Below are 57671 nucleotides of genomic sequence, written 5' to 3' on the forward strand. Positions count from 1 at the left end.
TCACCCAACTGCTCACTCAAGTCATGATCCATGGCCTCGAGTGCTGCCAGCATCGCCTCATCCCGCGTTTCCACCTGATCGGTTGCCGGGTTGTCCCACCATTCGCTGTCCTCATCCAGACCAGCAAAGAACACGAGGTAATTGGTTGAGTTGAGGGACGAGAAGCCCTCAATCTGCTGAGCGAGCGTCTGGTCGAGCAAGTGCGAGTAGACGGAGGCCATGATAAGAGCCCCGCCCTCATCGATACCCGCGTGAGCACCCTCCTCGAGCCAGGTCGAGAGTATCTCCTGAGTTTCGGCAATTCTCTCGGAGCCCGTTTCCACGGCAATTACGTGCTCGGCAAGCTCCAGACCGAACGGAGACTGGTCAAGCATCATGTAGTCGTGGGCCATGTCCACCGTAATGGGGGTGCCCGCTTCAATATCTGCCTCGATGGCCTCCCGCATCTGCTGGGATCGGAATCCCCCATCCGCATAACTTCCCAGGTATGGGCCCTCGGCGCTCGCGGTCACCTGCTGGTTTGCTGCCACGATGAAACCCTCGTCGGGGTCGAGTGAGGCCGGCATGTCTTCCGCGCCATAGTAGCCCTGCCAATCGTAGGCAGAGTCCCAGCCGGGCCGAGGCCACCTGCCATCCGCTCCCAAGTTCTCAATCTGTGGTGCCTCAAGGTCACCATCGGCCTCGGTGATGGTCGGGCGGATAGGGAACCTGCCAGGTGCCTGGTAACCAAAGTGCCCATCCGACGTTGTGAAGACGATATTCTGGGCAGGCACCTCGAAGATCGCCGCGGCCGCGGCAACATCCTCGGCGTTCTTTGCACGGTTGATGGCAAAGATCGCGTCTCCCGTCGTGCCGGGTTTGAGCGCAGTCCATTCCAAAGCAACTGAGAACTCCCCCGGAGCACCCGGAAGTTCGGCCGCCTTCTCATCGGATAGGAGGAGGTCGGAAACGATGGGGCCGTGCACGGATTCGCGCACCTCGATATCGAAAGAGCCACCGCCCGCGACGTTGATCGTCTCGGTGCGAATCTCGTACTCAACCTCTTCGCCATCGCGCTCGTAGGTGGTCTCGCCCGTGTTCTTTTCGATAACGAAGTCGACAACGTCACCTCCCAGGTTGGTGAGGCCCCAGGCAAGTTCGGAGTTGCGCCCAATGATGAGACCGGGCATGCCGGCGAAGGAGAAACCGGTCGCATCGTACGTGCAGTCATCGGTGATGGTCACGCAGTGCAGGCCGACCTGATACCAAACCGATGGGTAGGAGATGGTGAGGTGAGGGTCGTTGGAGAGGATGGGCATGCCGCTCTCCGTATGCTCGCCACCAATGACAAAGGAGTTTGAGCCGACACCGTCACCCCGACCAAGCATGATCGGCATTGTGTCCAAAGATGCTTGAGCATCTGTCACCGCGGCAAAGACCTTCTCTTCATCGCTCGCCGCACCCTCCGTCATGCCTTTATTTTCATCTCCCTCCGAAGCATTGCCGGAGGATTTCGCGTCGTCACTAGACGCGTCTCCTCTCACAGCTTCCTCTGAGTCGATGGCGTTGGCAATCGGGTAGCTGTCTCGTTCATGCAACTGCGCACTGCTACCTTCGGGAAGGATTGGGTCGTGGCCGGTTGTGTCGAAGGCCGGGTAGAGCTCTTCTACCTTGGCGGTGTCCCCCAGGCTCGCGTAGGCAACCACGCGCGCGGTTTCCTCGGACATGTTGTTCATCAGATCCCACGCCATGGCTTTCAACCAGGCGAGTGAATCGATTCCAGTCCAGGGTTCGATGTCTGCCACGGGCACGGAGAGGGAAAGAACTGTGTACTCCAGCCCTAGCTCCGAGGGTGAGCGGTCGGCAATGTAGGCGTTCACCCCATCTGCATACGCCTCGTAATACGCTCGGGACTCATCTGATAGAAGGTCCCATTCCTCCTCGGCAAGCTTTCGCCAGCCCATCGATCGAATGACGATGTCAGCCTGCTTAGCTTCCTCCGCATCCCCCACGAGCTCCGAAAGCCGCCCACCGGTCATGTGCCTGCGGTAGTCCATTTCAAAGAATCGGTCCTGAGCGTGAATGTAGCCCTGCGCACGAAACAGATCTTCATCCGTAGTCGCGTATATGTTGGGGATGCCATACGAATCACGAACGATTTCAATCGTCCCGTCCGCTCCTTCGATGACGTGCTCGCCGCCGTGGTACGGCAGGGGTTCGTTGAGCTTCTTCATGAGGAAGCCACCACCGACAGTCACGAGGACAACGATGATGGCAAGGCAAACACTGCCCGCTTTCTTGAGGAAGGGGCGAGACTGAGATGACGACATTGGCAACCTTTCACACACTCTAATGGACATCCTAAGCAGGAAATCCCGCAGCTGTGCGCGCAATCGCCGCGTTGGATACTGCGACATGAGTAGGCGAATGCCAGGAACCAGTGGAGGAATGCGTGGCAGATGTCGATGATGGACACGATCGTGGGGCACGGAATTGAAAGAATTCTTCACCCCATCACCGCCCTGAGCTGGGCAAGCATGGTTCACTTCGACTCTTGGCAACTAAAAAGTGAAAGTATGCATCTCACTCTTGACCGCGTCACCTCCAAGCAAAGGCAGCTTTCTGCGAAGTAAGGCGATCCCGGAAACAACGGGCAAAACGGCATGATGTTGTCCTACCGAGAAGTGCTCGGCATCCATGCCAACCACTGAATTTAGTGAGTGGAAAACTGGAACCATTACGAAATAGTTGCCAGGAAGCCGCAACTCATGGCAACTTGTTGCAGAAGCCGGTGGCCTCGACCACGCTTGAAGAGTAAGCCCTACTGACAAAGGAGTTAGGCCATGACCATCTCTCAACCCGCTCCCGCAACTGCCGATATTGGCGTGACCGGCATGGGGGTGATGGGACGCAACCTGGCTCGTAACCTGGCAAGGCACGAGCACCGCGTCGCCATTCACAACCGGACAGTGTCACGTACGGAAGATGTCATGGAGCAGTTCGGAAACGAAGGCTCGTTCGTTCCGTCCGAATCGCTTGAAGACTTCGTTTCCTCCCTTACCCCTCCCCGTGTTGCCATCATCATGGTTCAGGCAGGTGCGGCAACCGATGCCGTCATCGATGACCTCGCTGAACTGATGGATGAGGGCGACATCATTGTTGATGCCGGTAACGCACTGTTTACCGACACTCGCCGCCGAGAGGCATCCCTGAAGGAGCGCGGCCTCCACTTTGTTGGATGTGGCGTGTCCGGTGGTGAAGAGGGAGCCCTGTGGGGTCCGTCGATCATGCCCGGTGGCTCCAAGGATTCTTACGACCGACTCGGCCCCATGCTCGAATCGATCTCCGCGCACGTTGATGGCGAGCCCTGCTGCACCCATGTCGGTGAAGACGGCGCGGGCCACTTCGTCAAGATGGTGCACAACGGTATCGAGTACGCGGACATGCAGGTCATTGGCGAAGCCTACGATCTGCTGCGCCGCGGCCTTGGCCTCGAGCCGAAGGAGATCGCCGAGATCTTCGCGACCTGGAACGAAGGCGATCTTGATTCGTACCTCATGGAGGTTTCCGTTGAGGTTCTGCGCCAGGTCGATGCCGAGACCGGCAAGCCCCTCGTTGACCTGATCGTTGACCGCGCCGGCCAGAAGGGCACCGGCATGTGGACCGTCCAGACGGCACTCGATCTCGCCGTCCCCGTCACCGGCATCGGCGAAGCCACCTTCGCCCGTGGACTCTCGTCGGCAACACCCCAGCGCGAAGCCGCACGCGGCTTCGAAGCCGTGGCAGAAGAGTGGAACATTGAGGACCGCGATGCCTTCATTGAGGATGTGCGTCAGGCACTCTACGCCTCGAAGATTGTTGCCTACTCGCAGGGCTTCAACGAGATCCAGGCCGCAGCCGAAGAATATGGCTGGGATATCAACCTGGCCGACATGGCAAAGATCTGGCGCGATGGCTGCATCATCCGTGCCCGCTTCCTTGCGGACGTCATGGCCGCCTACGACAAGAACCCCGAGCTCCCCCTCCTCATTGCAGATGCCTACTTCTACAACGCTGTGAAGGAAGCCCTTCCGCACTGGCGTAAAGTCGTTTCCCTCGCAGCGCTCCACGGCGTCCCTGCACCCGTGTTCTCATCCTCGCTGTCCTACTACGACGGTGTGCGTGCCGATCGCCTGCCCGCCGCCCTCATCCAGGGCCAGCGCGACTACTTCGGTGCACACACTTACCGGCGTGTCGACAAGGAAGGCACCTTCCACACGCTCTGGGCAACCGACGAACGCAGCGAAGTCCAGTCCTAGCTACCTGGGTGGGTGGTCAGCTATTGGCCACCCACCCTTCCACAGGACGCACATCATCACATAACAAAGACTTTCTGCCCCACCACTGTCGCCGGCTTGCTGCATCGTCGCAGCCCCGACCACACTCAATTCACTTCCGCGACTACTCATACTTTTAGAAGAGGAAAAGATTCATGAAACTCCGTGAAGACGCCCGCTGGTCCATGGTTGTCCCGACCTCGATCGGTGTCCGCATTACTCCCGAAAACCGCCAGCCCGTGCACACCGCCGACACGTTCTTCATGCACGCAACCTCGGCCGAAACAAACGTCGCTTCCGTCTCCTCCTACCTTGGTGAGCCCACGAAGGTGCTGACGAACTTTGTTGCCGGCTCCCCCATTTCCCTCCTCATCAAGTCCGATCTCAAGCGCCGCGGCATGGCCTTTGAAGGCCCCGAGATCCCGCAGGGCGACGCATGGGGATACCGCCACCAGTTCAACGTCGCCGACTCCGGTTTCGGTGGCCGCGCTCCCCGCGTGTGGAACGACCGCTCCGGCGAGGTTGGACTCGAACTCGATATCGCAGACTTCGATCTCGATACCCTGTTCAAGGACGAGGGCGTCAAGATCCTGCACATGTCCGGACTCGTTGCAGCACTCTCCCCCAAGACCTCCAAGTTCTGCGTCGAGGTGGCAAAGAAGGCCAAGGAGCACGGCACCGCGATCTCCTTCGACCTCAACTACCGCGCTACCTTCTGGAAGGGCCGCGAGGAAGAACTCTCAAAGGCATTCCACGAGATTGCAGAGCTCTGCGACATTCTCTACGGCAACGAGGAAGACTTCCAGCTCTGCCTCGGCATTGAGGGCCCGGAAGCCGGCGGTGAGGACATTGATGAAGAGATCGATCAGTTCAAGCAGATGATTGGACGTATCCAGGATGCGTACCCGAACGCCAAGTACATCGGTACGTCTCTGCGTGAGGTTGTGTCCGCCAACCACCACAAGTGGGGCATGATCCTGTGGGGCGAGGGCGAGTTTAATGTCGCACCCCTGCGCGACATTAATGTTCTTGACCGCATCGGTGGTGGCGACGGCTCCATCGGTGGTGTTCTCTACGGCATCCTCCAGGGCTGGGAGCCCGAGAGGTGCATGCAGTTCGGATGGGCAACGGGTGCACTCGCAGCCACCTCACTCACCGACTATGGCGCACCGGCCGACGAGGCGCAGGTCTGGTCCATGTGGGAAGGCAACGCACGCGTCCAGCGCTAACCAGCTAGGGGTGTGCGGCAACCGGTTGTTGCACACCCCATCACCCCAAAACCCGGTGTCAAGTCCACATTCTTCTCGAACTTCATTGCAACTTGTGGCATGGTTGCCAAACGGCCACGCAGTGGCTGATCGGATGGAGTCGAACGTGCAAGGGAGCGCAATGTTTAGTTATCAGGTAGCAAGTCGCCAAGGACTCAGCGGCCGCCATGTCACCGAGGTCGCATCATGACCCAGGTAGCATCCAAACCTCACGCCATTGACCTCAACGTCCCGCTGCCCGACCACCTCGAACCGCTCGCGCAGGCAGTTGCATCCGAGGTTATAGAAGCACTTGATGGTGCATGCCGGCCTCGAATCGGCATCGCCTACTCCGGAGGCGTTGACTCGGCCGTTCTCACAGCTCTTGTTGCTCGCGCGGTTGGCATGGAGCGCACCGTCCTCCTGCTCGGCATTTCGCCCTCCCTCGCGGCTCGTGAACGCACCCTCGCCCACCGCCAGGCAGCCCAGCTTGGGCTTGGTGTGGAGGAGATCGAAACCCACGAGATCAACAACGAGCACTACCGGAAGAACGACGTTGATCGTTGCTACTTCTGCAAGGATGAGCTCTTCTCCCAATTTGATGATCACGCGGCAGAGGATCACGACCTCGGGGTTATTGCCTACGGCGAGAACCTCGATGATTCGAAGCGCCCCGACCGTCCCGGCGGCCGGGCAGCACGCGAACATTCCGTCCTCTACCCGCTCGCAACCGCCGGCATCAGCAAAGCCCAGGTCCGCGAAATTGCGAGCGCATTCGGCCTCGACTCCGCACTCAAGCCAGCCGCTCCCTGCCTCGCCTCTCGCATCCCGCACGGCCAGGAAGTAACCGCTGAGAAGCTGCGGGCGGTGGACTTGGCGGAAGACGTGGTGTTAGGTGCTGGTTTCACCGACTGCCGCGTTCGCCACCACGGAACCGTTGCTCGCATCGAGGTACCCACGGCAGAAATCGCGCGGATCGCGAACGATGAGATTCGTACCAAGGTTTTGAAGGGCGTGAAGGCCGCGGGATTCAACCACGTTGCCTTCGACCTCAACGGAATCCAGTCCGGTGCTTTCACGATGCAGATTCTTTCTCGCAGGCCGGAGGGAGCATGAGCGAGGTCGCGAATCTGGACTTCGATCGCTTCGCGCGTCGCGGTTACCCGGAGGCGGTTCTTGCTGACGGCAAGTCACTCGAGCAGTGCGTCGACATTGCCGAGACCTGGAAGGCCAAGGCCGATCAGGGGCATTCGCTTGGCACCGTCCTCTTCACCCGCATGACGCCCGAGAAGGCCGAGGGTGTTATGGCGGTGTTGCCAGGGGCAACCTGGCACGAGACAGCACGGATGCTTGCCTGGCCGGGCGCGTTCCCCCCTCCCTTGGGTGACACGGTTGTTGTGGCCTGCGCTGGCACCTCCGATCTTCCCGTAGCCCAGGAGGCAGCACTCACCGCCCGCTATCTCGGTCGCAACGTGACGGAGATCGTCGATGTTGGTGTGGCCGGGCTCGATCGGATCCTGTCCCACCGCTCAACCCTTGAAAAGGCACGGGTCATCGTTGTCGTGGCCGGCATGGAGGGGGCACTCGCCTCCGTCGTGGCCGGCCTCGTCTCCTGTCCGGTCGTTGCCGTACCTACCTCGGTGGGCTACGGTGCTTCCTTTGGTGGGGTGGCAGCCCTTCTGGGGATGCTGAACTCTTGCTCCCCCGGGGTCTCCGTCGTCAACATCGACAATGGTTACGGCGCCGGTCATCTCGCAGCCCAAATCACCGCTCCCAGGGATCCTCATGAGTAGCGACGAAAGACCTGAGGTCCAGGAAACGACGCTCAGCACTGCTGAGGGTAAAACGGAAGAAATGCGGCGCCGGATCACGATCTACGATGTCGCGAAGGAAGCCGGCGTTGCCCCATCGACCGTGTCCCGGGCATTTTCCCGGCCGGGGCGCGTCAACGCGGAGACCTCGAAACGCATCTACGAGGTTGCCGAGGAACTAGGTTACCGTTCGCAGGCACCGCCCCGTCTCGATACTGGCAAGCCCTCGAAGATCCTTGCCTTCGTCGTGTCCGACATTAATAACCCGTTCCTCACGCACATCATGCGCGGCTTCCAACGGGAAGCGGCTACGCAGGGGTACACGACGCTTCTCATCGACTCACAGGAGTCCGATACTGCGGAGCGGCAGTCGATCGAACGCATCCTCCAACTTGTCGATGGCGTCGTTCTGACGAGCTCGCGCATGAGCGATTCGACGATCAACCAGATCGTCAAGGTGCGCCCCGTTGTGGCCGTTAATCGTGACGTGCGCGGTGTCCCATCGATCCTGCCTGACACGGATCGTGGCATCCGGCAGGCGGTCGAACTCGTTGCCTCCCATCATCACCGCAAGCTTCTGTACCTGGCGGGCCCCGAGTCCTCGTGGGCTGACGGAGTGCGGTGGCGGGCTCTGACGGAGTCCTGCGAAGAAGTCGACATCACCCTGCGGCGTATTGGCCCCTACCCGCCCAGCCTCATGGGTGGGATGGCAGCGGCCAAGGTTTGGATCCGACAACAGTATTCCGCCGTCATGGCATACAACGATCTACTTGCGATTGGTTTCATGAAAGCCGTACAGAACGCTGGATTTAACGTGCCTGGCGACGTCTCTGTTGTCGGCATGGACAACACGATCACGACCGCGCTCACCACACCGACCCTGACCACGGTGGCAACCCCGCCGAACATGCTCGGGGTGCGGGCCGCCCGCACCCTTATCTACCAACTTCAGAACCGGTCGAAACAGGCACCGAAAACGGTGGTTGTTCCGATGAACGTTTTCCTGCGGGAGAGCGTCGGTCCTGTCCCCTCGTAAGAACCACCTCTCAACGAAAGAACCGTGATGACTACGCCTCAACGTGCTCCTTTGGAGCTCAATCCCGACCGGCTCTTCCCTGCCGATCCGCGCACCCGAGACATTACCCGCGAGATCTACGAGCAGATCGCGGACCTGCCCATCATTTCACCGCACGGACACGTGCCCGTCGAATGGCTGGCGGACGATATTCCGTTCACGGACCCGACCAGCCTCCTGCTGACACCCGACCACTACACGAACCGCATGCTCCACGGCGCGGGTGGGGTGGACCTGGCTGTCCTCGGTGTTCCAGTTGGTTCCCCCATGACCGAGCAGCAGTCTCGCGATGCTTTCCGCAAGCTGTGTGAGAACTGGAAGTATTTTCGTGGGACCCCGGTCCGCTACTGGTTCGAGCAGGAGTTCTACGACCTGTTTGCTGTTCGTGTTCGTCCAAGTGCCGAGACCGCCGATGAGATCTATGACCAGATCGCCGGCAAGCTCGCCACCCCGGAATACAGGCCGCGTGCTCTCTACGAACGGTTCAACATTGCCGCGATCGCAACAACGGATGATCCGTGCTCGGACCTGTCCGGTCACGCCAAACTAATTGCCGATCCCACGTGGAACAGCACCGTCGCTCCCACGTTCCGCCCCGATGCCTACCTCGAGCCGGGCCGTCCCGGATGGAACGATCTGACCAACAACCTTGGTGAGGTCACTGGAGTCAATGTCGATACCTATGCTGGCAACGTGGAGGCCATGCGCGTGCGCAGGCAGTACTTCAAGGACCACGGTGCAGTCTCCTCCGACCACTCGCATGCTGATGCGGGGTCGGCACGACTGACCGATGCCGAGGCGGAGAAGCTCTACTCGCAGGCACGGGCTGGCACCATTGAGCAGGCTGATGCCGATCGCCTGCGCCGCCACATGATTAACGATCAGGCACGGCTCGCAACCGAAGATGGTCTCGTCATGACCCTTCACCCCGGTGTTTATCGCAACCACGACACGAAGGCACAGCAACGTTTTGGTGCGGACGTGGGTGGCGATGTTCCGTACGCGATCCAGTTCACGAAGGACCTGCAGCCGCTTCTTGACGCCTACGGCAACGTCGACGGCTTCCACCTTGTCGTGTTCACGATGGACGAGACGGTTTACAGTCGCGAACTTGCACCGCTCGCCGGCTACTACCGGTGCCTCTACGTAGGTGCACCCTGGTGGTTCATCGACGAAGCGGATGCGATCATGCGCTACCGGCGTTCGGTCACGGGCTATGCCGGGTTCTACAAGACCTCCGGTTTCATTGACGACACCCGTGCCTTCTGCTCGATCCCCGCACGGCACGACCTGTCCCGCCGTGTCGACTCCGCGTTCCTCGGTAACCTCGTTGCCGAGCACAGGTTAGATCTCGACGAAGCTATCGAAACCGCCATTGACCTCGTGTCCACCCAGCCCCGAAAGGTATTCAAGCTATGAGCACCCAACTAACGAGAGAAAAGTTCGGACGCAAGGCCGCACCGGTCAAGATCCTCCACGTGGGCCTTGGCAACTTCACGCGAGCACACCAAGCCTGGTACACGGAGCATGCGGAAGATGCTGACGAATGGGGCATTGCCGCGTTCACGGGACGCAGGCCGCTCATGGCGGACCTGCTCACCCCGCAAGACGGCCTCTACACCCTCATCACGAAGGAAGCCTCCGGCAACGCTTTCGAGGTCATCTCCTCCGTCGTCGCCGTACATCCTGCTAGCGACTTTCAGTCCTTCATCTCCTACTTCGCCTCGCCCGAGCTCGCGATCGTCACGACGACCGTGACCGAGGTCGGCTACTGCCGCCGCCCCGATGGATCGCTAGATGTGGAGGACGACTTGGTGGTAGCCGACCTTGAGACGCTGCGAAACACCGAGGTCCACGATCTGGGCAGTGTTGAACTGTCGACCGCGCCGGCGAAGGTCCTTGCGGGCCTTCTCGCTCGCAGGGAAGCTGGCGCGGGTGCGCTCACCATCCTGCCGTGCGACAACCTGCCCGACAATGGCTCCGCCTTCCACAAGGTTGTGGCCGATGCTGCTCGCGAAGTCGATGCATCTCTCATCGAGTGGATGGATGAGAATGTTGTGTGGGCGACCTGTATGGTCGACCGCATCACCCCCGCCACCTCAGATGAAGATAGGGCCGAGGCCGAGCAGGTGCAGGGCTACACCGATGCCTCACCGGTTCCAACCGAACCCTTCTCCGAGTGGGTGATCTCGGGTCAGTTCCCCGCGGGACGCCCGAACTGGGAGTCCGCCGGTGCGCAGATCGTTGACGACGTGGAACCCTATGAGCAGCGCAAACTGTGGATGCTCAACGGCTCCCACTCCCTCATGGCCTACGCCGCCCCCATCCTCGGTCACGAGACCGTTGCAGATGCGATTGTTGACCCTGTGGTTCGGGGCTGGGTCCAGTCGTGGTGGGAGGAGGCAGGCTCGGGTCTGTCGGTGGAATGGGAAGACTACGCTAAGGCGTTGCTTGAGCGCTACGAAAACCCCAACATCCGACACCTTCTCGCGCAGATTGCGCATGATGGGTCGCAGAAGATTCCGGTCCGTATCGCCCCCACCCTCATCAACCAGCGCAAGCAGGGTCTCATGCCCAGCTCGGCCGTCAAGGCCGTTGCTGCCTGGATGCTCCACCTGCTTGGCAACGGCGCTCCCGTTGTTGACAAGAATGCTGAGAAGGTGTCGTCCAAGCTCGGAAGTGACATGGTCGAGAACGCGACCGCTGTCCTTGACTACGTCGCACCCGAACTGAACGGTGACTCGGAACTCGTGAACGCCATCACCGCAGCGGTGGAGGAGATCCTCAGCCACCGCAAGTAGCAAGACATAAATCAATAGATCGACCGTGGTGGGCCGAAAAGGGTCGTTTCCTTTTCAGCCCACCACGTGTCATGTGTCATCAGGGTTTAACGCAGAAGCGCCAGAACAACTGCGTGTTCACAACGATTGCTTCTCGTATTACGAGAGTGAATTCAAGGCGTATTTGATCCGCTGGGGAAGGTCATCTGTGACGTTTTCGGGTAGGTGATTGACCGGCCACCAGCCCACCGTCTCACTCTCATCTGACACAACAAACTCAGTATCCGGATTAACGAGTACAATAAACCCGATGTCCCAGTGGGCGGCACACGAGAAACCGCCATGGAGGCCGTGGCGGTTCAGGTCGACAATTCCTCCGGTGAGTTCGAGGTGGGGTATTCCCGATTCTTCCCGTACCTCACGCAGCGCCGCAGCGGGCAAGTCCGCATCACCTTGTTCGAGATGACCGCCGAACTGCACCCAGAATTGGCCCTTTTTGTGAAAGGTCAGGAGTACTTTGTCGACGTCGGTAGAAAACACGAAACAGCTGGCCGTCACATGCTCGTCATCGAGGGGCTTCCACAGCATCTTCTCCCCCAGTGACTCAACTCGCTCCAGGTATCTAGTCTTCGCTTCAGCCAGTTCAGCATCAACGGGATTAAAGCTTTGGAGGGAAGAAATAACGGAATCAAGCATTCATTCATCCTACTCTCCCAGGGGTGCGTACTTTCTCGCTCCCACTGCCTGTGTCATGAGTTAGTGGCAGCTATTAGTAACCTCCAATTTTGAGCGAGCGACCGGAATATTTTCCATCTTCCATAGCCATCCCAGTTCGTTACTACCTCCACTCATGAACCAGCCAGGACCTGTGCGCCTGCCAATATCGAGGCTCGAGCTAGTTAGTTTGGTGTACTTCATGCTAGCTGTACGCATGGGAGCAATTGGCTCTACATCACCGTTTAGTCGGAATGAGTGGCTGAGGACATGCAGTAGGAATTCGACGAGCTTCGGTCAAGACATTGACACCTCTATGGTTCTTTGGTTAATTAGTCGTGTAACTAACCAAGGAGGTGGTCATGGACTTCTCGTCCCAGACTCCCATCTACATCCAGATTGCGGATGATATTCGGCAGCGTGTTGTTGCTGGAGAACTGCAGGCAGGTGACCAGCTCATGTCCACAACCCAGTATTCGACGACGTATCGAATCAATCCCGCCACCGCCAACAAGGCCTTCAATTTGCTTGTTGAGGAGGGGGTCGTTGAGAAGCGTCGTGGTATTGGCATGTTCATTACCCCGACAGCCCACGAGACACTGACCCGGGCCGGGCGGGCGACCTACACCGAGGACACGCTCTCCCCCGCCATTCGTGCCGGCCTCAGGCTTGGCATGTCCTCTGAATCCATTCTTGACCTTGTGAACACGATCCTGAAGGAACAATCATGACCTACCCAATTTCGCTCAACGATGTCTCCTACGCTTACGGAAAGAATCACGCTCTGAATGAGGTCACGGCCGAGATTCAGGCTGGCACAATCACCGGTCTGCTTGGTCGAAATGGTTCGGGCAAAACCACGCTAGGGATGCTGCTTGCTGGCCAGCTCAAAGCCACGGGCACGCTTCGCGTCAAAGACGAAGACCCATGGGAGAATCCGGAACTGATGCCGAATACGGTTCTCGTCACCGATTCGACGTCGATCTTCCTTGATTCGAAACTCAATCGGACAACAGAATTGTGGCGGCTCATTCGACCGAACTGGTCTGAAGACCTCTACGAGGAACTCATGGACCTGTGGGGGCTTGATGGCAAGAAGACGTACTCGTCTCTGTCTCGGGGCCAGCAGTCTGCCTACATCGCCACCCTCGGCCTTGCCTCCCGCGGTAAACTCACCATCTTCGATGAAGTTCATTTAGGGATGGACGTCGTTGTGCGCCAGGAATTCTATGACACGCTCTTGAGGGAGTTCGCTCACCACCCTCGCACGATCATTCTCTCGTCACATCTCGTTCCCGAAATCGAGAACATTGTCGAAGATGTTCTCATCATCGACCGGGGTTCGGTTGTAGCAGCTGGTAATGCAGACGATCTCCGAACCCAGCACGGAAGCGATGGCAGGCAAGCGACTCTCACCGATGTTCTCATTGGCCTCACCGGACGGAGGGACCGCTCATGACACACGCAATGATTGCTCATAACACCGCATCGTTTGAAAAGAAGAGCTATTGGTGGAGCGGGATCACGATCACGGTTGTTGTCGCAGTCCTCTTCATCGTCCTCACTTTCCTGCCCCAGGACTGGATCGATACGTATCTGGAGACGAATAAGGAAAGTATCCTCGGTCTCCCAAGTAATCAGGGACTGCGGTACCTACCGTTGGCAACCGGACTCGCCCCAACTCTTGCGGTCTTCAATCTCGTGACCGGCGTTATCAACGCTGCCGAGTCGCGCAGCTACCTTGGTGCCGGGATGACACGGATGGCGCTGTGGCGGGATGCTCGTCGCGCAAATCTCTTCTTCGGCCTCATGCTCTGGCTTATTCTGATCATCGCCTTCCTTACCGCACTCCTGCTTGACGGTGGAGTGTTTGGCATTAGCATCACAACTATTCTCTGGTGGACTGCCGGCCCCCTCATCGCCATCCTCATTGCTTACGAGCTCGGCTACTTCTGTTCCCTGCTCTACGTCCGTCTCCACTGGGTGGGAGCAACCCTGGCAATCGGCTGCTTCACGGTGGGCCTTGTAGGAATCTCTGCTCTCCTTGATCAGTCAGGCATTCTCAACGCCCTGGGCTGGCTCGCCTCTGCAGCCGGCATCATGATCGTGCTGATCTGTTCATATCGCATGCTGACAACCCTTCCGATACGACGTAGCAGCTAAGGAATCCATCATGACAACACATCAATCCCTCGCCGATGCAATCGATCGGGCCGAAGCACGAACCGTTGGTCCCATGTTTGCCTGGATCTTCGGAGTTCTCGCGGTCGCATTCCTCCTCACTGCTGTTCTGCCAGGAAAATTCTTCGATAGTAGCCTCGACGTGTTCTTGACCTATGCCATTGCAACCTCCGAGCAGCACCAGTTTCTGACCGTGGCCAACTGGGCGATTGGGGCCGGAGCAATATTCATTTTGGTCATGGGGATCGGGACAGCCGCGGAGTTCCGTTCCTATCTCGGGGCTGGCGTTACTCGCATGGCAATCTGGCGCAATGGTCGCTTCGCTGCCTTCGGTCTCGCCATCATGCTGACCGGCGTCATCATCGCAGTCATCGCCCTAGGTCTATTATTCGACGGGGCATTCGGCCAGGTTCACTGGGGCAAGCTCGCCCTTCTCATCCTTGGCATTGCAGTGGCATACTGGGCGATATACGAGTTCGGTTTCTATCAGGGATTCATGTGGGTGAGGTTCGGAGCTCTTCCCGCACTACTTGCCACCATCCCCGTCCTTCTCATCGCGCTTTTCCTTATCGAACCGGCATTCAACCCCGAATATTGGGCACTGATCTGCATTGCCATCATCCTTCTCATCACCTTTGTTACCAGCTATCGTGCGGCACTCACCATCCCCATGAGGCGCAACAGTTAGAGGCAAGCACAGAGTGCACATGGCAGAGAATCCCTCCCACTTTGTGCTCTAGAGCGGAGAAGGGAAGGAAATCAGGAAGTAAAAGATTAAACAAGAGAAGAAGCACTGTGCGGCTACACTGTAGTGGCCACACAGTGCTTCTTCCTTCTTGGTTCGTCGTCGATCAGGCCCGGAGTCGATCAGGTCCGGACGACGGGCTGACGCAGAAGGGTTCGCAGCTTTTCGGGAGCCGTTCGCCTGGGATCGCCGAGATAGATCTCGTGGTGTTTCCCAGTCATGACCAAGTCATTATCTGGAATGTACTCCTCGTGCATCGTCTTCAACACGGACCCCTCATCGTCATACGAAGCGACATGAAGGGCTTGGACGGCCAGGCCTTCGCTCAGATGCTCCCAGCGGACTCGGTCAAGTAAGGCTGGGGCGTCTTTCTTTGAGGTGACGGTCCGACGGGCGGTCTCAACCATGTCGCGATCGATCCATTCCGGGGTCATGATCATCATCGCCCACTGCCACGCATTCTTATCCCGTCGAGTGGTGGACACATCCATGTCCTCCGCCTACCACAGTCCTTCCAATGGTGGAACGACGTAGTCGCGTTCGAGCTCGTTCTTGCTCATGAATTTCAGAGCGTAGGCGAGCAGATACAGTGCTTCGAGCGAAAGCTCGTAGTCCTTTGAAGTGTTCGGATCTCCGCTTCCGTCGATCATGAGGAATGACTGATCGGGGACTTCAAGGAGCTGGAAGACACCTTCCCTACCCTTGTAGTGCGGCTCCTTCTTGACATCGAGTTTCTCCACGTCTCACTCCCCTACCTCCCCAACCTCGAACCCGACAACACTACATCGCCTCGTTCAAGCACGACTCACGCTCAAATCTTTCCGGCTTCACAGCGTATTCCACGCCTGAGGGGGTGATGTCAGTACTGTGAGGGTGTTACTGCGATGGCGATAGTGCGATCGCGGCACATTGGCCTGTGCCACCATCTGTCCCTCAAGCACCTTCGCGGACAGTGCCTCGGCAAAGAACCGACCGGACTGAGTACGCGGGGATAACGAGAGTCACTACGATTTCTTTAGACGGTTGCGGGTTCGCGGATCTGGCCATCGATGACGGTGACGAGCTCATCGAATGCTGACCGGTGAATGAGGTCGTGGGTGACCAGCAGCGTGGCGGTGTTGCGTTTGTGGGTGAGGTGCTCGATCAGTTCAATGATCTCCGCTCCTCGTTCCTGATCCAGTGCACTCGTGGGTTCGTCGATGAGGAGAATATCCGGGTCGTGCACGAGGGCACGGGCAATGGCAACGCGTTGGCGTTCACCGCCCGAGAGCTGATGGGGCCTCTTGTCAGCACGGGCTGCGAGTCCCGTAGCTTCCAGAAGCTCATCTGCTCGTGCGGTGATCGTTGCCTTGTGCTTCTTCGATCCGCCACCAAGATGTGCCATCACTTCAATCTGTTCCCTTGCGGTCAAGGCAGGTAGCAGATTGGACTGCTGGAAGACGATCCCGATCCGGTCCCGTCGAAGCTCGGTCGCTTCAGTTTTAGATAGCTGTGCAGCATCGACCATGTTCTCGCCTGATCCGATCAGCACCCCGCCCGTGTCGGGGGTGATGAGGGAGGCGGCAATCGCCAGAAGGGAGGACTTGCCGGATCCGGAGGGGCCGGTGATCCCCATGAGCATCCCAACCTCACAGCGCAGCGAAACATTGTCGACCGCGGTGATGCGACTATTTCCATCCGGGTAGGTCAGTGTGACGTTCTGTAGTTCAATCATCGGTTACTCCCAAGTGCAGTGAGCGGATCGGCTTTCGTAATGGTGCGCAGGGCAAAGGCAGCCCCGGCTAGGCCCAGCACCATGAGGATGAGTGCTGGAACGAGGGTCGTTAAGGGATTGAGCATGAACGGAAGTGCCTGCCCAGCCAAAGTTCCGAAGGCGACAACACCAAGGAGTCCAATGCCCACGCCAGCGACCAGAACGGTCAGTGCCTGTCCGAGAGCGTCCGTGACGAGGGATCCCGTTGAGGCACCCAATGCCTTGAGAACCGCCACATCTCCCTTTCTCTGCATGGTCCACACCGTGAAGAAGGCACCAACAACGAGGGCGGAGATGCCGAAGAGCATGCCGATCATGAGGGCGAGGGAACCGATCTCGGAAGAGAATGAGTCGAGAGCCATGAGGCTCGACACAGTTGTCATCGCCTCTGTCGCGGTTGCCGTTCCAATGGCGTCCCAGTCGGGGCTACCGTTAACAATCAATGCCGTGGGATCACCGGTGCCTCCCATCCTTCCGCTTACTTCACTCCAGGCGTTCTCCGTCATGACAACAACCGGGGTGTGGCTGTACCACAGGTCACCACTGACAGCGGCAACCCCGTAAGTTGTACCCGAAACGGTGATCGAATCACCAATGGCCACCCCGAGTTCATCGGCCGCACTCTCCGAGAGTCCCACCTGCTGGTCGGTAGCGGGCACGAGACCGAACAGCTCATTCGCTTCCGCATCACCAGCTTCTAGTCCAAATAGCGTGATACCAACCTGGTCCTCACTTCCTGCCCGAGAACCACGGGCCTGGGTGATACCGACAGGAGAGACGGAATCAACCCCGGCAGCATTCGACCACGCCGACACCGTTTCCTCGTTGATGGACGAGGTGGAGAACATGGGTTGATCATCCCCCGCATTGCTCAACACGAGCCGATCCCCCGGCAACTGCAGAACCGCAGAAATATTCTGAGACGCAAGCCCTCCGGTCAGTCCCGTCAGGAAACCAACCAGGAGGGTCATGAGGGCAACAACGGTACCGATGAGGAGAAACCGGCCGCGGGCGAACCGCAACTCTCTCCACGCAACAAACATGACAGACCTTTCTAGCGGCACACCCTGTGCCAGCCACTCTTTCAGTCTCGTCATCTACACGACATTCAACATCGCCCATCGAACTGGTCTTCACCTCAACCTTTTGGTTGATCCAGATGCTCTGTCGCTGGCGTACTCTGGAATGGTCATGGCTCACTCAAATCTTGCCCCGGTGTTTACCGGGCTCCGGTACGGACTCCACACGCTGGTTACCGGCCTCCTCATTTTTGTCATTGCCCAGGCCTTCGCCCAGGACCGTGACCTCAAATGGTGGGTGCTCATAATCGCAGTTATCTTCCTCGGCACCTACGTGTCAGCTTCCTTCGCACCGAGAAGGAATGCCACGAGCACGCCTTCCACGGACGTGCCGAAAAATTTGAGCAAATCAAGCACACCGCAGGTGCTAGCCACCGGCTCGGGAACCTCGTGGATCCTTGCGCTCACGGGCGAATGGGCGCTCTTGACGTGGCTGAGCCCCGAGGCAGCCTTCATCGTCTTCCCCATGTTCTTCCTCTACATCCACCTCATCCCGGGGATCGGTGGGGGCATTGCCATCATTCTCGCTACCCTCTTCGCCATCGTCGCCCTCGGCCTGCACTCCGGCTTCTCCATCGGTGGCGTCATCGGCCCCCTCATCGGAGCCTGCGTTGCCCTCCTCATCGGCCTCGCCTACCGCGCACTCCAACGAGAAGCCCAGGAACGGGAAGAGCTACTCGCAGAACTACTCCGCACCCGCAAGCAGCTCGCCCAGACCGAACGCGAACAGGGTGCGCTCGCGGAACGCGCACGTCTCGCCCGCGACATTCACGACACTGTCGCCCAGGGACTATCGAGCATCCACATGCTGCTCAATGCGGCAGAGCGGGATCGGAGCGAACAGGGCCTGACCTACATCACCCTCGCCAAGGAAACTGCGCAGGAGAGCCTGACAGAAACCCGAAACATCATTGATGAGCTCACCCCCAAGGAACTCGATCGCGGTCTCGCGGGTGCGCTGCGGAGACTCGCAACCGATCAGGCAGCGCGCACCGGAATCGACATCACCGTTGACGCTCACGAGGGTGAGATGCCGATGCAATTGCAGACTGCGCTGCTACGGATCGCCCAGGGCGCACTCTCCAACGCAACCAGGCACTCGAATGCGGAGCACATCCGGGTTGGGCTCGAGCTTGCCGAGATCTCTGTACCCACTTTCGATTCAGATAAGGGCGAACACGAAGCAGGAAGCGGTCGCAGTCTTCACTCGGCTACGTTGACGGTGGCGGACGATGGTCGCGGATTCGATATCGACACGATCGAGCAATCCGCCCAAAGCACTGATTCATTTGGGCTCAACGCGATCAGGCAGCGCGTCGAACAACTCGACGGCACGCTCGCCATCGACTCCGAACCCGGACAGGGAACAGTCCTGTCGACGACAGTGTCCTGGGATGGGAAGGACAACCAGTGATTACGCTGATCCTTGCCGACGATCATCCGGTGGTCCGGGCCGGCATCCGCGCCATGCTCTCAAGCGACCCCGACCTAGAGATCCTGGGTGAAGCGTCAACCCCCGGTGAAGTAATTGCAATGGCACAAGAGCTGAAGCCGGATGTAGTGCTCATGGACCTCCAGTTCGGGACGGAACAGACTGGCGCCGATGCGACCAAGGAGATCAGGTCGCAAAAGGAAGCTCCCGCGGTTCTCGTGCTGACGAACTACGACACCGATGCGGACATTCTCAGTGCAGTCGAGGCTGGGGCAAGTGGATATTTGCTCAAGGACTCTCCCCCGGAAGAACTCATTGCCGCGATCAAGGCTGCAGCAGCGGGTGAAACCGCGCTCGCTCCCGCCATCGCCGGCCGGCTCATGGCCCGCATGAGATCCCCGCAGACGAGCCTGTCGGTCAGGGAAATGGAGGTTCTGCAACTGGTGGCCGACGGTGAACCGAACACTCAGATTGCGAAGCTTCTGCACATCACTACCGCCACCGTCAAAACCCACCTCGTGCACATCTACACCAAGCTTGGAGTGTCCTCCCGAACAGCCGCTGTGGCAGTCGCTCGAGATAGTGGACTTGTTCGATAGAGAGACCATCCAAGCACGGGTTGAAAGCAGGTCCAGATCGGCACTTGAGCCAGCAGGACTTCTCAACCCGCCATCTTCATCGCCTGGCACGTACGATGGCTAGGTGCGAAGAAAGAAAAAGCCATCTAAGTCGATCAAGCCAGGTAACGGCAAAGCACTGAAGCCTTACCACTGGTGGCAGGCTCTCTATCGGACAACTTTTTCTATTCCTCTGACCGATGAGCACGGTCAATCACGAAACTATACGATCGACGTCGACTATTTTGATTGGACGATTCCCCTCTACACAGACGGGGTACAAACCCACAAGGGTGACTACCCTGTGAGGTTCCCGGTCCCGGGTGGAATCATTCATGCCAACCTGTCGATCTACGGTGCAAGCCGAATGCATTACGAGCCCGAACATGGGGATGCCGTTCTTCTCAGGCCCCACCCGAAATCCCTGGAAGGTAGGCGGGCAGCGTTTGGGCGGAAGCATCCGGTCGCATCCCGTCTCATCGGTTGGCTGGCAATCGCCATTCTGCTCATCTCACTCGGGCTCTTCATTCCCCAGCTCATCGAGAGAATCTCAGAGATCGAGGTCATCGCAGACAATCTCGGCACCTTCACTTCCCCGATTAACCTTCCAGCCTGGCTCAACACAACTCTCTTCATTGCTGGCATCCTGGCAGCAATTGAACGGGCGCTGTCCCTGCGCAACCATTGGCTCATCGATGCCGACACGTGGTGGCTGGATTAGAACCAATCGTGGGGACCCGAGACCAAGAGATACAACTGCGCCCATCAGCGTGACAATTTAGACTCGCGAAAAGTCACACAATGACGGGAGGTGAACAACAGTGGAGTTCCTCTTTGTCCTGTTGGCAACTTTCGGGCTCCTCATGACCCTCATTCCTTACAAGCTCTACGAAATCTACAACACGCTGAGGTTCGAGAATCCTGAGTTCCACGAACCCTCTGTATTCGCACTCATCTTGACCATAATCAAAGGGATCGGAGTCATTGTGGTCGCTCTCTATTTCTTGTTCAACATGCCGATCCGCAAAACTAGAGACTGCCAGTCCTATGAAAATCAATGCACTAGTCAGTGACAGCAAGTCATCGGAAGTATGCACTTTCGGTACAGGTCAGGGTAGACAGGCACTACTTGAACAGCTCTCACCAGACGAGACTCCCTTAGAAAAGTAGCAAATGCAGGTCCTCAACTGTCCCGCATAAGGACCGGCCAAATATCAAACATAGGAAGACCATGAAGAAAGCCCTCGCCATTATCTCGCTCTTACACTCACCGCCACCGCATGCGGTGAACCGTCAGACGACTCTGCACTATCTCCAGAACTACCGAGCGCAGCCACACCCACAGTTCCAACTGAGCAAGCACCACAAGAAGAGACCGAAGAACAAGTCGAAGAATACACCGAAGAATATGAGGAAAATTCCGCTGAGGAGACGCAGGACGGCTCTTCCAATAACGTCGATAATGTTGCGGCATGCAAGGAGATCTTCAACGGCACTCTGATCGCGGATGTTCCCGACGTGATCCTTCGCTTTCATTCCGGAGAAGAGCCTTCCCAGCAAGAAATGATTGATTTGCACTCTCGTCTCCAGCTCCTGATCAAAGGTTCCGAAGGAGAGTTGCAGGAAGCACTGATCGAGCTCGATCAACCGTTCCGAGAGTTCAAAGAGGCTGTTGTAACATCGCAACGAGGTGGCCCCTCAGAGGTCTACATTGACACCGACGGCTCTATGACTCGAGCGACTGAGATCATGGATATTTCCTTCGAAATCTACGATCTTGGACCGATAACTCGATAGCACTCTGAGCATTTATTGCGCTTGGAGGATAGTTGTCTCTATTCCATCCATGCTCCTGAAGTGGTCCAGACGATACGTCATAGCTACACCTGCGGTTTTCGGACAGACTGGCAATGGTCTGCAACCACATGTGTATTCGACGCTTAAGCACCTGCCCTGACCTTGGCTCTCGCCCAATGCGACCGGCATAATTCCCCCTACACGCAACCCGATAATTCAATTCGGCCGGACAATTCTTGCCATAGTCAGCGGGTATGTGATGTAACGGATGCAGACGGAAGACGCGGCAAACACACTCTCATAGACGCTCGGCAGGCGTCAATCTGCAGATATTTGTATACCGCCCAATAGATCGGTCAGCGATACGTGCTCGGGTATTGGAACGCCCGGGGCCGTGTTGAAAACGATAATGCCGGCATCTCTTTTTCGTTAAGATACCGGCGTTATCTGCTGGTCGGGCTGGCGGGATTTGAACCCACGACCCCTTGACCCCCAGTCAAGTGCGCTACCAAACTGCGCCACAGCCCGTTCGCGATTGCGACTGTTCAAGATTAGCTCATTCTTGCGGCTAATCTCCAATTCGACAACCCGTCTAGAACGTTATTGATGCCACTATTTCCTGATTCTCAAGGACAGGCCGGTGACCCCACCCTCGGTCTTCTCAAACTCTGTCATAGCCGTCGTCACGACAGTGAAACCATCCGCCTCAAGCTGTTTCACTGTTTCGGGAGCGGCCTGGGACATCAGGAGAGTCGTCTCGTTGAGAATGAGCGCCTGTGTGCCTTCACGTTCAATCGCTCTGCGGTATCCCGGGAAGTAGGACTCGGGTGGTCCGTACTTCGGGTGGGAAAGGAATGTGCCATCCGGCAGTGCGGTCACGACGTTCTTGAGGTGGAGGGCATGTTGCACTGGGACGGTCACAATTTGTGGCTCGTAGTCGGCAAGGCCGCGCTTCAGCCAATCCACACCATCCAGGTCCGTCCTGGTTGAGAGTCCGGTCCAGATCTTGCCATCGCGCTTGATAATGTCCCCGCCTTCCAGGTAGCCCCAGTTCGCAAGCTTCTTGATCGTCAGACCAAGATCCTCCAGTGCCTTCCGTACGGCTACCGTTTCTGGTTCACGGGAAGGATAGCGGGGGTTGGCAATGATGGCGGTGTCCTTGTACACCACCGCCATGTCCTCCACAAACACCGAGTCGGCTTGATTTGGTGCCGGTTCTACCTCGATCACTTCCGCCCAGTCGGCCAGAATCGCGCAGTAGTCCTCCCACTGCCGCAAAGCAAGGTCGGCATCAACTTCGGTCCGTGCGCGGTGCGTCAAGAGCCCATTGGCGAGCTTCGGTGAGGGCCTGCGAACGAGAACATGGGTGAGTGTCACTTCTTCTTGCGCCTTTCCCGGACACGGACCGAGATCTCGATCGGGGATCCCTCAAAGTCAAAGGTTTCCCGCAGGCGGTTCTCGATGAACCGGCGGTAGCCGTGCTCGATGAATCCCGAGGCAAAGATGACAAATCGGGGCGGAGCGGTGCTCGGCTGCGTGGCGAACAGGATCCTGGGCTGCTTCCCACCGCGGACGGGGTGGGGATTAGCTGCGGATAGTTCACCGAGGAAGTTGTTGAGCTTCGCGGTGGTGATGCGGCGGTTCCAGTTGACGTATGCCTGGTTCATGGCCGACGAGAGCCTGTTCGTGTGCCACCCGGTCAGTGCCGACAGGTTGACCCGCTGGGCCCACGTGAGCTGAACGAGTTCACGCTCGAGCTCGCGGTTGAACTCGGCCTGACGTTCCACATCGACGAGGTCCCACTTGTTGGCGATGATGACGAGAGCACGCCCAGCATCCACCACCTGTTGAATGACTCGAACATCCTGTTCCGTCAGCGGTTCGGAGGCGTCGAGAAGGACGAGGCCGAGATCAGATTTCTCGATTGCACTCTGGGTGCGGAGTGAAGCGTAAAAGTCGGCGCCTGAAGTCTGGTGAACGCGGCGGCGGATGCCGGCCGTGTCAACGAAGGTCCAGGCCTCCCCATCGAGCTCAATGAACTCGTCAACGGGATCGCGGGTCGTACCCGCAAGCTCGTTCACGACAACGCGCTCTTCGCCAGCCAGGCGGTTCAACAGCGAGGACTTGCCAACATTGGGGCGACCCACGAGGGCAACCCGGCGGGGTCCGTGTGAGCGATACCTGCCGTTGACCTGCGAGGTTTCGGGCAGGAGCTTCAAGATCCGGTCAAGTAGATCGCCGGATCCGCGGCCGTGCAGGGCCGAGACGGGATAGGGTTCCCCCAGTCCCAGGGACCAGAGGTAGGCAGCGTCGGCTTCCTGAGTGTCGGAGTCAACCTTGTTTGCGACCAGGACGACGGGTTTGCCGGAGGCACGCAGGAGCTTGACCACTTCCTCATCGGTCGAGGTGGCACCAACAGTTGCGTCGACTACGAAGGCAGCAGCGTCTGCCTCGTTGATCGCGATCTCGGCCTGCTGAGCGACGCTGAGATCGAGTCCCTTAACCTTTGTTTCCCAACCACCCGTATCAACCACGGTGAAGTTGCGTCCGTTCCAGTTGGCGTCGTAACGGACACGGTCACGGGTCACGCCGGGCAGGTCCTGCACAACGGCAACTCGCTTGCCGAGGATGCGGTTGATGAGGGTGGATTTGCCAACGTTGGGCCGTCCCACCACGGCAAGAACGGGAGGAATGGGTTTCTCGTCTGGTGCGGGGGCTCCTTCTTGCCATTCGAGTTCGGCAAGATCCTCATCGGTCAGGTCGTACTGGTCCAGTGCACTGCGCAGTGCGGCTGTCATATCCTCGGTCATTGGACCCTCTCCATACGCTCTTCCACGGCTGCCACGACTTCCTCAATGGTCATATCCGAGGAGTCGATCGTGACAACCCCATCGGAGGCCGTCATAAACTTTGTGACCGCGGAATCGATGCGGTCTCGCCCGGACACGATGTCCCGCGTCTTATTCAATGTCTCTTCGTCTGCTTTGCCCGAGAGTTCCGTAGCACGCCGCCTCAGTCGTGCCTCTTCTGAGGCGATGAGCAACACGCGCACGTCAGCATCAGGGTTCACGACGGTTGTGATGTCACGGCCCTCGGTAACGATCCCCCGCCCGCTCGAGAAAGAATCTAATGTCAGCTCGGACTGAATAATGTTTCTCTGCATCTCGATGAGAATGTCTCGCACCGGAAAGTAGGAGGAGACGATCGAAACAACGGCGGACAGTTCGGGGCTGCGAATGATCGCGGAAATATCTTCGCCATTGCAAATGTGGGTCTGATCATCAGGATCAATGGGAACGATCAGCGGAAGTAACTTAACGGTCTCAACCACTGCAACTTCATCTTGAAGATCAACGCCCTGTTCCTGCACCCACCAGGTTGCAGCGCGGTACATGGCACCGGTATCGAGGTAGGCCAGCTTGTTGCGGCGCGCAACCTCGCGGGACACGGTGGACTTGCCTGATCCGGACGGCCCATCGATCGCGATCGTGATACCCACTACTTCTCCTCCATCTCAACCGAAGCAACAGTCCACCCGCGTTCCTCAAGCCCCTCCGAAAGAGGTGCTGCTTGTGCGGGGTTGACACTGATCTCGGCCCGCCCGACCGGTTGGGCGGCCGAGTGTTCAAGCGACAAGTCTTCAATGTTAATGCCGATATCGCCGGCTTCGGTAAAGAGGCGACCGAGCTCACCCGGTTTATCCGGCACGAGAACGGTGACGGTGGCGTAGCGCATGGGAGCGCCGCCGTGCTTGCCGGGAATGCGGGACACTCCCTCATTACCGTCCGAGACGACCTTGGCAACCTTGGACACGCCCGAGTAGTCGCCCCGGGCCGCCATCTCGTCCACCCCCTCGATGAGGTCATCGAGCCGGGAACGCAGTTCTTTCAGGACAGTCCCGACCGGTCCGGGATTGCCGGCAATGATCATGGCCCACAGGTCTGCATCCGAGTTCGCGATCCTGGTCGTATCGCGTAGCCCCTGCCCCGCCAACCCCAGGCTTGTCGGGCTTGCCTCCGTCAGGGTGGAGGCAAGGAGGGAGGAGACGAGCTGGGGAACGTGACTGACCCGGGCAACGGCCTGATCGTGGAGAACTGCCGTCATTTCCACCGGGTACGCTCCCACCTCCATGCCAATCCGCTTCATGAGAGCAACAGCCTCCGGCTGGGATGTTTCGTGCGGAACCACAACCCAGGGGCGCCCAATAAACAGGTCAGCATCCGCCGCGATCGCGCCTGACCGCTCCCGGCCCGCCATCGGGTGCGACCCGACGTAACGATCACGGGGCTCCTCAACCTCGTTGACAACGATCCCTTTGACCGAGGCCACGTCCGTGACGAAAGCATCGGGGAAAGACCGCAGGGACTCATTAATCCACTCCGCCGCCACATCCGGCGGCGTCGCAACAATGACGAGATCCGGGGATACCGACTCATCGGTCACGACCGTGCCCGCACCAAGATCCTGGGCGAGCGCGGCAACAACGGGTGAGCCGTCCACGAGCTGAATCTCATGGTTTCGTGACAGGCACAGACCAAGCGATGTACCAAGTAGCCCGGTGCCGATGATGCGGATGATCACAGGTCAACCGACTTCATGAGAGCAGCAAGCTCCGATCCGCCGATAACACGCGAACGTCCCGGCTTGAGCCGGCCGAGTCCGATCGTGCCGAACTCGGTGCGGACGAGGCGAACGACGGGGTGACGGACGGCCTCAAACATGCGACGTACGACCCGGTTGGCTCCCGAGTGGAGCGTGATTTCGACGATCGAGTTGGGCAGTCCCATCTCGATGATCTTGACCTTATCGGCCTTGACGAAGCCGTCCTCGAGGGTGACACCTTCTTCGAGGCGGCGAATAATGGACCTGTTGACCTGGCCCTCAACGGTTGCCACATAGGTTTTCGGCACCTCGTACGAGGGGTGGGTGAGGCGGTGGGTGAGATCCCCATCGTTCGACAGGAGAATGAGTCCCTCGGTGTCGGTATCGAGCCTGCCCACGTGGTAGAGGCGCTCCTCCCTCATTTCCACAAACTGTGCGAGAGATTCCCTGCCCATGTCATCATCCATGGTCGATACGACCCCGGCTGGCTTGTGCAGCGCGATGGTGACCTTTGATTCGTCGAAGGTGATGCGTTCCCCATCTACCCGGATGATCTGATCGGGGGTGACGCGGGTGCCGAGCCTGGTGACGGTCTTACCGTCGATCGATACTCGGCCCTGTTCGATGAGGTCTTCGCAGGAGCGTCGAGATCCCACGCCAGCATGCGCCATCACCTTTTGTAGCCGCTCGCCCTGTTCACTCATTGTCGATCCTTTTCTATCTCATCGAGCTCATCCAGCTCGGGTAAATGCGGGGAGGCTGGTGGCAGTTCCGCCAGCGATGTCATCCCCATTTTCTCTAAGAAATATCCAGTTGTACCATACAGAACCGCGCCGGTTCCTTCTTGGCCCGTTGCCTCAACGAGCCCCCGGGTGGTGAGCGTCCGAACGACACCATCCACGTTCACTCCTCTGATCTCTGCGATTTGGGAGCGGGTGACGGGTTGCCGGTAAGCAATAACCGCAAGGGTCTCGAGTGCAGGACCGGAGAGCTTACCGGTCTGACCGTGGGTGACGAAGGAACCAACAACCTCCGCGTAGGCCGGGGACGAATAGATGCGCCAGCCCTCCCCCACTTCACGCAGGTCAAATCCGCGCCGCCTGCCATTCTCTCCCCGGTATTCGGCGGCCAGCGATCGCAAATGCTTGTCGATGATCGCCTCTGATAGTCCGAGGACGTCGGAGAGGTGACGCACCGAGACGGGTTCGGGCACCACCATCAGGATCGCTTCAAGAGCACCCAGCACGTCCCCCTCATCAAACCCATTAACCTGATCGGTCACGGTACGTTCATCTTGATCCCTGGCGTCACTATCGCTTGCGGGGTTGATGGGCGGCTCTATGGTGATGTCAGTATTCATGTCTGGCTCGGTGGAGCCTAGATCTGGGTGATTGGATTTGGTCACGCTCCCCACCTCACTTCCAGTTCCGCGAGGGCGCGCTCCTGGTGGATGGTGACGGTCCCTTCCCGCAGTTGGTCAAGGACGGCAAGGAAGAGGGCGACGATGGTGGCGGTGGTGGGAGCATCTGCGCACAACTCCCGGAAGGAGATCGGCTTCCCGCCCGCAAGCTTCTGCCTGAGGACAAGGATCTGGGATTCCACAGAAACGAGCGGATCGTGCAGATGCGAGAGCCCGATCGTGGGCTCGGTCCGGTCCCGTTCAAGGATCTGCCTAGCAAGTTCCGCAAGCCCTTCGGGTGTGATGGTGAGCTGCACGTCGGGAATAATCTTCGTGAACTCCTCCTCCATCGGTACCTCCCGGCCTACGGCACGATCATTGTCCGCCAGGGTGCGGGCCACGAGGGAGGCGAGGTCCTTGTATGCCTTGTATTGGAGGAGCTTCGCAAATAGGAGGTCGCGGGCCTCGAGAAGCTCGAGATCCTCCTCATCTTCCTCCGTTGAGGGCAGAAGACGTGCCGCCTTCAGTGCAAGTAGCGTGGAAGCAATGACGAGGAACTCGCTTGCCTGGGAGAGGTCCATCTCTGCCCTGGCTCGAGCGTGGGCGAGGAATTCATCGGTGACTTCGGCTAGCGCAATCTCGGTGATGTCGAGTTGACGCTTGGCAATGAGGGAAAGAAGGACGTCGAACGGGCCCGAGTAGACGTCGAGAGTGACGTCGAAACCGAGTGCGCTCTCCTGATCAAAGAGAGACTCCTGCCGCCCCTTCATCACGCACTGTGGCCGCGAGCAATAACCTCACGAGCGAGCCTGCGATAAGCGTGGGCACCGTTATGGGTCGGTGCGTAGGTCGTGATCGGTTCGGCTGCGATCGTGGCATCGGGGAACTTAACGGTGCGGGAAATCTTCGTATCGAACACCCTGTCGCCGAAGCCTTCCTCAACGGACGCAATGACTTCGCGTGCGTGGAGCGTGCGATTATCCACCATGGTGAGGAGCACGCCATCAAGGCGGAGCTTCGGGTTGAGGCGTTCGGTCACGCGTTCGATCTGTTCCACGAGAAGTGCCACGCCCCTCATGGCGAAGAACTCCGCCTCGAGGGGAATGATGACGCCGTGGGCGGCGGTCAGCGCGTTCACCGTCAGGAGGCCAAGCGAGGGCTGACAGTCAATGATGATGACGTCGTAGTCATCCATGACCGGCCGCAGCACCCGCGCGAGGGTATGTTCGCGGCCAACTTCGGACACCAGCTGGATTTCTGCCGCGGACAGGTCGATGTTTGCGGGTACGACATGGAGACCATCAACGATGGTTTCGTGGATGATTTCGGTGATGTCGGGCTTGGGTGCGAGCAGCTCCGTGTAGATCGTCCGGTCGAGGGCGCGCGCGTTGACACCGAGGCCGGCGGAGGCAGCGCCCTGGGGGTCGAAGTCGATGAGGAGAACCCTGCGCCCATACTCCGCCAATGCGGCCGCGAGGTTGATGGAGGTCGTAGTTTTACCCACGCCGCCCTTCTGATTGCACATGGCGATGATCCTGGCGGGTCCGTGGGATTCCAGTTCCGGTGGGTACGGGAAGTCCTGATCGGCCGGGTCATCCATGAGCGGGGGTTGGTTCGGGTTCTCAGTCACCCCTCAACAATAGCGAATTAGTGGCCTCGGCGTGCACGGGGGTGCGATGTCGCAAAGGTTTCCTTCAGTGTTTCAATGCTCACAGCCGTATAGATCTGGGTTGTGGTGACCGAGGAGTGACCGAGCAGTTCCTGCACGACTCTCACGTCGGCTCCTCCCGACAGGAGGTGGGTGGCATACGAGTGGCGGAGCGTGTGGGGTGATACGTGGGAGCCGATCCCCGCTCTGCTCGCGCAGTCTTGAATAATTGACCAGGCTGATTGCCGTGACAGTGACCGGCCGAGACTGTTAAGGAACACTGATGGTGTTCCCTTCCCCTTGGCTGCGAGCTCGGGTCTGGCTCGCACCAGGTAGGACTCAAGAGCCTCAACGGCATATGACCCGAGCGGCACGACCCGTTCCTTTCGACCCTTGCCGAAGAGTCGTACAGCTCCGCCTTCCAGGTCAAGATCGTCGACGGCGAGACCGACGGCTTCGGAGATGCGGGCACCGGTCCCGTACAGCACTTCAAGAAGTGCGCGGTCGCGTGGCCCAAAGGGTGGTTCGCTCCTGCCCGCCACGTCAATAAGGGCGGTCACCTGCTCGATCGGGATGGGTTTCGGCAGGCGCGAATCGAGCTTGGGTAGCTGGAGTTCTTTCGCCGGGTTGGTTTCGGTCCAGCCTTCGGCAGTTGCGAACTTGTGGAAGGAACGCACCGCGGTCAGGGTGCGAGCACGAGATGACTTCGCGAGGTCTTTTCCCGCGAGATACTCGGCAAATCCCTTGGTTTGCTCGTCATCAAGTCTCTCGATATTGGTGATCTTCAGGGTTTCGAGATAGGCAAGGTAACGGGTGAGATCGCGCTCGTAGGCAGCCAGAGTATTGGCCGAGAGCCCGCGTTCGACCGCTATCGAATTCAGGTAGGCGGCGACTGCCCGGTCGGGTTTCACACGAGGAAGGGATCGATGGCGACTGCGAGGAACAAGACCGCCAGGTAGTAGATCGAGCCGTGGAAGACTTTCATCGCCTTCGGCTTGCCGAGATCGGGGTTCTTGGCGTGTCGGTAGAGATCGATGCAGGACCACATAAACCAGGCCCCGAAGACAATGGCAGCCACCGAGTACAGCCAACCCATCGGCGTAACGGGGATGAGAGCGAGGGAGGTGATGACCGTGAGGGCGGCGTAGACAATGACGCGCTTGGCAACGGTCACATCGTCGGCAACGGCACCGAGCATGGGGACACCGGCCTTGCGGTAGTCCTTCTTGAACTTCATGGACAGCGGCCAGTAGTGAGGCGGGGTCCAGAAGAAGATCACAAGGAAAAGAATGACGGCAGGCCACTCGAGGGTGCCGGTCTGGGCAGCCCACGCGATGAGGACGGGCATGCAGCCGGCGGCACCACCCCACACAATGTTCTGATCCGTGCGGCGCTTAAGAATGATCGTGTACAGCACGACATAGAGGAGGATGGCGACCGCGGCGAGGGCCGCAGCCAGCCAGTTGGTGAAGATGCCGAAGCCGAGAATTGAGATGATGCCGATCACGGTGGCAAAGATCGTGGCGTTCTTCGGGCTAATTTCACCCGTGACGAGGGGCCGCTGCTTTGTGCGGTTCATGACCGCATCAATATCGCGGTCGAGCACCATGTTGTAGGCGTTGGCCGAACCGGACGCGAGATAACCGAAGACGAGGCAGGACAGGAGCACCCGCCACGACGTCCATCCCCCAGCCGCGAGGATCACGGTGGGAATGGTGGTGGTGAGCAGGAGCTCGATGATGCGGGGCTTGGTCAGGGCAATGTACGCACCAACTGTGGAACGCTTCGTGCCCTGGGGATGTAGGGGTGGCGGATCTTTCTCCGTCTCCGTCGACGTGACATTCTCACTATTCTCAGTATTGAGATCGGACGCTGACCGCTTACTCACTCAAACCACCTTTTATCTGACCGCTGGTCACTCAGTCTAGCGCACCCACCGGACCGAAAGCCCAATACCACAGGCTAAATGTGGCGAAGTAGGACTTTTGGTGGGCGAGTTTCATCCGATGCTTTTACCGCTTGGCGAAAAATCCGAGATAGTGAAGAAAGCTGGAACGACTGCAGACTAGACTGGTAGATAACTGCCCATTTTTTACCGCGTCACAAGGAGACACAATGGCTTCACAAACCTTTACATGGACCGAGCTTGATCAGCGGGCCGTTGACACGACACGTGCAATTGCCGCCGATGCGGTTCAGAAGGTGGGTAACGGCCACCCGGGTACCGCGATTTCGCTTGCCCCCGCCGCCTACGTCTTGTTCAACAAGGTGATGAACTTCGACCCGGCAGACCCCCGCTGGGTTGGTCGCGACCGCTTCGTCATGTCGGCCGGCCACTCGTCGCTGACCCACTACAACCAGCTTTTCCTCACCGGTGGCGGCCTCGAGATCGAGGATCTCAAGTCGCTCCGCACCTGGGACTCCCTCACCCCCGGCCACCCCGAATTCGGTCACACCAAGGGCATTGAGGTCACGACCGGACCTCTCGGCCAGGGTCTGGCCTCCGCCGTGGGTATGGCCTACAACACCCGCCGCGAACACGGCATCTTCGATCCGGAAACCGCACAGGGTGAATCCCCCTTCGACCACTTCGTGTACGTCATCGCTGGCGATGGTTGCCTCCAGGAGGGAGTGACCTCCGAAGCCTCCTCGCTTGCAGGCACTCAGCGCCTCGGTAACCTCATCGTGATCTGGGACGACAACCGCATCTCCATTGAGGACGACACCAACATTGCTTTCAACGAGGACGTTCTCGGCCGCTACGCCGCCTACGGCTGGCACACCCAGACCGTGGACTGGACCAATGGTGGTTCCGAATACAAGGAAGATCCCGAGGCTCTCTACAACGCGATCCTCGAGGCACAGAAGGTTACCGACCAGCCGTCGATCATCCGCCTCTCCACGATTATTGCCTGGCCTTCCCCGAAGGCTCAGGGTACCGGCGCCGCACACGGTTCTGCTCTCGGCGCTGACGAGATCAAGGGACTGAAGGAAATCATCGGTCTCGATCCGGAACAGGACTTCCAGGTCGCCGACGAGGTCCTTTCCTACACCCGCGAGAACGCCGCCAAGCGCGCAGCCGAGGCCAAGGCCGAATGGCAGCCCCGCTTCGACGCATGGAAGGCATCTGCCGGTGAGCGCGCCGATCTGTTCGATCGCCTGATCAAGCAGGAGCTCCCCGCAGGCTGGGAAGAGAACCTTCCGGTCTTCGGAACCGAGAAGGCTCTCGCGACCCGCGCCGCTTCCGGCCAGGTCCTCAACTCCCTCGCATCCGTTCTGCCCGAACTCTGGGGCGGATCCTCGGACCTTGCCGGTTCGAACAATACAACCATGAAGGGTGAGCCCTCGTTCCTTCCCGAGGATCGCCAGTCCGAAATGTTCCAGGGCAACATCTACGGTCGCACCCTCCACTTCGGTATTCGCGAGCACGCGATGGGTGCAATCGTTAACGGCATTGCCCTGCAGGGCACGACCCGCCCCTACGGCGGTACCTTCCTCGTGTTCTCCGACTACATGCGTGGCGCCGTCCGTCTCGCTGCCCTCATGGGTGCACCCTCGACGTTCGTGTGGACCCACGACTCGATCGGCGTTGGCGAGGACGGCCCGACCCACCAGCCGATTGAGCACCTGTGGGCACTGCGCGCCATCCCTGGCCTCGACATTGTCCGCCCCGCTGACGCGAACGAGACCTCGTACGCATGGCGCGGCATTCTCGAGCGCAACGATCGCCCCGCCGGCCTCATCCTGTCCCGCCAGGGACTGCCCGTCTTCGACCGCGAGAAGATGAACGGCGCCGAGGGCGTTCTCAAGGGCGGTTACGTCCTCTCCGAATCCCCCACCGGCACCGTCGACGTTGTTCTCATCGGCACCGGCTCCGAAGTTCAGCTCGCCGTCAAGGCACAGGAAGAACTCGCGAAGGACGGCATTGGTGCACGCGTTGTGTCCATGCCTTCCGTCGAATGGTTCAACGAGCAGGACGAGGAATACCGCAACTCGGTCATCCCCGCAGACGTCAAGGCACGCGTCTCCGTTGAGGCTGGCGCGACCTTCGGTTGGGCAAGCATCGTTGGCGACAACGGCCGCAGCGTCGGCATCGACCACTACGGAGCTTCCGCCGATGGCGCGCTCCTGTTCGAGAAGTTCGGCATCACCGCCGAGGCAGTCGTCGATGCAGCTCGCGACTCGCTCAACTCCCTCAAGTAAGGACTGATCATGTCGAACCTACAAGAGCTCTCCGATGCTGGAGTGTCGATCTGGCTTGACGACCTGTCACGCGCCCGACTGACTTCCGGTAATCTGGAGGCCCTCATCAACGAGAAGAACGTTGTTGGTGTCACCACCAACCCGTCGATCTTCCAGGCCGCCATCTCATCCGGTGACGGCTATGAGGATCAGCTCGCTGCTTACAAGGGCGGCCGCGCCGAAGATGCGGTTGAAGCGATGACGACCGACGATGTGCGCAATGCCTGCGACCTGTTTGCTGAAATCTACTCGGCAACCGGTGGCTACGATGGCCGCGTCTCGATCGAGGTGGATCCCCGCCTCGCACGCGACACGGACGGCACGGTCGCTCAGGCACGTCAGCTGTGGAACCTGGTGGACCGCCCCAACGCGCTCATCAAGATCCCGGCAACCGCCGAGGGCCTGCCCGCGATCACGCAGACGATCGCGCAGGGCATTTCCGTCAACGTCACCCTGATCTTCTCCCTTGACCGCTACCGTGCGGTTGCGGAGGCCTACATTGATGGGCTCGAGCAGGCAGCGGAGAACGGCATTGACCTGTCGACGATCCACTCGGTCGCATCCGTGTTTATTTCACGCATCGATGCCGAAGTGGATAAGCGCCTCGACGAGATTGGTGGGGAGGCAACCGAGCTCAAGGGCAAGGTGGCTCTCGCCAATGCTCGCCTCCAGTTCGAAGCCTACGAGGAGATCTTCTCCTCGCCCCGCTTCCAGGCACTCAAGGAGAAGGGCGCTCACGTGCAGCGCCCCCTCTGGGCATCAACCGGAACAAAGAACCCGGACTACTCCCCCACCCTCTACGTCGACGAGCTTGTCACTGAGGGCGTGGTGAACACGATGCCGGAGAAGACCCTCAACGCCTCGTTCGAGTCCTCCCAGATTGCGGGAGACACGGTACGTGGCACCTACGAGGAGTCGCGCCGCATCCTTGCCGAGCTTGGCCGGGTTGGTGTCAACCTCTCCGAGGTGACCCAGTTGCTTGAAGAAGACGGAGTGGTGAAGTTCGAGGACTCCTGGAACTCTCTGCTCGACACTGTGAAGGAAAAGTTGGACTAGTGACCAATCCGCTACGGCATCCAGAAGATCGCCGGCTACCGAAGATTGCGGGACCCTGCTCCCTCGTCCTCTTCGGTATTACCGGCGACCTATCCAAGCGCAAGATCCTGCCCGCGCTCTACGACCTTGCCTCGCACGGCCTCCTGCCTCCGTCCTTCGCCATCACCGGCGTGGCACGGAAGCTGAGGGAACCGATCGAGGAACTGGTTGAAGAGTCGATCAAGACCTTCGCGCAAACCCCTTTCGACCAGCGCGTGTTTGACCAGTTCATTGGCTCACTCGACATTGTCATGGGGCAGTACGACTCGGCCGACACCTTCGATTCGTTGAGGGATCGGCTCAAGGACTTGGATGAAACCCAGGGAACGGGTGGTAACCACGCGTTCTACCTGGCGGTGCCGCCGGATCTTTTCCCCACCGTTTTGACGCAGCTCGGCAATGCCGGCCTTTCGCAGCACGCGGAAGGCTGGCGCCGAGTCGTCATCGAAAAGCCGTTCGGGCACGATCTCGAATCCTCCCAGGAGCTCAACGACCTCGTCACCGAGGTCTTCTCACCCGAACAGGTTTTCCGTATCGACCACTACCTCGGGAAAGAAACGGTTCAGAACCTTCTGAGCCTACGTTTCTCGAACGAACTGTACGAGCCACTGTGGAACTCGGACCACATTGACCACGTACAGATCACCATGGCCGAGGATAATGGTATCGGTTCGCGCGCCGGCTACTACGACGGTGTCGGCTCCGCTAAAGATGTGATCCAGAATCACCTGCTCCAGTTGCTCGCACTGACGGCAATGGAAGAGCCCGTCTCCTTCAATCCTCACGATCTGCGTCAGGAAAAAGAAAAGGTCCTGGGTGCTCTCGACTTCTTCGGTCCTGTCGAAGAATCGGCGATCCGTGCCCAGTACGCAGAGGGCTGGCAGGGCGGCAAGTTCGTCAAGTCGTACATGGACGAAGACAACATTGCCCCCGATTCAAAGACCGACACGTATGCCGCACTGCGTCTCGCCGTGCGTACCCGCCGCTGGCAGGGTGTCCCCTTCTACGTGCGGACTGGCAAGCGCCTTGCCCGCCGCGTGACCGAGATCGCGATCGTTTTCAAGCGCCCGAACTTCCTCCCCTTCGAACCGAGGGTCACGGCAGGCCAGGCCAACAACACGCTCGTCATCCGAATTCAGCCGGATGAGGGGGTGACCTTCCGCTTCGGTGTCAAGGTCCCCGGTGCCTCCTTCAACGTACGCGACGTGACCATGGACTTCTCCTACGGTCACGCCTTCACCGAATACGCTCCCGAAGCATACGAGCGCCTCATCCTTGACGTGCTACTGGGTGAACCGCCCCTCTTCCCACAGCAGAAGGAAGTGGAAGAGTCCTGGCGACTCCTCGACCGAGCATTCGCCTACTGGGACACTCTCGACACGATCGATACGTACCCACCGGGCTCGTGGGGTCCCGATTCGTCGGATGAGATGCTAGCACGCGATGGTCGAGCATGGAGGAGGGCATAAATGATTCTGCACCTATCAAATACGACCTCGGCTGAGGTGGCTGGCGAGATCGACCGCCTTCGTGAGAAGTTCGGTTCCGTCACCCTCGGCAAGGTCCTCACCCTCATCGTCGTTGCGCGCAGCGACGAATCGATCGAGGCGGCCCTCGATGCGGCTGATGGAGCATCGGTGTCCCACCCCTGCCGCGTCATCGCCTACCTTCCCGACCGTCAAGCAGATACCAACGAAGCCTCTCTCGGTGCCGAGCTCCGGCTCGGCGGTGAAGCCGGAGTCTCCGAGGTCATCATCCTGCGCCCCAAGGGCGGCGCCGGTGCCGACCCCACCTCGCTCCTGCTGCCCCTGCTTCTTCCCGAAGCTCCCGTGGTCGTGTGGTGGTCGGAGGATGCTCCAGCAAACCCCGCGAAGGATCCCATCGGGCGCCTCGCAACCCGCAGGATCACCAACACGATCGCAACGACGAACCCGGTTCCGCTCCTCAAGGAGCTTTCAAAGAACTACTCCCCCGGTGACACGGACATGTCCTGGGCTGGCTGTACACTCTGGCGGGGCTTCCTGGCTGCGATGCTGGACGAGCCTCCCTATGAGGATGTTGTCGCGGTTGAAGTGAAGGGCTCACTCGAGCACGCCTCGACCTATCTCATTGCCTCCTGGCTGGGTCTGAGGCTCGATGTCCCGGTCTCGTTGAAGAACTCCCAGGGCTACGGCATTGAGAAGGTCACGCTCTCCCGTGCTTCGGGCGATCTCGTCCTCCACCGCAAGGTCGGGGATACGACAGCTGAACTGATCCGTCCCGGCCGCAAAACCCAGAGGGTACGTCTCGAGACCCGCACCCAGGAGCACCGGCTCACCGAGGAACTGCAGCGCATGGTTCCCGACGTCACCTACGGTCACGTCCTGGAGGCCTTTGGCAACGGGATCCACCCAGGGTGCTAACTGCTTCCCTGCCCTTCGGGCACGGAAGCAACAAATAAGTGGTGCGCAATTCCTGCGCAGAATTCATGAATAGACGCGTGTGGCGACCAATCCACCGCCACACGCGTCTTTCCATCCCCTTACTCTGGGTGTCATCACCTCGCACTGGCTGTCGAAAGTAGCTATAATTCGGATTCACGCTTCCCCTTGGATTGAACTGCCAACACGAGCGCGCAAGGACCCGAGCTACGCTCAAGCGCGGTGAACAAACGAGGTTAGGGCGTTCGAAGTACTGCCACTGAGTCACGGTAGGCTGCGTAGATGGCGGGTGGCAGCGCCGAGGCTACGGCCGCGACTGTGGAGAGAATGGCCACGCCCATCATGAACGAGAGCGGCGGCATCGCCCCAACTGACTCGTGATCACGGAACCTGCCGTCACACCTAAGACAACACCTAGTAAAGCTGCAATTGCGGTACGCAACACAACCAGAGTCATGATCGTATCCCGGGTTGCACCAAGGGCACGGCGCCTACCAAGATCCGCGCGGCGAACCAGCACATCGGTCAGGGTCACGATCGCGACAAGGACGGCACCGGCGAGAAGAACCCCGATGAGCAGAGTCCGACCAAAGACAGTGACGTCAGCCATGATCTCTCCCTGCAACTGTGCCACGCTCACCGGTGATTCAACACGCAGCTCCTGAGCATTCCCGTCGATCATGCTGAGAACAAGCCGCTGAGCTTGGGACGCTACCTCAGCATCCACCAAAATCGCCTGGAGAGGTTGGCGGCATTGGTTTGCGTTTCGGGCATGTAGACGATGCCGGAGGAGTAGGACGTGAACGGCTCCCGTGCGCGGAAGCTACCCACAATATTCAATTCTTCGAATCCGGAACTACTGGCGTCACGCACCCGGCCGACGGGCACATCTAACCCGAGCTTCACCATCGCCTCCTCGGAGACAAGGGCCTCCCCGTGACCCGGCATGCGACCACCGGTCAGCTCTGCAACATAGTCAAGTTGACCGTGTATGCCCCAGGCAGTGCTCTTTTCCCCACCGTAACCAACCTCACGGGACAATACATCTAGCCATTGCTCTTGGAGTGTCAACACTTGGACGAAACTCTGCTCTGCTCTTGGCTCTGGCTACCCTCTTCTGGCTCGCTAGTAGGTCACGCATCGTAGTTTGCCATCATCACGTTCACGATGGCAAACTGGCGCCTCGGTATTCGTTTCGATCACAGAGTTGAACCATGGGCGGCTCTCATGAAGCCAGTTGGGCCTTCATTGACGGTATGCTTCCCTACCTGTTCCTGACATTCTCACTCATTGTTCTCTTTACCAGGTGGCACCTTTTCTCACAGCGGACGTAGAAGCTGCAAATTCGGGAGAAAAACTGTGGTCGCTTTTCTGGAGCACTCTCCCACCAACATCGCACAAGCGCAACCTCATCCTGTGTCTTCCTCATGTCTCCACCTCTTTGAGGCGGCGTTACCTCACCCATGATCGGAGTTTTCGAGAGCGCACCGGGTCTGAATGACCGGACTCTCCAACATCATTTATCGGTGATGGTCGAAAAGTAGCCCACGCGGAAGGATTAATGGATGGTCTCGATCGAGGATTTGGTTCGGATCAACCGCCATTGCCACATAGTTCGCGCGCCCGTCCTCCTCACCACTGTCGTGCCAACTCGCTCGGTCATTAACTCGTGTGTATCCCGATGGACACACATGTCACCCAGCCCTTTGCAGCGATCTTTCGGTTACTACACTTGGGTTAAAGAAATCCTCCCGAGCATTTCTGCTCGGGAGGAAGATGCCTGTGCTGTCGTCTACTGGAACTTGACGATCAGACCGTAGAGAATCACGCACACGCCCCAGGTGATGGCGATACCAATCGTGATGCGATTGAGGTTACGCGCTGCCACACCGGAGGAACGCATGGCGCTGGACATGCCACCACCGAACATGTCGGAGATGCCGCCGCCCTTGCCCTTCTGTAGCAGGATAGAGAGCACGAGAAGCAGAGATGAGATCACCAGCAGTACGGTGACGATCACTTTAATAATGTCCACGATGTCCTTTCGGTCCGAGGTCTAGTGTAGACGACGCCAGTCGTTTGGGCCTAACCGTTGTAGCACACGATCTTGGCGAACTCGTCGGCCTTGAGCGAGGCTCCACCCACGAGTGCACCATCGACGTCCTTCTCAGCCATGATCTCGGCAACGTTGGAGGACTTAACGGAACCACCGTAGAGAATACGGACAGAGTCAGCGGTCTCCTGGTCGTAGAGTTCAGCAATCTTCTCGCGGATCGCTCCGCAGACTTCCTGAGCGTCAGCCGGGGTTGCGACCTCACCGGTACCAATAGCCCACACGGGCTCGTAGGCGATGACGAGCTTAGCGACGTTCTCGGCAGCAATGTCCTTGAGCGCGCCTTCAACCTGTGCGAGGGTGAAGGACACCTGGTCGCCTGCCTTGCGAACATCGAGTCCCTCACCGACGCAGATGATGGGGGTGATGCCGTGGGCGAGAGCCTGAGCGGACTTTGCATTCACGAGTTCATCGGATTCGTTGTGGTATTCGCGGCGCTCGGAGTGGCCGATCACCGCGTAGGTGACGCCGAGTGCGCTGAGCATGGAGGCGGAGATTTCGCCCGTGTAGGCGCCGCTTTCCTGCGCGGAAATGTCCTGTGCGCCGTAGCCGATCTCGAGCTTATCGGCGTCAACGACGGTCTGGACGGTGCGGAGATCCGTGAACGGGGGAACCACAACAACCTCGACCTGCGAGTAGTCGTGCTTCATGTCCTTCAGGGTCCAAGCAAGCTTCTGGACGAACTGATTCGCTTCGAGGTGATCGAAGTTCATCTTCCAGTTGCCTGCCATCAGGGGTGTGCGTGCCATTTAGTCCTCCAGGATAGCGATGCCGGGCAGTTCCTTACCCTCGAGGAATTCGAGGGAGGCGCCGCCGCCAGTTGAAATGTGAGAGAAGGTGGCTTCGTCGAAGCCGAGAGTACGGACAGCGGCAGCGGAGTCGCCACCACCGACGATGGTGTAACCATCGGCATCGGACATGGCCTGAGCCACGGCCTTCGTGCCGCCGGAGAATGCTTCGAATTCGAAGACACCCATGGGGCCGTTCCAGACAATCGTCTTCGCATCGGCAATCTTCGAGGCGTAGAGCTCAGCGGACTTGGGACCGATGTCGAGACCCATCTGATCATCCGGGATCGCGTCAGCATCCACCACGGTGGCGGGAGCATCGGCCTTGAACTCGGGGGCCACAATAACATCGACGGGAAGAACGATCTCGACGCCGCGCTCTTCCGCGGTCTTGAGGTAGCCCTTGACGGTGTCGATCTGGTCCTCTTCGAGCAGGGAGGAACCAACCTCGTAGCCCTGTGCCTTGAGGAAGGTGAAGGCCATGCCGCCACCGATGAGGAGGCGGTCCGCCTTCTCCAACAGGTTCTTGATGACGCCGAGCTTGTCGGAGACCTTCGACCCGCCAAGGATCACGACGTAGGGGCGCTCCGGGTTGTCGGTTGCCCTCGAGAGGCTATCGATTTCCTTGAACACGAGCTCACCGGCTGCCGAGGGCAGCTTCTGGGCGATGTCGTAAACGGATGCCTGGGCGCGGTGGACAACACCGAAGCCGTCCGAGACGTACAGGTCGGCAAGTGCCGCGTATTCGTCAGCGAGGGCGGAGCGCTCTTCATCGTCCTTCGAGGTTTCGCGAGCATCGAAGCGCACGTTCTCAATGAGAGCAACCTGGCCCTCCTCGAGAGCAGCCGCGACCTTCTTGGCATCCTCACCGACCGTGTCGGCTGCGAGGACGACGTCCTGGCCGAGGAGCTCACCGAGGCGCTTGGCGACGGGAGCGAGAGAGAACTTGGGATCCGGCTCGCCCTTGGGGCGGCCCAGGTGTGCCATGACGAGGACCTTGGCGCCAGCTTCAGCGAGGCGGGTCAGGGTGGGCAGGGCAGCACGGATGCGACCATCGTCCGTGATCTTGTCGCCGTCGAGCGGGACGTTGAAGTCGGAGCGGACCAGGACGGTCTTGCCGCGAACATCACCGAGAGATTTGAGAGTCTTCATTGTCTTCCTTCCGAAGAAGACGCCCGCGTCCCGGGATGGGAAACGCGGGCGTCTATCTCAGCTACCTAAATGATTTAGAGCTTTTCGCCAACGAGGACAGCGAGGTCAACAACGCGGTTTGCGTAGCCCCACTCGTTGTCGTACCAGGAGACAACCTTGACCTGGTCGCCGATGACCTTGGTGAGGCCAGCGTCGAAGATCGAGGAAGCCGGGTTACCGGCGATGTCCTGGGAAACGATCGGGTCCTCGGTGTACTCGAGGATGCCCTTGAGCTCGCCCTCGGCCCACTTCTTCACGGCAGCGTTAACGGCCTCGACGGAGACCTCCTTCTCTGCGGTGAAGGTGAGGTCGGTTGCGGAGCCGGTCGGAACGGGAACGCGGAGTGCGTAGCCGTCGAACTTGCCCTTAACCTCGGGGAGAACGAGAGCAACGGCCTGTGCTGCACCGGTGCTGGTCGGGATGATGTTGAGAGCTGCGGCGCGGGCGCGGCGCAGGTCCTTGTGGGGGCCATCCTGCAGGTTCTGGTCTGCGGTGTAGGCGTGCACGGTGGTCATGAGGCCACGGACGATGCCGAACTCGGAGCTCAGGACGCGGGCCAGCGGTGCGAGGCAGTTGGTGGTGCAGGAAGCGTTCGAGATGATGTTGTGGTTCTCGGGATCGTAGTCGCCCTCGTTAACACCGATCACGAAGGTGGCGTCGATGTTCTTACCGGGAGCAGACAGGATAACCTTCTTGGCACCTGCCTCGATGTGTGCCTTCGCTGCGTTACCGTCGGTGAAGCGGCCGGTGGACTCGATGACGATGTCTACGCCGAGTTCGCCCCAGGGGAGGTTGGCGGGATCGCGCTCTTCGAGAGCCTTGAAGGTCTTGTTGCCAACGGTGATCGAGTCACCTTCGGCGGAAACGTCTTCCTTCAGAACACCGAGGATGGAGTCATACTTCAAAAGGTGTGCAAGGGTGTCGTTGTCGGTCAGGTCGTTCACTGCGACAATCTCAATATCAGCACCCTGTGCGAGCACTGCGCGGGTGAAGTTACGGCCAATGCGGCCAAAGCCATTAATACCAACGCGAATAGTCACTCTAGATCCTCCTCATGCACGGCGCTCCGTGCACATTTTGTTGATAGGTCTGGGGAAGCGAAACACTTCTCCGTTCACGACCAACTGCCGCTGGCCGATCCACCATTCAGTATACAAGTTTTAGGGGATTTCTATATGCGAACAAGAGGTTTGGTGAAAATGTTCTCGGTCGGCTTAGCCTCTAGTCCCGCCGGCTTAGATGAGCGTTGACGCTGTCGAGCGTGGTGGGAATATTTTCCTCTTTCGCGCGCTTGTCCGCCATGGTGTTCAAGCGGCGCAGTCGCCCCGCGACAGCATCCTTGGTCGCGACCGGGTTCAGGCGTTCACCGAGGAGGTTGAGTGAGTCCTCCGGGTACGTGATGCGCATCTCACCAGCCTCGCGGAGATTGTCGGGCACGTCATCGCCCAGAATCTCGAAAGCACGCTGGACTCGAATGACGGCGATGACGGCGGCTTCCGCGCTTCTTTTCATATTCGCGTCATCAAAGTTCGCGAGCCTGTTGGCCGTGCCGGTCACTTCCCGCTCTGTTCTGAGCTCTTCCCAGCGCAGCACCGCATCGTTGGCTCCCATGCGGTTGAGCATGGCTGCGATCCCGTCGCCCTCTCGAATGTCGACGCGGAAGGCACCGCGCGATTCCCGGGCACGGTAGGGAACGTCAAGTCTGCGGGCAAGGCCACCGAGGGCGTAGGAGGCTTCCAAGCCGGGGCAGATCACTTCCAGGGCTGCGTTGCGGCCCGGTTCGAGAAGAGCGCCGCGAGCAAGGAATGCTCCGCGCCAGGAGGCCGCTGCGTCCGCCTTCGATCCGCCCACAACGGTGGGCGGCAGGCCACGGACGGGCCTGCCGTAGGTGTCGATGAGACCGATGCGGCGGGCAATGTTTTCTCCCTCGCGACCGATCCGCACAACGTAATGGTGCATGCCGCGACTGCCGGCCGACATGGTGTGCAGTTCCGACTCGACCCGGTACACCTTGCTCACGAGTTCACGCAGCCGCCGAGCACTCCCCGCATGAGTCAGGTCGGCCTGGAGTGCGACTCGACCGGAGTTGATGTGAATACCACCAGCAAACCGAAACATCGTGGCGATTTCAGCCACCGCAGCGGAGGCAATGTTGACGTCAACTGTCGCCAACTCATCTTTCACGGTGGTTGTCAGGGCAGACATGGAGGTGTGGAATCCTTTGCTTGAGGGTTAGAGGCCAAGACGGGCTAGGTAATCTTACCCTTAATTGCTGGGAGCGTCTCTCGTAACATCGGTGATGGTGCCCTCGAAAGCGTCTCGCAGGGCGGCCGCGAAACGTAGCGGGTCGTGGACTGCACGCTCACCGACCTGGTGCACCTGGCGTAGGAGAAGCTTGGAACCGTGGTTCTTGACAGCATCGTCTAAGCCATCCAGGTCAGCAATTGCCGACGGATCTGCAACTACGATGCGTGGCTTGATCCCACCCGAGTAGGAGACGAAACTACGGATGTGGTCGCCGTGGGACATATCGGAGGTTTCCACATCGTTTGTGAGATTGAGGGCAAGGAGGATCTGGGCTTTCGATTTGCCCAGCCCCTCCCTCACCTCGGGCATCATCAGATGCGGGACAACTGACGTGTACCAGGAGCCTGGCCCGAACACGCACCAGTCCGCTTCCTCGATGGCTTCAAGCACTTCGGGATTGACATTGGCGGTGCTCGGAAAGAGCCGCACGCGCTCCACCCTGCCAGGCGCGACAGCAACGCGGGACTGCCCGCGCACGACCTTGGTGTGGCCGTTGTCGACAATGTCAGCTTCGATCTCCATCGGAGAGTTACTGAGCGGCAGGACCCTGCCCTTCACTTCGAGAAGCCGACCAACCACGTCCAAGCCCTTGACCGGATCTTCAAGCAGGTTCCACAGGGACGCGATGAGGAGGTTACCGGTCGCGTGATTATTGAGCGGACCGTCCGTTTCGAAACGGTGCTGCAGAACATCGCGCCACAGCTGCCCCCACTCACCATCGTCACAGAGCGCCGACAGTGCCATCCGCAAATCACCGGGCGGGAGGATACCGAGCTCGCCGCGAAGCCGACCGGATGATCCACCATCGTCCGCCACCGTCACAACGGCCGTCAGATTACCCGTGACGTGCCGGAGTGCGGACAGGGTGGCGTAGAGTCCGTGCCCACCGCCAAAGGCCACAACTCTGGGGCCACGTGCACCCGTGGGAAGCATCGCTATTCCCTCCCCAAGTCGCGGTGGACAGTCACGACGCGTGCGCCCCGATCCCTCAGGCCGGCCGCCATCCGCTCAGCCACGGCAACGGACCTGTGTCTCCCGCCGGTGCAGCCGATAGCGATGGTCACATTGGGTTTGAGCTGGCGCTCGTAGCCTTCGAGAATCCCGGCGATGAGTTCCGTGTAGCCGTCAACGAAGGTGGTAACACCGTCCTGCTCCATGACGTAAGCCTGGACGGGCTGGTCGTGTCCGGTTAGGTTCCGGAGCTCACCAATCCAGTACGGGTTGTTGATGAACCGCACATCGGCAACGTGATCCGCGTCCATCGGAAGCCCGTATTTGAAGCCGAAGGACATGACCGTGACGCGGGTCTGCAGTTCACCTTCGGCTGCTACGAGCTGGCGAATGCTTCGGCCCAGCTCGTGCACCGACATGTTCGACGTATCAATGATGGAATCGGCGCGCTTGCGCAGATCGGCCACGAGCTCACGCTCGGCGTGGATCGCGTCGAGGAGCCGCCCCTCGTCCTGGAGCGGGTGGGGCCTGCGCACGTTTTCGTAGCGGCGTACGAGCTCGGCATCATCGCATTCGAGGAAAAGAATGCGGTGGGGCACTCCCCCATCGCGTAGCTCGTCAAGGGTTACCTGCAATTCGGCAAAGAATTCTCGGCCGCGCACATCGGCAACGACCGCGACCCTGCGGACGGTGCTGGTTGGCGACATGAGCCCCGTCAGCGCGCGCAGGAGCCTGGGTGGCAGATTGTCGACAACGTACCAGTCCAGGTCTTCAAGGACTGCCGCGGCACGGGATTTTCCTGCGCCGGACATCCCGGTGATGATCACCAGTTCGGGTGTTTCCGGCGCGGGATTGCTTGCTTCTGCCTCAGCGTCCGGAACCCAGGCAGGGAAGGAATCTGTCTGGTCAATATCGTTGTCAGCCATGTACCTATGGTGCCAGGTTTTGTTTCTCCTCGGGCACCAAGATCAGCACTTGCTCCCGGGCAATACCTCCCTGCTCGGCCCTTGCCAGGCACTCCATAGGTCAACTCGGAAAGGACGGCGAAGTCCTGCTTATCAAGGCCTGGCCACAGATCGTTCAATCGGCCGCACTAGTACTCAACCGTGTTCCCGTTACCCATACCAGCAGCTTCCCGGGTTCACGATCCCCTGGTCCACTTCCCGGGTTCACTTTCCGGCTTTATTTTCCACCTCCGAATCGCAGACAACAGATTCGGTATTGGAAACAACCGTTTCCTCGTCTACCTCATTATCTGCTGGGTGGAAGTGGTCGAAGATTCGCTGGGCGAAGGAGGGTCCGATGCCGGGGGCGGTTCCGAGTTCTTCGACGGTAGCCTGCTTGATCTTCGCAACGGAACCGAACGTGTCGAGAAGGTCCTTTTGGCGTGCGGGACCGAGCCCGGGAATCGCATCCAACTGAGACCGGGTCATGGCCTTCGAGCGGCGCTTACGATGATGAGAGATCGCGAAGCGATGGGATTCATCGCGCACGTGCTGAAGCAGGTGCAGTGCGGCCGAGTTGCGGGGAAAGATGACAGGGAAGTCATCACCGGGAACCCACACTTCTTCGAGCCGCTTGGCAAGGCCCACGACCTCAACATCCACCCCGAGCTCGTCGACAACGCGCTGGGCGGCATTGACCTGCGGAAGACCCCCATCAACGACGATGAGATTGGGTTTGTAGGCAAATTTCTTCACCCTGCCAGTATCGGGATCGATGGCTCCGGAAACCGCCTCGTCATCAACATCGCGGGAGCCTGTCTGGACCTTCGCAAGTCTGCGCCGGAGGATCTCGTCCATGGCCGCCGTATCATCGCGTGCCCCCTCGCCATTCTCACCGCGCACAATATAGTGGCGGTAGTCGGACTTGCGGGGCATGCCGTCTTCAAAGACAACCATGGAAGCAACCTGGTGAGTGCCCTGGGTGTGGGAGACGTCGAAACATTCAATACGTAACGGTGCCGCACTGAGGCCGAGGACGTCACGGAGATCCTCGAGTGCCTGCGCGCGCTGGGTCAGGTCACCGGAGCGCTTGACCTTCGCCCGGGCGAGCGCCTGCTTCGCATTCTCCTCCACCATGTCCGCGAGCCTCTTCTTGTCGCCACGCTGAGCGATGTGGAGGTTGATGCGGGCTCCGCGACGCTCTTCCAGCCAGGCGGTGATGGCGGCCTCGTCATCGGGCATGACCGGAACAATGATTTCCCTCGGAATAGCTGTCGTTGGCGTGTGGGTCCGGTCGTCAACCGACCGTGCCTGTCCCTGCGGCATCTCCCTCGAGGGCCGCAGCAGGTCGCGGTCACCCTGCTCGCCGTAGATCTGGAGCAACATTGCGGTCACAAGACCCGCTTCGTCAAGGTTTTCGACTCGCTCGGTCACCCAACCGCGCTGACCGCGGACGCGGCCACCACGCACGTGGAAGACCTGAACCGAGGCTTCCAGTTCGTCCGTCACGAGACTGAAAACGTCAACATCGGTGCGATCGGGGAGCACGACAGCGTTTTGTTCGACAACCTTCTTGAGGGCTGTCACGTCATCTCGCAGGCGTGCTGCCTTTTCGAAGTCGAGGTTCGCTGCCGCTTCCTTCATGGCCCGTTCCCGGGCACGAATATGCCGTCCCGTGTCGCCATCGAGGAAGTTGCACAGCTCCTCCGCAAGCTCGCGGTGGTCATCTTCGCTGATGCGACCCACGCAGGGCGCAGAGCACTTGTCGATGTAGCCGAGCAGGCAGGGCCTGCCCGAACGCTGTGCCTGATTGAGCACTCCGGCCGAGCAGGTGCGGACCGGGAAGATGTGCAGGAGGGAATCGAGGGTGTGCCGGATCGCCCACACCTGTGTGTAGGGACCGAAGTATCGGTTCCCGCGGCGGTGCGCGTTGCGGGTGATGCCGGCCCGCGGGATCTTCTCCGACATGGTGACCGCCAGGTACGGGTACGACTTGTCGTCGCGGTACATGACGTTGAAACGGGGATCGAATTCTTTAATCCACGCGTACTCGAGGGTGAGTGCCTCAACCTCGGTTGTCAGCACCACCCATTCCACTCGTTGCGCGGTTGTCACCATCATCCGCGTGCGCGGATGAAGGAGGGTGAGGTCCTGGAAATAGTTGACGAGGCGCTGACGGAGGTTCTTGGCCTTTCCGACGTAGATGACGCGATCGTCCTCGTCGATGAACCGATACACTCCCGGATTGGTCGGGATATCGGAAGTCTTTGGACGGTAGGTAGACGGGTCGGCCATAACCCCTACCTTAGGAGCGGAGCCAAGAATTGTCCGGTATAGGACTCCTTGACCTTGACAATGTCCTCCGGTGTGCCTTCGGCAATGACCTGGCCTCCCCCGGCACCACCTTCCGGTCCCATGTCGATCACCCAGTCGGCCGACTTGATGACATCAAGGTTGTGCTCAATGACGATGACGGTGTTGCCCTTGTCGGTCAGTCCCTGCAAGACCTTCAAAAGCTTCGACACGTCCTCAAAGTGCAGACCGGTTGTGGGTTCGTCAAGAACGTAGACGGACCGTCCATTACTGCGCCGCTGGAGCTCGGTCGCGAGCTTCACGCGCTGCGCCTCACCACCGGACAGGGTCGTAGCCGACTGTCCAAGACGCACGTAACCGAGTCCCACCGAGTCGAGGGTGGAAAGGTGGCGGGTGATGCCGGAAACGGGGCCGAAGAAGTCGAGTGCTTCCGAGATCGTCATCTCCAAAACATCGGCAACGGACTTCCCCTTGTACTTCACTTCGAGGGTGTCGCGGTTGTAGCGTTTGCCTTCGCACACCTCGCAGGGAACGTACACGTCGGGCAGGAAGCTCATCTCAATCTTGATGGTGCCGTCTCCCTTGCAGGCCTCGCAGCGGCCGCCCTTGACGTTGAAGGAGAAGCGGCCGGGGCCGTAACCGCGAACCTTCGATTCGGGTACCTCGGCAAAGAGCTTCCGCACCCGGTCCCACACGCCCGTGTAGGTGGCCGGGTTCGAACGCGGGGTCCGTCCAATTGGAGACTGATCAACATGGATGACTTTGTCCAGGTCTTCCAGACCTGTCACGGACGTGTGTCGGCCGGGAACGATGCGTGCCCGGTTGAGCTGGTTGGCGAGAGAGTTGTAGAGGATCGAGTTCACGAGGGTGGACTTGCCGGAACCTGACACACCGGTCACCGTGACAAAGCATGCTCTCGGGAATCCGACCGTGACATTCTTCAGGTTGTTTTCACGCCCGCCCTTGACGAGGATCTGCTTCTTCTTGTCGACCTTGCGGCGCTCCTTGGGCACGGGAATGCTTCGCCTGCCCGACAGGTAGGCGCCCGTGACGGAGTCTTCGGTCTCGAGCAGTCCCTCGTAGTGACCGGAGTAGACGATCTTTCCGCCGTGCTCACCGGCACCGGGACCAATATCAACGACGTAGTCTGCCGCCTTGATCGTGTCCTCATCGTGCTCGACAACGATGAGCGTGTTGCCGAGATCCCGGAGCTTCTCCAAAGTCTGGATCAGGCGCGCATTGTCCCGCTGGTGCAAACCAATCGACGGCTCGTCGAGCACGTACAGCACGCCAACCAGCGCCGCACCGATCTGGGTAGCGAGCCGAATGCGTTGCGCTTCGCCACCCGATAGGCCCGTTGCCCCGCGGGACAGTGTCAGGTAGGTGAGTCCAACATCGACGAGGAAGCCGAGACGGAACTGGGTTTCTTTCAGCACAGCATCCGCGACTGCCTGCTGCTTCGGGGTAAGTTCCAGGTTGTTGAGGAAAACGGATGCTTCCTCCACGGAAAGATCGCACAGTTCGGAAATGGAGAGGCCGCCAACAGTTACCGCGAGCACCTCGGGCTTGAGCCGGGCCCCGTGGCACGCTGGGCACGGCACTTCTCTCATGTAGGCTTCGTAGCGTTCTTTGGACCATTCCGATTCGGTCTCTTCACGCTTGCGCTTGACGAAATCAAGAACACCTTCGAAACCGGTGGCGTAGGTGCGTTCCCTCCCCCACCGGTTCTTGTACTTGACCTTGACCTTGTAGTCCTTGCCGTACAGCAGGGTATCCTGGATGTCCTTACCGAGCTCGCCCCAGGGGGTATCGACCGAGAATCCAATCTCGTCACCGAGGGCGGTCAGCTGACGGGTGAAGAAGGCCTTGTTTCCCGCCCAGGGCAAGATAGCCCCGTCGCGGATCGTGATCGATTCATCCGGGACAACAAGGGCCGGGTCGACCTCGAGCTTGGCGCCGATGCCTGAGCATTCCGCGCACGCACCGTAGGGCGCGTTGAACGAGAAGGTGCGGGGTTCGATCTCCTCCAGGCTAAGAGCGTGATCGTTCGGGCAGGCACGCTTTTCGGAGTAGCGGCGGAAGCGGATCGGATCATCCTCCTCCACGTCCATCCGCTCAATCACGACAAGACCGTCCGTCAGCCGCAGTGCGGTCTCAACGGAGTCCGTCAGTCGCCTCGTCGAATCCTTGCGAATAAGTCGGTCAACAACGACGTCAATGTCATGGCGGAGCTTCTTATCGAGCGCCGGCGGGTTGTCGAGCCTGACCATTTCCGAGTCGATCTTGGCACGTGAGAAGCCCTGCTGCTGGAGTTCGGCAAGCAGCTCAGCGTATTCGCCCTTGCGTCCTCGAATGACGGGGGCGAGAACCTGGAAACGTGTCCCTTCCGGCAACTCCATGACGTGGTTGACGATCTGTTCAGCCGACTGGGAGCTGACCACTTCCCCACATTCGGGGCAGTGCTGAATGCCGGCACGGGCGTACAGCAGACGTAGGTAGTCGTAGACCTCGGTGATGGTACCGACCGTGGAACGCGGGTTGCGGGATGTCGACTTCTGGTCGATAGCAACAGCCGGTGAGAGTCCGCCAATGTAGTCAACCGACGGCTTGTCCATGCGACCCAGGAATTGCCGGGCGTAGCTCGACAGGGACTCAACGTAACGGCGCTGCCCTTCAGCAAAAATCGTATCGAAAGCGAGGGATGATTTGCCGGAGCCGGAAAGTCCAGTGAAGACGACCAGTTGGTCGCGTGGGACTTCAAGATCAACGTTCCGGAGGTTATGTTCGCGCGCGCCGTGGACAACAATTTGTTCAGTCACCTGGCTAGTGTAACGCCTCCACCTAGCTCTCGAACAAATGTACCTATGTGAGTTTCGATGATAGCGAAGACACGTACCTTCGCATTCGCACCGAGTATGTAAACAGTGACCAGAACGTGGCCTTCCGGTGACAGTATTCGGCAGAACTGGGTAGGGTGGGTCCATGAGTTTGAGCTATCACACCGGTCCCGGACTGCCACCCGTCACGATCGACATTGGTGATATTCGGGTGACGAAGATGTCCGTTGGGGACATGGATAACAACGTCTACCTGATCGAAAACAATCTCGGTGACGCCGTCATTGTCGATGCGGCCGCCGAACCGGACAGGATTGCTGAGCTCGCTTCCGGCAAGACTGTGCACGCGATCATCACCACCCACGAACACCACGACCATATTGGTGCTCTCGAGACGGTCTCGCATGTCTTCCCCGATGCGGACATTCTCGCCACCGCCGAAACGGGAGGAGCCCTTCCCGTAAAAGCGACCGGCGAGCTCAAGAACGGTCAGAACAAGTCCTTTGGTGATCTCGAACTAGAATTCATCGCGTTGCGCGGTCACACCCCGAACGGGATTGCCATTGTCGTTGCCGGCACCCACATCCTCACCGGCGATTCACTCTTCCCCGGCGGGGTCGGAAAGACTCCGTCAGATCAGGCTTTCTTCCTGCTCTTCAATGACGTACGGGACCGCATCTTTGCTCGCTTCGATGACGACACGGTTATTCACCCCGGTCACGGGGATTCCACAATGGTTGGTGAGCAGCGCCCGCAGCTCGCCGAATGGGAAGGACGACGCTGGTGATTTTTGCTGTTCTCTACACGTATGATCCGGAACGGGACGACATTCACGATGTTCGCCCCCTGCACCGCGAGTTCCTGAAAGCGGAATATGATGCGGGCCGGTTGCTTGCGAGTGGCCCCCGGGGCGGCGGCGCACTGCTGATCATCAAGGCCGATTCTGAACAAGAGCTGCGGAATAATCTTGCTGGCGACCCGTTCATGAAGTCAGGCATTGTCATGGCTCTTGACGTTGAGGAGTGGACGGTTGTTTACGGCCCCTGGTCATGAGGCGCGTTGATCCATTCATTGTCGCCATCCTTCTCGCCTTCGCTGTCGGCCTGTTCTGGCCGGCACCGGATGGCGTGCGCGATGGCATTGCCGTCACGGGTGACATTCTCGTTGCGATCCTTTTTTTCCTCTACGGTTTGCGCCTGCGCACCTCGGAAGTTCTGGACGGCCTAACTAACCTCAAGGTGCAGGGACTCATTTTTGTCTCCACCTACGTTGTGTTCCCCATCGTCGGACTTGCCTTGCACCCGGTCCTGACGCCCGTACTCGGTGATGGTTTCGCGAACGGATTCCTTTATCTCGCGTTCTTGCCATCGACGATTCAGTCATCGGTGACCTTCACGTCGATCGCACGCGGTGACACGGCCGCTGCCGTGTGTGCGGCAACCTTCTCCAATATCCTCGGCATGTTCTTGACCCCGCTCTACGTGCTTGTCTTCATGAATATTGACGGCGCGAGTGCGGGATCGCTCACGACGGTCCTCACCCAGCTACTTCTGCCTTTCATCATCGGCCAGATCCTTCAGGTCTGGTTCGGTGACTGGATACGCAGGTATCCGAAGCCGCTCAAGATCTATGACCAAGGCACGGTCGTCGTCATCGTCCTGGCCGCGGTGCTTGATTCCACAGCCGCTAATACGTGGGACGGGGTGACGATCCTCCAGATCACAATCATCATCCTGCTGTCGTGCGTGCTCCTTGCCGGCATCCTTTCCTTCACCTGGTACTCAGGCGCCTGGTTCAAGGTGAAGCGGGCTGGCAGGATCGCGATTCTCATGTGCGGATCGAAGAAGTCCCTGGCAACCGGCTTGCCCATGGCGCAGGCGATCTTCCCCGCCTCCCTCATCGGCCCCATCGCCGTCCCCGTCATCATCTTCCACCAGATTCAGCTTCTCGTGTGCGCAATTATTGCGTCTCGTTTGGGTCGTGAGGACACGCTGGCTGAGTAGGCGTTATCGTAGCCCTATGAAGCCGTTCCTCCTGATCGCGACCCGTGCCGAAGACGACACTGCGGATGCTGAATATGAACAGTTCCTCCGCTTTGGCAACCTGGACGAAAGTGAGCTCGTGCGCCTGCGCCTCGAGCAGCGGCCCATGCCAGACATTAATCTCGATGATTTTTCGGGGATCATCGTTGGTGGCAGTCCCTTCACGGGCTCGGATCCGGACGACCAAAAGTCGGATACCCAGAAGCGGGTCGAGCAGGAGATCAGCACTCTCCTCGACGAGGTTGTAGTCCGGGACTTTCCTTTCCTCGGAGCCTGCTACGGGGTTGGCACACTTCTCAGTCACCAGGGTGCGGTTATCGACTCCACCTATTCCGAACCCGTCGGCGCAGTCATGATCAGCCTGACCGAAGACGGGAGGCAGGATCCGCTGCTGGCGGAGGTGCCGGACACCTTCGGTGCCTTCGTTGGCCACAAGGAGGCCTGCACGGTATTCCCGGCCCACGCTGTCCTGCTGGCATCCTCCCCCACGTGTCCGGTGCAGATGTTCCGCCTCAAGAACAACCTGTACGGCACCCAGTTCCATCCGGAACTCGATGCCCCTGGAATTGCCACAAGAATCCGCACCTACAAGGACTTTGGATACTTTGAACCGGACCAGGCAGACAGCCTCATTGCCGAGACCAGCCAGTGGGATGTCAGCGACGCCAACCGGGTCGTTGCTGCGTTCACCGCACGCTACGCAACGCGCTAACGACGCACGAGCAACGCAACCAGCAATCCACCTGTCACAAAGAAACGTGAGTGAACTCGACGTTCACCCACGTTTTCTCCTGCTACGAGGTAGCGTGCTCCGGTGGCCTCATCAGCATCTCTTGAATGCTGATGACCGGGCTGGGATCTTCCTGCTCGCTAGTTGTTAAGGAAGGGACCCTGGTTCGGATCATTCTTGTCCTGGCGTGGGGTGTTCGAAGTATCCCCTACGCTGCCCGGCACATTCTGCGTATCGGACTGCTGTCCCTTCGTGCCGGTTGTTGACCGCTGCGGAGCTGCGGCTTCGGCAGCCTCCCGCTTCTTGCTGCCATACAGCGACGCCACGACAGTAATCGCGATGACGACGAGGATGAAGCTGAGCGAGAGCGCAATCCCGGGCTCGGGGATATTGAGAAGCAGATCGTAGCCGTGGAAGGCGTGGATGATGAGCTTGATCGCGATAAAGCCGAGGATCGCCGCGAGGCCGTAGTGCAGGTAGATCAACTTCTCGAGCAGGCCATCCACAAGGAAGAACATCTGGCGGAGCCCAAGCAGAGCGAAGACGTTGGCTGTGAACACGATGTAGGGCTCGTTCGTGAGGCCGTAGATGGCTGGGATCGAGTCGAGCGCGAACATGAGGTCTACAGTGCCGATGGCAACGATGCAGAGGAACAGCGGAGTAATCCACGACTTGCCTTCGCGGCGCACGACAAGCTTCTGATCAACGAAACCTTCGGTCACCCGGAAGTGTTTTTCGGCGAAGCGAACAACAGCATTGGGCTTGTAATTCTCGATCTCGTTCTGCTTCGCATCCGGGTCATCCACGCCCTCGCGTAGCTGGCTGATCGCCGTGTAGAGCAGGAAAGCTCCAAAGATGAAGAACATCCAAACGAACTGGTCGATGAGGGCCTTGCCGAGAAGAATGAAGATAAGGCGGAGAACGAGGGCAATGACAATGCCGTAGAGAATAACCTTCTGCTGGTACTTACGCGGCACCTTGAAGGAAGCAAGCACGATGATGAAGACAAAGATATTGTCGACCGATAGTGCTTTTTCGACCGCGTAACCGCTGTAGTACTCACCGGCGAGGGTGCCGCCGTGGCGCCACAGGATGACGAGGCCAAAGAGCAGGGCGATAGCAACGTAGAAGGCGGACCAGATGCCGGCCTCCTTGAGTGTTGGCTCGTGTGCCTTACGCACGTGACCGAAGAGGTCAATGAGAATCAGGATAAGGGCGATACCACCGAGTGCGAACCATTCCCACGTGTGGACCTGCATCTGCTCTGCAGTGGATGCACCCTGTGCGAACATGGCATTGGTGGAGAGCTGGGTTGCCAGCAAAACATACCTCCGGGTTGTTGATCCGAAGGTCTCTTCCCACCGTAGAACGGTCGCGGACCGAGTGCATTCGCACCGTGATGACGGCCCACTGTTGCTCGGGAATACTCCCCTTCGCTAGCTTCATCCGTAACTCTACGGGACGAAAGACCCGTTGCCCACACCTTGCTCGGGTGTTGCCCTATGAAATAGACAACCATCCAGGAATTGTTGAGCAAAGGGCGCCTAATAGAGCCTGACCAGCGACAATGATGCCAGTTGTAAGGAACGAGGGTCGATCACATCGGGCGCTGGGGGAATGGGCGGGGCTCCCTAGGAGGTTGCTGCCTCCATCTGCCTCAGTTCCTTCTTCAAGTCCTGGATCTCGTCACGCAGGCGTGCAGCAAGCTCAAACCTCAGGTCCTCTGCCGCCTGCTTCATCTGCTCATCCAGCTCGGCAATGAGGCCCCTGAGGTCCCCGGTTGCCCTGCCGGCAAGGGCTTCGCGGGTTTGTGGGACGGGTGTGGCCTTGCGGTATCCGCCCTCAAGTAGCTCGGCGGTATCAATCTCTTCGCGGGCGAGCATGTCCGTCACGTCCGCAATCTTCTTGCGCAGCGGCTGCGGGTCGATGCCTCGTTCGGTGTTGTAGGCGATCTGCTTCGTGCGGCGCCTGTTCGTCTCGTCGATCGCCTCCCTCATATTTGGGGTGATCGTGTCCGCGTACATGTGGACTTGTCCGGAAACGTTACGTGCAGCACGGCCAATGGTCTGGATGAGCGAGGTGGTGGAGCGCAGGAAGCCCTGCTTGTCAGCGTCGAGGATGGCGACAAGAGAGACTTCGGGAAGGTCAAGGCCCTCGCGCAGCAGGTTGATTCCAACAAGGACATCAAAAACACCGAGCCGGAGCTCTCGGAGCAACTCGACTCGCCTGAGTGTATCGACGTCGGAGTGTAGGTATTCGACCTTGACCCCGCGCTCAGCAAGGTAGTCGGTCAAGTCTTCCGCCATCTTCTTCGTCAAAGTTGTGACGAGCACACGCTCATCACGTTCAGTGCGGGCCTTCACTTCACCAAGGAGGTCATCGATCTGCCCCTCGACCGGTTTGACGATGATTTCGGGGTCGACGAGACCGGTGGGGCGAATGATCTGTTCAACAAAGCCGTCCGATTGCTCCATCTCGTACTTGCCCGGGGTGGCGGACAGATAGACGGTTTGCCCGATGCGTTCGAGGAATTCGTCCCATTTGAGGGGTCGGTTGTCCATGGCCGATGGTAGGCGGAAGCCGTGCTCAACAAGGGTCCTCTTACGCGACATGTCGCCTTCGTACATGGCACCAATCTGGGGCACGGTCACGTGTGACTCGTCGATGATGAGAACAAAGTCGGACGGGAAGTAGTCGAGAAGAGTGTGGGGTGCTGTTCCCGGGCCACGCCCATCAATATGCCGCGAATAGTTCTCGATCCCGGCACAGGATCCGACGTTGCGCATCATCTCCAGGTCGTAGCTCGTGCGCATCGACAAGCGTTGCGCTTCGAGAAGCTTGTTCTGCGACTCTAGTTCGGCGACCCGCTCGTCCAGTTCAGCCTCGATCGAGCGGATGGCTTTCTCCATGCGTTCCGGGCCCGCCACATAATGCGAGGCGGGGAAGAGATGTGCGTGGTCGGTTTGGCGCAGAACGTTGCCGGTGAGGGGATGCAGGTAGGAGAGTTCGTCGATTTCGTCACCGAACATTTCGATGCGGATTGCGAGTTCTTCGTAGACCGGGATGATTTCGATGGTGTCTCCGCGCACGCGGAAGGTTCCCCGTGTGAAGGCAATGTCGTTGCGTGTGTACTGCATCTGCACGAACTGGCGTAGCAGTTCGTCGCGATCAATTACTTGTCCGACTTCGAGCCTCACCATGCGATCAACGTATTCTTGCGGGGTACCGAGGCCGTAGATGCAGGACACGGATGCGACGACGACCGTATCGCGGCGTGTCAGGAGCGAGTTCGTGGCCGAGTGACGGAGCCGCTCCACCTCATCGTTGATCGATGAGTCCTTCTCGATAAATGTATCGGTTTGGGGCACGTAGGCTTCGGGCTGGTAGTAGTCGTAGTAGGACACGAAGTACTCGACCGCATTGTTGGGTAGGAGTTCGCGGAACTCTGATGCCATCTGCGCCGCCAACGTCTTGTTGGGCTCCAGAATCAGCGTGGGACGTTGAATCTGTTCGATCAACCAGGCCGAGGTAGCGGACTTACCGGTACCGGTCGCACCCAGAAGCACGATGTCCTTCTCCCCCGAATTAATCCTTTCGGTCAGCTCCGCGATTGCGGTCGGCTGATCACCCGAAGGCGTGTATTCGGTGATGACATCAAAGGGTGCCTCGGCACGGACGAGGTCGGTGACAGGTCGCATGCCTTCTAGGCTAGTACCTGCATGTGCCAGACGCCTAGTGAATTTTCTCCAGGCGGACCCGCACCCACGCATCCTGGTCGGGACGCACCCACATATCCCCGTACGGAACGCAGCACACGTGCCGGAGCACCATCTCGCTCGTCTCGGGTGGCACGATCAGATCCATACCATCTTGAACGGCAGTCGTCCCAGTGTGTGCCAGCTTCCCCTTGAGGCGTTCCGCATTCATCAGGCTACGATTACGCGGTTCGGGCACCGTACCCGTTACCACGTTGTCCTCGAACTTCCGGATCCTGTCGATCAGGTGCACAACCTGGTGGTCGAGCCATTCCATTTCCTTGTGGTTGTCGATCACCACGTCAGCGAATGGGACTCGTTCCTCGTCGGTTAGCTGGGTATTGATGCGGGCCCGCGCCTGCTCGGCAGTCATGCCGCGATCCCGTACGAGTCGCTCAATCTTCGTATCGTCCGGGGTCGTGATGAGGACAAGGAACTGGTGCACGTAGGCTCGACCCGTTTCAATCAGGAGCGGAGAATCCTCAACCACGATGGCGCGCGGATCCTCATCGACATAGGCCCGCAGCTGCTCCGCCATCCTGTCCCTCACACGTGGGTGAATAACGCCATTGAGCTGTTCCAGCTTTTCCGGGTCACTGAAGACAACATCTGCGAGCTTGGCGCGATCGATAATTCCGTTCTCGACCACGTCTGGGAAGAGTTCTGCTATTTGGGGAACCGCTTCCCCGCTTTCTGCGGTGAGTGAGCGCGAGACCTCGTCAGCATCAAGAATCTTGAATCCAGCCTGTGCGAGCCGCTTCGATACTT

52 protein-coding genes and 1 tRNA gene (2 of these 53 cut by a window edge) are annotated in these 57671 nt (G+C 59.2%); 22 read left to right on the forward strand and 31 right to left on the reverse strand.

The window, feature by feature from the left end; all coding sequences use genetic code 11:
• Positions 1-2309 carry the 5' portion of a penicillin acylase family protein gene (locus BN1241_RS11615; RefSeq protein ID WP_054953713.1) on the reverse strand. It extends 415 nt beyond the left edge of the window, so only the first 2309 of its 2724 coding nucleotides appear in the window; its start codon is at positions 2307-2309; its stop codon lies off the left edge, out of view.
• A gap of 513 nt (positions 2310-2822) precedes the next feature.
• Here BN1241_RS11615 and gndA point away from each other — a divergent pair.
• The 7 genes from gndA to BN1241_RS11650 all read left to right on the forward strand — a co-directional run bounded on the left by gndA (position 2823) and on the right by BN1241_RS11650 (position 11229).
• Positions 2823-4277 (forward strand): NADP-dependent phosphogluconate dehydrogenase, encoded by a 1455-nt coding sequence (gene gndA / locus BN1241_RS11620; protein WP_054953714.1) that lies wholly within the window; start codon positions 2823-2825, stop codon positions 4275-4277.
• A 173-nt stretch (positions 4278-4450) separates the two neighbouring features.
• Complete coding sequence (locus BN1241_RS11625) at positions 4451-5524, forward strand: PfkB family carbohydrate kinase (protein WP_054953715.1); 1074 nt, start codon at positions 4451-4453, stop codon at positions 5522-5524.
• Positions 5525-5749: 225 nt separating this feature from the next.
• Complete coding sequence (larE, locus tag BN1241_RS11630; RefSeq protein WP_054953716.1) at positions 5750-6658, forward strand: ATP-dependent sacrificial sulfur transferase LarE; 909 nt, start codon at positions 5750-5752, stop codon at positions 6656-6658.
• Positions 6655-7335, forward strand: coding sequence for a nickel pincer cofactor biosynthesis protein LarB (gene larB / locus BN1241_RS11635; RefSeq protein WP_054953717.1), 681 nt, complete (start codon positions 6655-6657; stop codon positions 7333-7335). The genes larE and larB overlap by 4 nt, the downstream gene beginning before the upstream one ends.
• Positions 7328-8389 carry a LacI family DNA-binding transcriptional regulator gene (locus tag BN1241_RS11640; protein ID WP_054953718.1) on the forward strand — a complete coding sequence of 354 codons (1062 nt, stop codon included), beginning with the start codon at positions 7328-7330 and terminating at the stop codon, positions 8387-8389. Before larB ends, BN1241_RS11640 begins: the two co-directional genes overlap by 8 nt.
• Before the next feature lie 27 nt (positions 8390-8416).
• Positions 8417-9847: a glucuronate isomerase gene (gene uxaC, locus BN1241_RS11645; protein ID WP_054953719.1), complete on the forward strand. Its 1431-nt coding sequence runs from the start codon at positions 8417-8419 to the stop codon at positions 9845-9847.
• A complete protein-coding gene (locus tag BN1241_RS11650; protein ID WP_054953720.1) occupies positions 9844-11229 on the forward strand; it encodes a mannitol dehydrogenase family protein in 1386 nt (461 codons plus the stop codon). Before uxaC ends, BN1241_RS11650 begins: the two co-directional genes overlap by 4 nt.
• A 138-nt stretch (positions 11230-11367) precedes the next feature.
• On the opposite strand, the gene BN1241_RS11655 is transcribed toward BN1241_RS11650, so the two are convergent.
• A complete protein-coding gene (locus BN1241_RS11655; RefSeq protein ID WP_077138377.1) occupies positions 11368-11904 on the reverse strand; it encodes an NUDIX hydrolase in 537 nt (178 codons plus the stop codon).
• 380 nt (positions 11905-12284) lie between these two features.
• Here BN1241_RS11655 and BN1241_RS11660 point away from each other — a divergent pair, with 380 nt between their 5' ends.
• Genes BN1241_RS11660 through BN1241_RS11675 form a run of 4 tightly spaced genes read left to right on the forward strand, consistent with a single transcriptional unit; the run spans position 12285 to position 14791 of the window.
• On the forward strand, positions 12285-12653 hold the full coding sequence (locus BN1241_RS11660) for a GntR family transcriptional regulator (RefSeq protein ID WP_054953721.1): 369 nt from the start codon (positions 12285-12287) through the stop codon (positions 12651-12653).
• Positions 12650-13381, forward strand: a complete 732-nt coding sequence (locus BN1241_RS11665; RefSeq protein ID WP_054953722.1) for an ATP-binding cassette domain-containing protein — start codon at positions 12650-12652, stop codon at positions 13379-13381. The genes BN1241_RS11660 and BN1241_RS11665 overlap by 4 nt, the downstream gene beginning before the upstream one ends.
• The gene (locus BN1241_RS11670) at positions 13378-14085 is read left to right on the forward strand and encodes a hypothetical protein (protein ID WP_054953723.1); all 708 of its coding nucleotides are present in this window, start codon (positions 13378-13380) and stop codon (positions 14083-14085) included. The genes BN1241_RS11665 and BN1241_RS11670 overlap by 4 nt, the downstream gene beginning before the upstream one ends.
• A 10-nt stretch (positions 14086-14095) precedes the next feature.
• Complete coding sequence (locus BN1241_RS11675; protein ID WP_054953724.1) at positions 14096-14791, forward strand: hypothetical protein; 696 nt, start codon at positions 14096-14098, stop codon at positions 14789-14791.
• Positions 14792-14970: 179 nt separating this feature from the next.
• On the opposite strand, the gene BN1241_RS11680 is transcribed toward BN1241_RS11675, so the two are convergent.
• The 4 genes from BN1241_RS11680 to BN1241_RS11690 all read right to left on the reverse strand — a co-directional run bounded on the left by BN1241_RS11680 (position 14971) and on the right by BN1241_RS11690 (position 17698).
• Positions 14971-15333: a GyrI-like domain-containing protein gene (locus tag BN1241_RS11680; RefSeq protein WP_222704450.1), complete on the reverse strand. Its 363-nt coding sequence runs from the start codon at positions 15331-15333 to the stop codon at positions 14971-14973.
• A 15-nt stretch (positions 15334-15348) separates the two neighbouring features.
• Positions 15349-15588 carry a hypothetical protein gene (locus BN1241_RS13355; protein ID WP_222704451.1) on the reverse strand — a complete coding sequence of 80 codons (240 nt, stop codon included), beginning with the start codon at positions 15586-15588 and terminating at the stop codon, positions 15349-15351.
• A 275-nt stretch (positions 15589-15863) separates the two neighbouring features.
• Positions 15864-16562 (reverse strand): ABC transporter ATP-binding protein, encoded by a 699-nt coding sequence (locus BN1241_RS11685; RefSeq protein WP_054953725.1) that lies wholly within the window; start codon positions 16560-16562, stop codon positions 15864-15866.
• On the reverse strand, positions 16559-17698 hold the full coding sequence (locus BN1241_RS11690; protein ID WP_222704452.1) for an ABC transporter permease: 1140 nt from the start codon (positions 17696-17698) through the stop codon (positions 16559-16561). Before BN1241_RS11690 ends, BN1241_RS11685 begins: the two co-directional genes overlap by 4 nt.
• Before the next feature lie 94 nt (positions 17699-17792).
• On the opposite strand from BN1241_RS11690, the gene BN1241_RS11695 reads away from it, so the two are divergent.
• The 3 genes from BN1241_RS11695 (at position 17793) to BN1241_RS11705 (ending at position 20450) form a co-directional block, all read left to right on the forward strand.
• Positions 17793-19094 carry a sensor histidine kinase gene (locus BN1241_RS11695; RefSeq protein ID WP_054953727.1) on the forward strand — a complete coding sequence of 434 codons (1302 nt, stop codon included), beginning with the start codon at positions 17793-17795 and terminating at the stop codon, positions 19092-19094.
• Positions 19091-19711, forward strand: coding sequence for a response regulator (locus BN1241_RS11700; RefSeq protein ID WP_054953728.1), 621 nt, complete (start codon positions 19091-19093; stop codon positions 19709-19711). Before BN1241_RS11695 ends, BN1241_RS11700 begins: the two co-directional genes overlap by 4 nt.
• A gap of 103 nt (positions 19712-19814) precedes the next feature.
• A complete protein-coding gene (locus BN1241_RS11705; RefSeq protein ID WP_077138378.1) occupies positions 19815-20450 on the forward strand; it encodes a hypothetical protein in 636 nt (211 codons plus the stop codon).
• A 1527-nt stretch (positions 20451-21977) separates the two neighbouring features.
• Here the strand turns inward: BN1241_RS11705 and BN1241_RS11725 are convergent.
• The 11 genes from BN1241_RS11725 to BN1241_RS11775 form a co-directional block, all read right to left on the reverse strand.
• Positions 21978-22054, reverse strand: a tRNA-Pro gene (locus BN1241_RS11725).
• An 84-nt stretch (positions 22055-22138) separates the two neighbouring features.
• Positions 22139-22903 carry a dimethylarginine dimethylaminohydrolase family protein gene (locus BN1241_RS11730; protein WP_054953733.1) on the reverse strand — a complete coding sequence of 255 codons (765 nt, stop codon included), beginning with the start codon at positions 22901-22903 and terminating at the stop codon, positions 22139-22141.
• Complete coding sequence (gene der / locus BN1241_RS11735; protein ID WP_054953734.1) at positions 22900-24336, reverse strand: ribosome biogenesis GTPase Der; 1437 nt, start codon at positions 24334-24336, stop codon at positions 22900-22902. Before der ends, BN1241_RS11730 begins: the two co-directional genes overlap by 4 nt.
• On the reverse strand, positions 24333-25025 hold the full coding sequence (gene cmk, locus BN1241_RS11740) for a (d)CMP kinase (protein ID WP_054953735.1): 693 nt from the start codon (positions 25023-25025) through the stop codon (positions 24333-24335). Before cmk ends, der begins: the two co-directional genes overlap by 4 nt.
• Positions 25025-26107 carry a prephenate dehydrogenase gene (locus BN1241_RS11745; protein ID WP_054953736.1) on the reverse strand — a complete coding sequence of 361 codons (1083 nt, stop codon included), beginning with the start codon at positions 26105-26107 and terminating at the stop codon, positions 25025-25027. Before BN1241_RS11745 ends, cmk begins: the two co-directional genes overlap by 1 nt.
• Positions 26104-26832: a pseudouridine synthase gene (locus BN1241_RS11750; protein ID WP_054953737.1), complete on the reverse strand. Its 729-nt coding sequence runs from the start codon at positions 26830-26832 to the stop codon at positions 26104-26106. The genes BN1241_RS11745 and BN1241_RS11750 overlap by 4 nt, the downstream gene beginning before the upstream one ends.
• Positions 26829-27488 carry an SMC-Scp complex subunit ScpB gene (scpB, locus tag BN1241_RS11755; RefSeq protein ID WP_077138432.1) on the reverse strand — a complete coding sequence of 220 codons (660 nt, stop codon included), beginning with the start codon at positions 27486-27488 and terminating at the stop codon, positions 26829-26831. The genes BN1241_RS11750 and scpB overlap by 4 nt, the downstream gene beginning before the upstream one ends.
• Before the next feature lie 41 nt (positions 27489-27529).
• Entirely contained in the window at positions 27530-28297 is a 768-nt protein-coding gene (locus BN1241_RS11760) for a segregation and condensation protein A (protein ID WP_054953738.1), read from the reverse strand.
• Complete coding sequence (locus BN1241_RS11765; protein ID WP_054953918.1) at positions 28297-29127, reverse strand: ParA family protein; 831 nt, start codon at positions 29125-29127, stop codon at positions 28297-28299. The genes BN1241_RS11760 and BN1241_RS11765 overlap by 1 nt, the downstream gene beginning before the upstream one ends.
• Before the next feature lie 47 nt (positions 29128-29174).
• A complete protein-coding gene (xerD, locus tag BN1241_RS11770) occupies positions 29175-30086 on the reverse strand; it encodes a site-specific tyrosine recombinase XerD (protein ID WP_054953739.1) in 912 nt (303 codons plus the stop codon).
• The gene (locus tag BN1241_RS11775; protein WP_082418348.1) at positions 30083-31063 is read right to left on the reverse strand and encodes a heme o synthase; all 981 of its coding nucleotides are present in this window, start codon (positions 31061-31063) and stop codon (positions 30083-30085) included. The genes xerD and BN1241_RS11775 overlap by 4 nt, the downstream gene beginning before the upstream one ends.
• A 227-nt stretch (positions 31064-31290) precedes the next feature.
• Between BN1241_RS11775 and tkt the strand changes: the two genes are divergently transcribed.
• Genes tkt through BN1241_RS11795 form a run of 4 tightly spaced genes read left to right on the forward strand, consistent with a single transcriptional unit; the run spans position 31291 to position 36914 of the window.
• The gene (tkt, locus tag BN1241_RS11780) at positions 31291-33378 is read left to right on the forward strand and encodes a transketolase (protein WP_054953740.1); all 2088 of its coding nucleotides are present in this window, start codon (positions 31291-31293) and stop codon (positions 33376-33378) included.
• Between the two features lie 9 nt (positions 33379-33387).
• On the forward strand, positions 33388-34473 hold the full coding sequence (tal, locus tag BN1241_RS11785; RefSeq protein WP_054953741.1) for a transaldolase: 1086 nt from the start codon (positions 33388-33390) through the stop codon (positions 34471-34473).
• Positions 34473-35981 (forward strand): glucose-6-phosphate dehydrogenase, encoded by a 1509-nt coding sequence (zwf, locus tag BN1241_RS11790; RefSeq protein ID WP_054953742.1) that lies wholly within the window; start codon positions 34473-34475, stop codon positions 35979-35981. Before tal ends, zwf begins: the two co-directional genes overlap by 1 nt.
• Entirely contained in the window at positions 35982-36914 is a 933-nt protein-coding gene (locus BN1241_RS11795; protein WP_054953743.1) for a glucose-6-phosphate dehydrogenase assembly protein OpcA, read from the forward strand.
• Positions 36915-37272: 358 nt separating this feature from the next.
• On the opposite strand, the gene BN1241_RS11800 is transcribed toward BN1241_RS11795, so the two are convergent.
• From BN1241_RS11800 to uvrA, 11 genes are all read right to left on the reverse strand, one after another.
• Positions 37273-37542, reverse strand: a complete 270-nt coding sequence (locus BN1241_RS11800; protein WP_187117637.1) for an FtsX-like permease family protein — start codon at positions 37540-37542, stop codon at positions 37273-37275.
• Between the two features lie 101 nt (positions 37543-37643).
• Positions 37644-38006: a hypothetical protein gene (locus BN1241_RS11805; protein ID WP_054953745.1), complete on the reverse strand. Its 363-nt coding sequence runs from the start codon at positions 38004-38006 to the stop codon at positions 37644-37646.
• 718 nt (positions 38007-38724) lie between these two features.
• Complete coding sequence (gene secG, locus BN1241_RS11810) at positions 38725-38967, reverse strand: preprotein translocase subunit SecG (protein ID WP_054953746.1); 243 nt, start codon at positions 38965-38967, stop codon at positions 38725-38727.
• A gap of 50 nt (positions 38968-39017) precedes the next feature.
• On the reverse strand, positions 39018-39794 hold the full coding sequence (gene tpiA / locus BN1241_RS11815) for a triose-phosphate isomerase (protein WP_054953747.1): 777 nt from the start codon (positions 39792-39794) through the stop codon (positions 39018-39020).
• Entirely contained in the window at positions 39795-40985 is a 1191-nt protein-coding gene (locus BN1241_RS11820) for a phosphoglycerate kinase (RefSeq protein ID WP_054953748.1), read from the reverse strand.
• A 74-nt stretch (positions 40986-41059) separates the two neighbouring features.
• A complete protein-coding gene (gene gap / locus BN1241_RS11825; RefSeq protein ID WP_054953749.1) occupies positions 41060-42064 on the reverse strand; it encodes a type I glyceraldehyde-3-phosphate dehydrogenase in 1005 nt (334 codons plus the stop codon).
• Positions 42065-42245: 181 nt separating this feature from the next.
• A complete protein-coding gene (gene whiA / locus BN1241_RS11830; protein ID WP_054953750.1) occupies positions 42246-43229 on the reverse strand; it encodes a DNA-binding protein WhiA in 984 nt (327 codons plus the stop codon).
• Positions 43230-43289: 60 nt separating this feature from the next.
• Positions 43290-44264 (reverse strand): gluconeogenesis factor YvcK family protein, encoded by a 975-nt coding sequence (locus BN1241_RS11835; protein WP_054953751.1) that lies wholly within the window; start codon positions 44262-44264, stop codon positions 43290-43292.
• A 2-nt stretch (positions 44265-44266) separates the two neighbouring features.
• Positions 44267-45208, reverse strand: coding sequence for an RNase adapter RapZ (gene rapZ / locus BN1241_RS11840; RefSeq protein WP_054953752.1), 942 nt, complete (start codon positions 45206-45208; stop codon positions 44267-44269).
• A gap of 243 nt (positions 45209-45451) precedes the next feature.
• Complete coding sequence (gene uvrC, locus BN1241_RS11845) at positions 45452-47521, reverse strand: excinuclease ABC subunit UvrC (protein ID WP_077138379.1); 2070 nt, start codon at positions 47519-47521, stop codon at positions 45452-45454.
• Between the two features lie 5 nt (positions 47522-47526).
• The gene (gene uvrA, locus BN1241_RS11850) at positions 47527-50358 is read right to left on the reverse strand and encodes an excinuclease ABC subunit UvrA (RefSeq protein WP_054953753.1); all 2832 of its coding nucleotides are present in this window, start codon (positions 50356-50358) and stop codon (positions 47527-47529) included.
• 163 nt (positions 50359-50521) lie between these two features.
• Between uvrA and BN1241_RS11855 the strand changes: the two genes are divergently transcribed.
• The 4 genes from BN1241_RS11855 to BN1241_RS11870 are packed head-to-tail and all read left to right on the forward strand — an operon-like array spanning position 50522 to position 53130.
• On the forward strand, positions 50522-51163 hold the full coding sequence (locus BN1241_RS11855; RefSeq protein ID WP_054953754.1) for an MBL fold metallo-hydrolase: 642 nt from the start codon (positions 50522-50524) through the stop codon (positions 51161-51163).
• Entirely contained in the window at positions 51160-51429 is a 270-nt protein-coding gene (locus BN1241_RS11860; RefSeq protein ID WP_230198318.1) for a YciI family protein, read from the forward strand. The genes BN1241_RS11855 and BN1241_RS11860 overlap by 4 nt, the downstream gene beginning before the upstream one ends.
• Positions 51426-52379 (forward strand): bile acid:sodium symporter family protein, encoded by a 954-nt coding sequence (locus tag BN1241_RS11865; protein ID WP_054953756.1) that lies wholly within the window; start codon positions 51426-51428, stop codon positions 52377-52379. Before BN1241_RS11860 ends, BN1241_RS11865 begins: the two co-directional genes overlap by 4 nt.
• Positions 52380-52395: 16 nt before the next feature.
• Positions 52396-53130 (forward strand): glutamine amidotransferase, encoded by a 735-nt coding sequence (locus BN1241_RS11870; RefSeq protein WP_054953757.1) that lies wholly within the window; start codon positions 52396-52398, stop codon positions 53128-53130.
• Positions 53131-53288: 158 nt separating this feature from the next.
• On the opposite strand, the gene BN1241_RS11875 is transcribed toward BN1241_RS11870, so the two are convergent.
• From BN1241_RS11875 to coaE, 3 genes are all read right to left on the reverse strand, one after another.
• Positions 53289-54440 (reverse strand): TerC family protein, encoded by a 1152-nt coding sequence (locus BN1241_RS11875; protein WP_230198319.1) that lies wholly within the window; start codon positions 54438-54440, stop codon positions 53289-53291.
• A gap of 339 nt (positions 54441-54779) precedes the next feature.
• Positions 54780-56846 (reverse strand): excinuclease ABC subunit UvrB, encoded by a 2067-nt coding sequence (gene uvrB, locus BN1241_RS11880; protein ID WP_054953758.1) that lies wholly within the window; start codon positions 56844-56846, stop codon positions 54780-54782.
• A gap of 34 nt (positions 56847-56880) precedes the next feature.
• Positions 56881-57671 carry the 3' portion of a dephospho-CoA kinase gene (coaE, locus tag BN1241_RS11885; protein WP_054953759.1) on the reverse strand. It continues 46 nt past the right edge of the window, so only the last 791 of its 837 coding nucleotides appear in the window; its start codon lies off the right edge, out of view — the gene reads right to left on this strand; its stop codon occupies positions 56881-56883.

Source organism: Flaviflexus massiliensis (assembly GCF_001375495.1).
GTDB lineage: Bacteria > Actinomycetota > Actinomycetes > Actinomycetales > Actinomycetaceae > Flaviflexus > Flaviflexus massiliensis.

Bases quoted from the DNA above. Each gene is read 5' to 3' on its own strand.
- gndA (WP_054953714.1), top strand. From the start codon at position 2,823: ATGACCATCTCTCAACCCGCTCCCGCAACTGCCGATATTGGCGTGACC.
- BN1241_RS11795 (WP_054953743.1), top strand. From the start codon at position 35,982: ATGATTCTGCACCTATCAAATACGACCTCGGCTGAGGTGGCTGGCGAG.
- BN1241_RS11870 (WP_054953757.1), top strand. From the start codon at position 52,396: ATGAAGCCGTTCCTCCTGATCGCGACCCGTGCCGAAGACGACACTGCG.
- uvrC (WP_077138379.1), bottom strand. From the start codon at position 47,521: ATGGCCGACCCGTCTACCTACCGTCCAAAGACTTCCGATATCCCGACC.
- BN1241_RS11625 (WP_054953715.1), top strand. From the start codon at position 4,451: ATGAAACTCCGTGAAGACGCCCGCTGGTCCATGGTTGTCCCGACCTCG.
- tpiA (WP_054953747.1), bottom strand. From the start codon at position 39,794: ATGGCACGCACACCCCTGATGGCAGGCAACTGGAAGATGAACTTCGAT.
- BN1241_RS11855 (WP_054953754.1), top strand. From the start codon at position 50,522: ATGAGTTTGAGCTATCACACCGGTCCCGGACTGCCACCCGTCACGATC.
- uxaC (WP_054953719.1), top strand. From the start codon at position 8,417: ATGACTACGCCTCAACGTGCTCCTTTGGAGCTCAATCCCGACCGGCTC.
- BN1241_RS11820 (WP_054953748.1), bottom strand. From the start codon at position 40,985: ATGAAGACTCTCAAATCTCTCGGTGATGTTCGCGGCAAGACCGTCCTG.
- tal (WP_054953741.1), top strand. From the start codon at position 33,388: ATGTCGAACCTACAAGAGCTCTCCGATGCTGGAGTGTCGATCTGGCTT.
- BN1241_RS11650 (WP_054953720.1), top strand. From the start codon at position 9,844: ATGAGCACCCAACTAACGAGAGAAAAGTTCGGACGCAAGGCCGCACCG.
- uvrB (WP_054953758.1), bottom strand. From the start codon at position 56,846: ATGCGACCTGTCACCGACCTCGTCCGTGCCGAGGCACCCTTTGATGTC.
- BN1241_RS11695 (WP_054953727.1), top strand. From the start codon at position 17,793: ATGGCTCACTCAAATCTTGCCCCGGTGTTTACCGGGCTCCGGTACGGA.
- BN1241_RS11660 (WP_054953721.1), top strand. From the start codon at position 12,285: ATGGACTTCTCGTCCCAGACTCCCATCTACATCCAGATTGCGGATGAT.
- BN1241_RS11690 (WP_222704452.1), bottom strand. From the start codon at position 17,698: ATGACGAGACTGAAAGAGTGGCTGGCACAGGGTGTGCCGCTAGAAAGG.
- BN1241_RS11765 (WP_054953918.1), bottom strand. From the start codon at position 29,127: ATGGATGACCCGGCCGATCAGGACTTCCCGTACCCACCGGAACTGGAA.
- BN1241_RS11670 (WP_054953723.1), top strand. From the start codon at position 13,378: ATGACACACGCAATGATTGCTCATAACACCGCATCGTTTGAAAAGAAG.
- whiA (WP_054953750.1), bottom strand. From the start codon at position 43,229: ATGTCTGCCCTGACAACCACCGTGAAAGATGAGTTGGCGACAGTTGAC.
- BN1241_RS11800 (WP_187117637.1), bottom strand. From the start codon at position 37,542: ATGGCTGACGTCACTGTCTTTGGTCGGACTCTGCTCATCGGGGTTCTT.
- BN1241_RS11760 (WP_054953738.1), bottom strand. From the start codon at position 28,297: ATGAAGGGGCGGCAGGAGTCTCTCTTTGATCAGGAGAGCGCACTCGGT.
- BN1241_RS11865 (WP_054953756.1), top strand. From the start codon at position 51,426: ATGAGGCGCGTTGATCCATTCATTGTCGCCATCCTTCTCGCCTTCGCT.
- BN1241_RS11675 (WP_054953724.1), top strand. From the start codon at position 14,096: ATGACAACACATCAATCCCTCGCCGATGCAATCGATCGGGCCGAAGCA.
- der (WP_054953734.1), bottom strand. From the start codon at position 24,336: ATGACCGAGGATATGACAGCCGCACTGCGCAGTGCACTGGACCAGTAC.
- BN1241_RS11655 (WP_077138377.1), bottom strand. From the start codon at position 11,904: ATGCTTGATTCCGTTATTTCTTCCCTCCAAAGCTTTAATCCCGTTGAT.
- scpB (WP_077138432.1), bottom strand. From the start codon at position 27,488: ATGAATACTGACATCACCATAGAGCCGCCCATCAACCCCGCAAGCGAT.
- BN1241_RS11685 (WP_054953725.1), bottom strand. From the start codon at position 16,562: ATGATTGAACTACAGAACGTCACACTGACCTACCCGGATGGAAATAGT.
- BN1241_RS11640 (WP_054953718.1), top strand. From the start codon at position 7,328: ATGAGTAGCGACGAAAGACCTGAGGTCCAGGAAACGACGCTCAGCACT.
- BN1241_RS11835 (WP_054953751.1), bottom strand. From the start codon at position 44,264: ATGCTTCCCACGGGTGCACGTGGCCCCAGAGTTGTGGCCTTTGGCGGT.
- rapZ (WP_054953752.1), bottom strand. From the start codon at position 45,208: ATGGCTGACAACGATATTGACCAGACAGATTCCTTCCCTGCCTGGGTT.
- larE (WP_054953716.1), top strand. From the start codon at position 5,750: ATGACCCAGGTAGCATCCAAACCTCACGCCATTGACCTCAACGTCCCG.
- BN1241_RS11665 (WP_054953722.1), top strand. From the start codon at position 12,650: ATGACCTACCCAATTTCGCTCAACGATGTCTCCTACGCTTACGGAAAG.
- larB (WP_054953717.1), top strand. From the start codon at position 6,655: ATGAGCGAGGTCGCGAATCTGGACTTCGATCGCTTCGCGCGTCGCGGT.
- BN1241_RS11750 (WP_054953737.1), bottom strand. From the start codon at position 26,832: ATGAGTGAACAGGGCGAGCGGCTACAAAAGGTGATGGCGCATGCTGGC.
- tkt (WP_054953740.1), top strand. From the start codon at position 31,291: ATGGCTTCACAAACCTTTACATGGACCGAGCTTGATCAGCGGGCCGTT.
- BN1241_RS11875 (WP_230198319.1), bottom strand. From the start codon at position 54,440: ATGTTCGCACAGGGTGCATCCACTGCAGAGCAGATGCAGGTCCACACG.